General features: G+C 56.9%; 56 protein-coding genes (2 of these 56 running past the window's edge). 33 read left to right on the top strand and 23 right to left on the bottom strand.

All coding sequences use genetic code 11. The features are described from left to right. Both WNY39_RS12315 and WNY39_RS12310 read left to right on the top strand, forming a co-directional pair. Positions 1-21, top strand: the final stretch of a protein-coding gene (locus WNY39_RS12315) for a serine hydrolase (protein WP_342845804.1). Its footprint begins 1,152 nt before the window's first position; only the last 21 of its 1,173 coding nucleotides appear in the window; the start codon falls outside the window, past its left edge; its stop codon occupies positions 19-21. Then, positions 21-398: a DUF2237 domain-containing protein gene (locus WNY39_RS12310; RefSeq protein WP_342845803.1), complete on the top strand. Its 378-nt coding sequence runs from the start codon at positions 21-23 to the stop codon at positions 396-398. Before WNY39_RS12315 ends, WNY39_RS12310 begins: the two co-directional genes overlap by 1 nt. A 50-nt stretch (positions 399-448) precedes the next feature. Here the strand turns inward: WNY39_RS12310 and trpB are convergent, their stop codons facing one another. Then, positions 449-1,681 (bottom strand): tryptophan synthase subunit beta, encoded by a 1,233-nt coding sequence (trpB, locus tag WNY39_RS12305; protein WP_341233360.1) that lies wholly within the window; start codon positions 1,679-1,681, stop codon positions 449-451. Between the two features lie 160 nt (positions 1,682-1,841). After that, positions 1,842-3,770 (bottom strand): AsmA family protein, encoded by a 1,929-nt coding sequence (locus WNY39_RS12300; protein ID WP_342845802.1) that lies wholly within the window; start codon positions 3,768-3,770, stop codon positions 1,842-1,844. Positions 3,771-3,834: 64 nt separating this feature from the next. Here WNY39_RS12300 and rimO point away from each other — a divergent pair, with 64 nt between their 5' ends. The 3 genes from rimO (at position 3,835) to WNY39_RS12285 (ending at position 6,494) form a co-directional block, all read left to right on the top strand. Beyond that, positions 3,835-5,205 (top strand): 30S ribosomal protein S12 methylthiotransferase RimO, encoded by a 1,371-nt coding sequence (gene rimO / locus WNY39_RS12295; protein WP_342845801.1) that lies wholly within the window; start codon positions 3,835-3,837, stop codon positions 5,203-5,205. Next, on the top strand, positions 5,202-5,921 hold the full coding sequence (locus WNY39_RS12290) for a DUF5677 domain-containing protein (RefSeq protein ID WP_342845800.1): 720 nt from the start codon (positions 5,202-5,204) through the stop codon (positions 5,919-5,921). Before rimO ends, WNY39_RS12290 begins: the two co-directional genes overlap by 4 nt. 204 nt (positions 5,922-6,125) lie before the next feature. Continuing rightward, positions 6,126-6,494, top strand: a complete 369-nt coding sequence (locus tag WNY39_RS12285; RefSeq protein ID WP_342845799.1) for a hypothetical protein — start codon at positions 6,126-6,128, stop codon at positions 6,492-6,494. Between the two features lie 223 nt (positions 6,495-6,717). Here the strand turns inward: WNY39_RS12285 and WNY39_RS12280 are convergent, their stop codons facing one another. Then, on the bottom strand, positions 6,718-7,077 hold the full coding sequence (locus WNY39_RS12280) for a YigZ family protein (protein WP_342845798.1): 360 nt from the start codon (positions 7,075-7,077) through the stop codon (positions 6,718-6,720). Positions 7,078-7,082: 5 nt separating this feature from the next. Continuing rightward, a complete protein-coding gene (locus WNY39_RS12275; protein WP_342845797.1) occupies positions 7,083-7,793 on the bottom strand; it encodes a M48 family metallopeptidase in 711 nt (236 codons plus the stop codon). A gap of 128 nt (positions 7,794-7,921) precedes the next feature. Here WNY39_RS12275 and WNY39_RS12270 point away from each other — a divergent pair, with 128 nt between their 5' ends. The 12 genes from WNY39_RS12270 to WNY39_RS12215 all read left to right on the top strand — a co-directional run bounded on the left by WNY39_RS12270 (position 7,922) and on the right by WNY39_RS12215 (position 17,884). After that, the gene (locus WNY39_RS12270; protein ID WP_219578860.1) at positions 7,922-8,158 is read left to right on the top strand and encodes a hypothetical protein; all 237 of its coding nucleotides are present in this window, start codon (positions 7,922-7,924) and stop codon (positions 8,156-8,158) included. A gap of 14 nt (positions 8,159-8,172) precedes the next feature. Then, the gene (locus WNY39_RS12265; protein ID WP_342845796.1) at positions 8,173-9,039 is read left to right on the top strand and encodes a branched-chain amino acid aminotransferase; all 867 of its coding nucleotides are present in this window, start codon (positions 8,173-8,175) and stop codon (positions 9,037-9,039) included. 84 nt (positions 9,040-9,123) lie between these two features. After that, on the top strand, positions 9,124-9,582 hold the full coding sequence (locus tag WNY39_RS12260; RefSeq protein WP_341233352.1) for a universal stress protein: 459 nt from the start codon (positions 9,124-9,126) through the stop codon (positions 9,580-9,582). 110 nt (positions 9,583-9,692) lie between these two features. Then, positions 9,693-10,253, top strand: a complete 561-nt coding sequence (locus tag WNY39_RS12255) for a NifU family protein (protein WP_219578863.1) — start codon at positions 9,693-9,695, stop codon at positions 10,251-10,253. Next, on the top strand, positions 10,246-10,902 hold the full coding sequence (gene tsaB, locus WNY39_RS12250; protein WP_342845795.1) for a tRNA (adenosine(37)-N6)-threonylcarbamoyltransferase complex dimerization subunit type 1 TsaB: 657 nt from the start codon (positions 10,246-10,248) through the stop codon (positions 10,900-10,902). Before WNY39_RS12255 ends, tsaB begins: the two co-directional genes overlap by 8 nt. An 11-nt stretch (positions 10,903-10,913) precedes the next feature. Further along, positions 10,914-11,327, top strand: coding sequence for an N-acetyltransferase (locus WNY39_RS12245; RefSeq protein ID WP_342845794.1), 414 nt, complete (start codon positions 10,914-10,916; stop codon positions 11,325-11,327). A gap of 127 nt (positions 11,328-11,454) precedes the next feature. Further along, positions 11,455-12,450: a BMP family ABC transporter substrate-binding protein gene (locus tag WNY39_RS12240; RefSeq protein WP_342845793.1), complete on the top strand. Its 996-nt coding sequence runs from the start codon at positions 11,455-11,457 to the stop codon at positions 12,448-12,450. A gap of 20 nt (positions 12,451-12,470) precedes the next feature. Continuing rightward, positions 12,471-14,027, top strand: coding sequence for an ABC transporter ATP-binding protein (locus WNY39_RS12235; protein ID WP_342845849.1), 1,557 nt, complete (start codon positions 12,471-12,473; stop codon positions 14,025-14,027). Between the two features lies 1 nt (position 14,028). Further along, on the top strand, positions 14,029-15,159 hold the full coding sequence (locus WNY39_RS12230) for an ABC transporter permease (RefSeq protein ID WP_342845792.1): 1,131 nt from the start codon (positions 14,029-14,031) through the stop codon (positions 15,157-15,159). Beyond that, complete coding sequence (locus tag WNY39_RS12225; protein WP_342845791.1) at positions 15,159-16,127, top strand: ABC transporter permease; 969 nt, start codon at positions 15,159-15,161, stop codon at positions 16,125-16,127. Before WNY39_RS12230 ends, WNY39_RS12225 begins: the two co-directional genes overlap by 1 nt. Before the next feature lie 81 nt (positions 16,128-16,208). Beyond that, a complete protein-coding gene (locus WNY39_RS12220) occupies positions 16,209-17,117 on the top strand; it encodes a sulfite exporter TauE/SafE family protein (protein WP_342845790.1) in 909 nt (302 codons plus the stop codon). A 47-nt stretch (positions 17,118-17,164) separates the two neighbouring features. After that, positions 17,165-17,884 carry a TIGR02186 family protein gene (locus WNY39_RS12215; protein WP_342845847.1) on the top strand — a complete coding sequence of 240 codons (720 nt, stop codon included), beginning with the start codon at positions 17,165-17,167 and terminating at the stop codon, positions 17,882-17,884. Here the strand turns inward: WNY39_RS12215 and WNY39_RS12210 are convergent. From WNY39_RS12210 to WNY39_RS12185, 6 genes are all read right to left on the bottom strand, one after another. Continuing rightward, on the bottom strand, positions 17,881-18,579 hold the full coding sequence (locus WNY39_RS12210; protein ID WP_342845789.1) for an SDR family oxidoreductase: 699 nt from the start codon (positions 18,577-18,579) through the stop codon (positions 17,881-17,883). The two genes, WNY39_RS12215 and WNY39_RS12210, sit on opposite strands and share 4 nt — an antisense overlap. Continuing rightward, positions 18,576-20,114, bottom strand: a complete 1,539-nt coding sequence (locus WNY39_RS12205) for an AAA family ATPase (RefSeq protein ID WP_342845788.1) — start codon at positions 20,112-20,114, stop codon at positions 18,576-18,578. The genes WNY39_RS12210 and WNY39_RS12205 overlap by 4 nt, the downstream gene beginning before the upstream one ends. Before the next feature lie 41 nt (positions 20,115-20,155). After that, positions 20,156-20,791 carry an acyl-homoserine-lactone synthase gene (locus WNY39_RS12200; RefSeq protein WP_342845787.1) on the bottom strand — a complete coding sequence of 212 codons (636 nt, stop codon included), beginning with the start codon at positions 20,789-20,791 and terminating at the stop codon, positions 20,156-20,158. 169 nt (positions 20,792-20,960) lie between these two features. Continuing rightward, positions 20,961-21,683: an autoinducer binding domain-containing protein gene (locus tag WNY39_RS12195; protein WP_342845786.1), complete on the bottom strand. Its 723-nt coding sequence runs from the start codon at positions 21,681-21,683 to the stop codon at positions 20,961-20,963. Positions 21,684-22,051: 368 nt separating this feature from the next. Continuing rightward, positions 22,052-23,332 carry a crotonyl-CoA carboxylase/reductase gene (gene ccrA, locus WNY39_RS12190; RefSeq protein ID WP_341233342.1) on the bottom strand — a complete coding sequence of 427 codons (1,281 nt, stop codon included), beginning with the start codon at positions 23,330-23,332 and terminating at the stop codon, positions 22,052-22,054. Positions 23,333-23,484: 152 nt separating this feature from the next. Then, entirely contained in the window at positions 23,485-24,831 is a 1,347-nt protein-coding gene (locus WNY39_RS12185; RefSeq protein ID WP_342845785.1) for a 1-acyl-sn-glycerol-3-phosphate acyltransferase, read from the bottom strand. 165 nt (positions 24,832-24,996) lie between these two features. Between WNY39_RS12185 and WNY39_RS12180 the strand changes: the two genes are divergently transcribed. The 3 genes from WNY39_RS12180 to deoD all read left to right on the top strand — a co-directional run bounded on the left by WNY39_RS12180 (position 24,997) and on the right by deoD (position 28,240). After that, positions 24,997-27,060, top strand: coding sequence for a protein meaA (locus WNY39_RS12180; protein ID WP_342845784.1), 2,064 nt, complete (start codon positions 24,997-24,999; stop codon positions 27,058-27,060). Positions 27,061-27,141: 81 nt separating this feature from the next. Continuing rightward, entirely contained in the window at positions 27,142-27,456 is a 315-nt protein-coding gene (locus WNY39_RS12175) for an H-NS family nucleoid-associated regulatory protein (RefSeq protein ID WP_341233339.1), read from the top strand. Positions 27,457-27,529: 73 nt separating this feature from the next. After that, entirely contained in the window at positions 27,530-28,240 is a 711-nt protein-coding gene (gene deoD, locus WNY39_RS12170; RefSeq protein WP_342845783.1) for a purine-nucleoside phosphorylase, read from the top strand. A gap of 41 nt (positions 28,241-28,281) precedes the next feature. On the opposite strand, the gene WNY39_RS12165 is transcribed toward deoD, so the two are convergent. The 11 genes from WNY39_RS12165 to WNY39_RS12115 all read right to left on the bottom strand — a co-directional run bounded on the left by WNY39_RS12165 (position 28,282) and on the right by WNY39_RS12115 (position 38,158). Next, positions 28,282-29,124: a DUF1989 domain-containing protein gene (locus WNY39_RS12165; protein ID WP_342845782.1), complete on the bottom strand. Its 843-nt coding sequence runs from the start codon at positions 29,122-29,124 to the stop codon at positions 28,282-28,284. Further along, complete coding sequence (locus WNY39_RS12160) at positions 29,121-30,773, bottom strand: FAD-binding dehydrogenase (RefSeq protein WP_342845781.1); 1,653 nt, start codon at positions 30,771-30,773, stop codon at positions 29,121-29,123. The genes WNY39_RS12165 and WNY39_RS12160 overlap by 4 nt, the downstream gene beginning before the upstream one ends. Before the next feature lie 61 nt (positions 30,774-30,834). Beyond that, positions 30,835-31,056, bottom strand: coding sequence for a hypothetical protein (locus WNY39_RS12155; protein ID WP_342845780.1), 222 nt, complete (start codon positions 31,054-31,056; stop codon positions 30,835-30,837). Between the two features lie 48 nt (positions 31,057-31,104). Continuing rightward, positions 31,105-31,884 carry a succinate dehydrogenase iron-sulfur subunit gene (locus tag WNY39_RS12150; protein WP_341233335.1) on the bottom strand — a complete coding sequence of 260 codons (780 nt, stop codon included), beginning with the start codon at positions 31,882-31,884 and terminating at the stop codon, positions 31,105-31,107. A 53-nt stretch (positions 31,885-31,937) separates the two neighbouring features. After that, entirely contained in the window at positions 31,938-32,756 is an 819-nt protein-coding gene (locus tag WNY39_RS12145; RefSeq protein WP_342845779.1) for an FkbM family methyltransferase, read from the bottom strand. Beyond that, positions 32,756-33,154, bottom strand: coding sequence for a hypothetical protein (locus WNY39_RS12140; protein WP_342845778.1), 399 nt, complete (start codon positions 33,152-33,154; stop codon positions 32,756-32,758). Before WNY39_RS12140 ends, WNY39_RS12145 begins: the two co-directional genes overlap by 1 nt. A gap of 61 nt (positions 33,155-33,215) precedes the next feature. Then, on the bottom strand, positions 33,216-35,021 hold the full coding sequence (sdhA, locus tag WNY39_RS12135; protein WP_341233332.1) for a succinate dehydrogenase flavoprotein subunit: 1,806 nt from the start codon (positions 35,019-35,021) through the stop codon (positions 33,216-33,218). 30 nt (positions 35,022-35,051) lie between these two features. Then, a complete protein-coding gene (gene sdhD, locus WNY39_RS12130) occupies positions 35,052-35,423 on the bottom strand; it encodes a succinate dehydrogenase, hydrophobic membrane anchor protein (protein ID WP_341233331.1) in 372 nt (123 codons plus the stop codon). An 11-nt stretch (positions 35,424-35,434) separates the two neighbouring features. Continuing rightward, the gene (gene sdhC / locus WNY39_RS12125; protein ID WP_342845777.1) at positions 35,435-35,818 is read right to left on the bottom strand and encodes a succinate dehydrogenase, cytochrome b556 subunit; all 384 of its coding nucleotides are present in this window, start codon (positions 35,816-35,818) and stop codon (positions 35,435-35,437) included. A 332-nt stretch (positions 35,819-36,150) separates the two neighbouring features. Beyond that, positions 36,151-37,113, bottom strand: coding sequence for a malate dehydrogenase (mdh, locus tag WNY39_RS12120; RefSeq protein WP_093917053.1), 963 nt, complete (start codon positions 37,111-37,113; stop codon positions 36,151-36,153). Between the two features lie 187 nt (positions 37,114-37,300). Further along, positions 37,301-38,158: a PRC-barrel domain-containing protein gene (locus WNY39_RS12115; RefSeq protein WP_341233329.1), complete on the bottom strand. Its 858-nt coding sequence runs from the start codon at positions 38,156-38,158 to the stop codon at positions 37,301-37,303. A gap of 153 nt (positions 38,159-38,311) precedes the next feature. Between WNY39_RS12115 and WNY39_RS12110 the strand changes: the two genes are divergently transcribed. From WNY39_RS12110 to WNY39_RS12050, 13 genes are all read left to right on the top strand, one after another. Continuing rightward, entirely contained in the window at positions 38,312-39,064 is a 753-nt protein-coding gene (locus WNY39_RS12110; protein ID WP_342845776.1) for a sulfite exporter TauE/SafE family protein, read from the top strand. 100 nt (positions 39,065-39,164) lie between these two features. Next, positions 39,165-40,022, top strand: a complete 858-nt coding sequence (locus WNY39_RS12105) for a CoA ester lyase (protein WP_342845775.1) — start codon at positions 39,165-39,167, stop codon at positions 40,020-40,022. Positions 40,023-40,026: 4 nt separating this feature from the next. Then, on the top strand, positions 40,027-40,584 hold the full coding sequence (locus tag WNY39_RS12100) for an NnrU family protein (protein ID WP_342845774.1): 558 nt from the start codon (positions 40,027-40,029) through the stop codon (positions 40,582-40,584). Between the two features lie 15 nt (positions 40,585-40,599). Continuing rightward, a complete protein-coding gene (locus WNY39_RS12095) occupies positions 40,600-40,803 on the top strand; it encodes a DUF1737 domain-containing protein (RefSeq protein WP_341233325.1) in 204 nt (67 codons plus the stop codon). After that, a complete protein-coding gene (locus WNY39_RS12090) occupies positions 40,803-41,840 on the top strand; it encodes a MaoC family dehydratase (RefSeq protein WP_342845773.1) in 1,038 nt (345 codons plus the stop codon). The genes WNY39_RS12095 and WNY39_RS12090 overlap by 1 nt, the downstream gene beginning before the upstream one ends. 399 nt (positions 41,841-42,239) lie before the next feature. Next, positions 42,240-43,433: an ADP-forming succinate--CoA ligase subunit beta gene (gene sucC / locus WNY39_RS12085; RefSeq protein WP_342845772.1), complete on the top strand. Its 1,194-nt coding sequence runs from the start codon at positions 42,240-42,242 to the stop codon at positions 43,431-43,433. A gap of 233 nt (positions 43,434-43,666) precedes the next feature. After that, entirely contained in the window at positions 43,667-44,554 is an 888-nt protein-coding gene (gene sucD, locus WNY39_RS12080; RefSeq protein WP_341233322.1) for a succinate--CoA ligase subunit alpha, read from the top strand. A 76-nt stretch (positions 44,555-44,630) separates the two neighbouring features. Then, positions 44,631-47,600 carry a 2-oxoglutarate dehydrogenase E1 component gene (locus WNY39_RS12075; RefSeq protein WP_342845771.1) on the top strand — a complete coding sequence of 990 codons (2,970 nt, stop codon included), beginning with the start codon at positions 44,631-44,633 and terminating at the stop codon, positions 47,598-47,600. Continuing rightward, positions 47,597-49,108: a 2-oxoglutarate dehydrogenase complex dihydrolipoyllysine-residue succinyltransferase gene (odhB, locus tag WNY39_RS12070; protein ID WP_342845770.1), complete on the top strand. Its 1,512-nt coding sequence runs from the start codon at positions 47,597-47,599 to the stop codon at positions 49,106-49,108. The genes WNY39_RS12075 and odhB overlap by 4 nt, the downstream gene beginning before the upstream one ends. A 53-nt stretch (positions 49,109-49,161) precedes the next feature. Continuing rightward, a complete protein-coding gene (locus tag WNY39_RS12065; RefSeq protein ID WP_342845769.1) occupies positions 49,162-49,545 on the top strand; it encodes an MAPEG family protein in 384 nt (127 codons plus the stop codon). 14 nt (positions 49,546-49,559) lie between these two features. Then, entirely contained in the window at positions 49,560-49,955 is a 396-nt protein-coding gene (locus WNY39_RS12060; protein WP_342845768.1) for an MAPEG family protein, read from the top strand. Between the two features lie 125 nt (positions 49,956-50,080). After that, positions 50,081-51,469: a dihydrolipoyl dehydrogenase gene (lpdA, locus tag WNY39_RS12055; protein ID WP_342845767.1), complete on the top strand. Its 1,389-nt coding sequence runs from the start codon at positions 50,081-50,083 to the stop codon at positions 51,467-51,469. A 306-nt stretch (positions 51,470-51,775) separates the two neighbouring features. Then, positions 51,776-53,146, top strand: coding sequence for a phosphomannomutase (locus WNY39_RS12050; protein ID WP_342845766.1), 1,371 nt, complete (start codon positions 51,776-51,778; stop codon positions 53,144-53,146). A 60-nt stretch (positions 53,147-53,206) separates the two neighbouring features. Here WNY39_RS12050 and WNY39_RS12045 read toward each other — a convergent pair whose 3' ends face one another. Together WNY39_RS12045 and WNY39_RS12040 are read right to left on the bottom strand one after the other, a co-directional pair. Continuing rightward, entirely contained in the window at positions 53,207-56,326 is a 3,120-nt protein-coding gene (locus WNY39_RS12045) for an efflux RND transporter permease subunit (protein WP_342845765.1), read from the bottom strand. Positions 56,327-56,344: 18 nt separating this feature from the next. Next, positions 56,345-57,431 carry the 3' portion of an efflux RND transporter periplasmic adaptor subunit gene (locus WNY39_RS12040; RefSeq protein ID WP_342845764.1) on the bottom strand. 71 nt of this gene lie beyond the right edge of the window, so 1,087 of the gene's 1,158 nt are visible here — the last part of the coding sequence; the start codon falls outside the window, past its right edge; its stop codon occupies positions 56,345-56,347.

The raw sequence follows: 57,431 nt of genomic DNA, 5'->3' as shown, positions 1-57,431 counted from the left end.
GCAACATTGGGAGGTCAGTGATGGAACCGGATGAAAGCATTAACGTACTGGGTGGCGCGCTTGCGATCTGCGGCACTGATCCGGTGACAGGCTATTTCCGGGACGGAATGTGCAACACATGTGACGCGGATCAGGGCAGCCACACGGTGTGCGCGGTGATGACGGCCGAGTTTCTGGCGTTCTCGAAATACGTCGGAAATGATCTAAGCACACCGCGCCCCGGGTTCGGTTTTGTGGGCCTCAAACCCGGCGATCCATGGTGCCTGTGTGCAAGCCGCTTTCTGCAAGCTGCCGAAGAAGGCTGCGCACCGCAGGTCCATCTTGAGGCGACGCATCAACGCGCATTAGAGATCGTGGCGCTGGAAATTCTACAGCAGCACGCCGTCGCGACAGATTAGACCGCAAGAAATGCTAGGATGCAGATGAACCGCATCCTAGCGATTGTCGTTTAGGCAAATTCGCCCATTTCAAATTTCAACGCCTTGGCGACGGTAAAGATGTCTTTGTCGCCGCGCCCACACATGTTCATGCAGATGATATGATCCTTCGGCAGCTCTGGCGCGATCTTCATCACATGGGCTAGGGCGTGCGAGGGCTCGAGCGCCGGAATAATCCCCTCAAGCTTGCAGCTTAGTTGGAACGCTTCCAAGGCTTCGACGTCGGTGATCGACACGTATTGCGCGCGGCCGATATCATGCAGCCACGAATGCTCTGGCCCGATACCGGGGTAATCAAGACCAGCAGAGATCGAGAACCCTTCAAGGATCTGCCCGTCGTCATCTTGCAACAGATAGGTGCGGTTGCCGTGCAACACGCCCGGACGTCCGCCAGTCAGGGATGCGCAATGCTCCATCTTGTCATTCACGCCTTTACCGCCCGCTTCGACACCGATGATATTGACCTGCTTGTCGTCTAGGAACGGATAGAACAGGCCCATGGCGTTTGACCCACCGCCAATCGCCGCAATCAGCGTATCGGGCAGACGGTCTTCGGCCTCCATCATCTGTTCGCGCACTTCCTTGCCGATGATGCTTTGGAAATCGCGCACCATGGCGGGGTACGGGTGCGGGCCTGCGACAGTGCCGATGCAGTAGAATGTATCGCGGACGTTGGTCACCCAGTCACGCAAGGCGTCGTTCATCGCGTCTTTGAGCGTGCCCCGGCCAGATGTGACCGGAATAACCTCGGCCCCAAGCAACCGCATGCGGAACACGTTTGGTGCCTGACGTTCAACGTCATGCGCACCCATATAGACCACGCATTGCAGGCCGAACTTGGCGCAGACTGTTGCCGTCGCCACGCCGTGCTGACCGGCACCGGTTTCGGCAATAATGCGCTTTTTACCCATGCGACGGGCAAGGATGATCTGGCCCAGCACGTTGTTGATCTTATGCGCGCCGGTGTGGTTCAGCTCGTCGCGCTTCATATAGACCTTGGCACCACCTAGGTGGTCGGTCAGACGCTCGGCGAAATACAAGGGGCTGGGACGGCCAACATAGTGCTTCCACAGGAAATCCATTTCGGCCCAGAAACTCTCGTCGGTCTTGGCCTTTTCATACTGCTCTTCCAGCTCAAGAATAAGCGGCATCAGGGTTTCAGAAACGAAACGCCCGCCGAAATCGCCAAACCGTCCGTTTTCGTCTGGTCCGGTCATAAAAGAGTTGAAAAGTTCATTGGCCATGAGGTGCTCCTTGCGCTTCGCATAGCCATAACGCCCCAGCTGGGGCAGGTAAAGACGGGGTGATGCAGACGTCCAAGGCTGTGCGCTACAACAGCTAAAGCCGCGCGCGGAAAATTCAAATTTTCCGGTGCGGAATTTTTGAAAATTCCGGCACCTACCGCTAATCGAATATCTTGAATAACTCGCGTTTCAGCTTGTCTTCGACGCGGTCTTTCACAGCATCTTCAACCGATTGCCCGTCTTCGCGCGTAACGCCCAGCTCCTCTTGCAGCTTATCCTCCAGCTTTTGCTGCGCTTTCGCTTTCTCGGCTGCAAAGTTCAAATCAATTGCCGCCTGTAAATCGGGTTTGATTTGCGGGGACGCCCAAGGCCCGACAATGCGCACGGGAATGGCCAGCCCCCGATCTTTGTTCACGCGCAATGCTTTCGGCGTGACCGTATAATCGATGGTCTGCGCGCCAATCCCCACCTTGCCTATCCCCGTCGCGGTAAAGTTTGGCAACAGCATCACCAGATCGTCGTTGTTCAACACGCCCTGATTCATCGTGAAAGTTGCAGCAAGGGAATCAAAGACCGTTGTCCCGCCTTTGACATCGAAATTGCCCATCAACGCGTCCAGATCGATCCCTTCGATACTGCCGCGCCCGACGTTGACCGCACCGTTCCCGCTAAGCGACCGCATAATGGCATCAATCGATTGCCCTGCGCCCAAAAACGACAGGTCGGCATCACCTGTCCCCTTGAAACGGGACAGGCCCGCCGCTTGGTCCAGCATGGGCTGCATCTGAATACCGCGTGCGGCCAACGTGCCGCCGACAGACAGGCCGCTGCGGTTGTTCACCACAAACTCACCACTGACGACACCGCCATAGGCATTAATCTCGCGCAGTTCGGCCACCATCCGCGCGTTGTCATTGCGCAGCAAGACCCGTGTGGGTCCCAGTGTCAGACGCCCCAGCTCAACGCCTTCGGCCCGCAGCGCGATTTCGCCGTTAAAGCCAGCCAAACCAGATGCATCAATCCGCGAGGTCGACCAGCCAGCCTGTGCCGATGTCGCGGCCGCGCCCGTAGCATCCCCACTTCCCGCCAGTCCGGCCAAGTTCAACACACCTGTGGTCAGCTGAGCGTTGATATTTGGTATGCCATTCAACGTTATGTCTGCGGCACCGCGCAACGTGTTGCCCCCCAAATCGGCAGTCATCTCGCGCAGGGCAAGACGACGATCCGGGGTTAGCGTCAGTTGCAACCTCACATCAGCACTGCGCCCCAACCCTTGTGGCAGCGCAACTGTCCCGGCCCCAAGCGACGCCAAGAACCGCGCCGTATCCGGCGATTTCACAACCAAATCGCCTGCAACGGAACCGTTCAGGCCAGCCCGTCCGTTCAAGGTAAAACCGCCGCCTTTGGTATCCAGCCGCGCCGCCATCGGGCGGACATCCCCGTTCAGGAATTGATCAAAGCGAGAGATATCGGCCTGCACCGCCACACGTTCACCCGCAGGGCGCAGCGCCGCGTTAATCACCGCATCACCGGCACGCTCCGGCCAGTCCAAAGACAGATCAACGCCCTCGTAACGGACCAGATCGGCCCCTTCCGCATCATAGATCAACGTGGCGTCCGTGATATTCAGCCGCTGGATCGTCAAGGGGCGCGGGGTGCTGGCTGGGGCGGCTGGCGTTGCTTCGATCTGCGCCGCACCGCCACCATCGGTGAATTGCCAACTCGCGCGCCCGTCTTTGCGGTGCTCCAGCCGGATCGTCGGGCTTTGCGCATCGATGTTGGTAATCTTGATCTCGCCACGGATCAGCGACCACGCATCAACGCCAATCGCGGCATTGGCGGCAGACAGCATCGCACCGTCCTTGGCCCAAGATGCATTGCCAACCTCAAGCCCGTCCGCGCTGACCCCAAGGACAGGCCAAAAGGTGATCCCGACATCGCCGGTGATTTTCACATCGCGGCCCGTCAGATTGCGAAGTTGATCCGCCGCGATCCGGGCGATCCTGTCGGCGGGCAGCAAAAACAAAGACCCCACCGCCACCACCACAATCAGCAAGACCACGCCGATCAGCCTGATAATCCATTTCATAACCCGTCTCCTTGCCCAAAGCTGGGCCTTTCGCAGACCCTTTGCATGGCTTATAGCGCATTTCATGAGCACAAACCCACCCAATCTGCGCCCTGATCTTGCCCCTAAGGCAAAAATCAGCAACCCGTCCCGCCCCGGCCAGCCGACCATCGGCATGGTATCGCTGGGCTGCCCCAAAGCATTGGTCGATTCCGAACGCATCCTGACCCGCCTGCGCGCAGAAGGCTACGGCGTTTCGCCCGACTATTCCGGCGCGGATGCGGTGATTGTGAACACCTGCGGGTTTCTGGATTCCGCCAAGGCCGAAAGCCTGGATGCCATTGGCGAGGCGCTCAAGGAAAATGGCCGCGTGATTGTGACAGGGTGCTTGGGGGCAGAGCCCGATTACATCCGCGAACACCATCCACGTATTCTGGCGGTCACCGGGCCGCATCAATATGAACAGGTCTTGGATGCCGTGCACAGCGCCGTGCCGCCCTCGCCCGATCCGTTTATCGATCTGCTGCCCGCCCAAGCCGTCAGCCTGACACCGCGCCACTACAGCTATCTGAAAATTTCCGAAGGCTGTAACCACAAATGCAAGTTCTGCATCATCCCCGACATGCGTGGCCGCCTGCAATCGCGCCCCGCCCATGCGGTGATGCGCGAGGCTGAAAAGCTGGTTCAAAGCGGCGTGAAAGAGCTGTTGGTGATCTCGCAGGATACCTCGGCCTATGGCGTTGATATCAAACATGCTGAAGATCGCGGCCACCGCGCCCATATCACCGATCTGGCGCGCGATCTGGGTTCGCTTGGCGCGTGGATACGCCTGCACTACGTCTATCCCTATCCGCATGTGCGCAACCTGATCCCGCTGATGGCCGAAGGTCTGGTGCTGCCCTATCTGGATATCCCGTTCCAACACGCGCATCCTGATGTGCTGAAACGCATGGCCCGCCCCGCCGCCGCCGCCAAAACGCTGGACGAAATCGCCGCCTGGCGCGACACCTGCCCCGACATCACCCTGCGGTCGACATTTATCGTGGGCTATCCGGGCGAGACCGAATCCGAATTCCAAACCCTGCTGGATTGGCTGGACGAGGCGCAATTGGATCGGGTCGGGTGCTTTCAATACGAAAACGTCGATGGCGCGCGATCAAACGCGCTGCCAGATCATGTGCCGGACGAGGTCAAACAAGACCGCTGGAACCGGTTTATGGAGAAAGCGCAAGCCATCTCCGAGGCCAAGCTGGAGGCCAAAGTCGGTCGCCGGATGGATGTGATTGTCGACGAGATCGACGCCGACGCCGCCACCTGCCGCACCAAGGCTGACGCGCCCGAGATCGACGGGAACCTGTTTATTGACGAAGGTTTCGAGGGGCTGTCGGTCGGCGACATCGTCACGGTCGAGGTCGAGGAAGCGGGCGAGTATGATCTATGGGGTCGGGTTGTTTGAGTGACGACTACCATCGGAGAAGATCTGAGAGCTTGTCGAGGCTGACAGAAGAGATTGGGGAAGCCATCAATGTTGGAGAGCAATGCAAGCTAGATAAGGACAGTTTTCAACATCAGCTAGTTATTGGCTGTTTTCTGGCTGTTACCGAAATCTCAGACAGCATCCGTATTCTCCTAGAGCAAGACAAAGCATATGACTCACAAATTTTATTGCGGTCTGTCCTAGAAGTACTTGTAAGGCTTCACGCATTTGCTGATTTTGAGGATTGCGTAAATCGAGAGCGCCGAGAATTTGCCGAAGGAACACTAAAGACCTTGAAGCACGCCAAGAATGGCAACCCCTACTACTCCCAGATTGCTAAAATGCAAAACCTTGAAGAAGATATTTCTGAGCTGGAAGTACAAATAGAACGCTATAGAAATGATGGTGTAGCAAAACAGCTCAATTTAGCTGATTTGTCTAAGAAAACGGGTTTCACCGACGAATACAATGCAATCTATAGTCAGCTGTCCGCTTTACCTCATGGCACTTATGCTGGCGTCATCAGGAGAAATCTTGTGGTCGATCGGGCTGCCGATAGCTTTTATGTTGCATCGTTTCATAGGGCTTCAATCGAAGACTTTGAGATAATTGCAAATCAAACAGCCGACTGGGTTATACGCGCTAGGTCCGTGCTAACTAGGTTTCTAAAACACTCGCATATTCAACAACCATAATGATCGATTGATATTTGCACGGACGTTATCGACGTCCTTACAGATGTTCTCCCCCATCATCGGCCAAAAATAGCTCATGTAGTTGAACGCCCCCTAAACACCCCTAAATACACCCCGCAATGCAAGGTACTCACACACACATCTTGCAAATGTTCCGTTAATGTTCTATGTATGTTCCATAATAGAATGCAGGGGGCTTCCCGAATGTCCTACCAACCTCAATTTCCCGGATTGTTTTCCCCTGAACAGGGGGCCGTGCCGGCGCATCATCATCATGATGACGGCCATGCTTTGCCTGCCACGCCAAAGCAGATGCAATATGCCACGTCGCTGGCCGCAAAAACGGGTGCGAGCCTGCCCGAAGGGATAGGCGCGGATCGGGTGGCTTTGTCGGCGTGGATCGACAGCCATAAGCCAAAACCGCTTGAGGGGCGATTTGCCAATTATCCGTCGTCCAAACAGGTGGCTTTTGCCGAACGGATTGCACGGGTCAAACGGCGCGATATTCCGCAGGAATGCTTTCGCGATAAAACCATGATGTCGCGCTGGATTGACGGTAATAAACCGCGCTGACGTTTTTGGTGGGTCGGGCTCATTCGCGCAGCTCGCGACGCCCACGCATCCAAAATATCTTGGATTGGGCATGGCGTACCCGCATAGCATCGCTGAAACTGTTGCAGATGGCACCATTCACGCTGTCGGATTGGGCTTTGCCATCCAGTTATGCCGGTTCAGCACGCAATCTGGCATGTCTTTGTTTTGATCGCGTCGATGTGCCTTTTCGCCGCGATTTGGATCAGCGCGTGATCACGTCGTCCAAATAGGCGCGCACGCAGGTCTGGACGTGGCGAAACCGGTCGCCGCCCAGATGTTTGCCCCCATACCACCGCGTCACGACAATCAGATGATCAAACAACCCTTCGCGTTCCAGCATTCGGACAATGACCATCCCCGCGCCGGATTCGCCATCGTCGCCCTTGAGCGGGCCACCGTCAGACAGCAAGACCGCCCATGTATTATGCGTGGCCTTGGCATAGGATTTGTTACGTTTGAGGTCTTTTAACGCGGCATCAACGGCGGCACGGTCTGTTGCCGCCACACCCGATACCGCGTATTTCGACCCCCGGTCCGTCAGGATTTGGCCAAGCTGATGCAAACCGCCTAAAGCCCCGCAGCGGTGCGGCGAACGGTATCAAGACGCGAGGCGTTGGGCGGATGGGTGCCCAAAAATCTGTCGCCGGGATCGGGAATACGGGTAAAGAACTCGGCACCGCGCAACGGGTTATAGCCGGCACGTGCCGTGATCACGGTGCCAAGGGCGTCGGCCTCAAGCTCAAAATCTTTGGAATAGGTCCGCGCGCCGACCTGCGCGCCCAACCGCTGCGCTGTTTCAACCGCCGATGCGTCCCCGCCGCTTAGCGTGGCCAAACCCGCGAAAATAACCGCCCCCGCGACGGCATTTTGCTGCTGGCGCGCAATGTGGCCTGAAATGTGATGGGCGGCCTCATGCCCCAGAACAAAGGCAAGCTCGTCCTCGTTACGCGCGTCATCGAGCAGCGCCAATGTGAACGCGATCACAGGACGGCCGGCGCGGTCTTCGGTTTGGTAAGCGTTGGCGGGCTGATCCGGGCGGTCGTCCACAACAATGTTGAAATCACAATTGATGCCCGATGTACGCGCGCGGCATTCACGCTCTGCCACGGGTTCGACGGTTTGAATAACACGTAAAAAACTGCGCGCCGACTGGGACGTGGACAGGTTGGATTCTTGCGACTGTCCGCCGGGCTGCTGCGTGACTGGCCCAGTATTTATCACCGGTTCACACGCCGCGACCAAAGCCATAACGCCAAGCAGACCAAAAAACCTAATCATATACCGGCAATTCCTTGTGACCTTGTACGAAACACTCTTGATCCGCCTGTTTAATGTGGCGAGACCCCATTGAACATACAACGCGGGCACGCTCTTGCAATGATCCGCCGAAAGAATATTGTGCGCCCATGTTTACCATTGAACACGAATTTGATGCGAGTGTGATCACCTTGGTCGACGAGGGGAAATCACCCTTGCGCGAAGATGTCACGGTGCAAGCCTTTGCAAGTGTTATTACATTTGAACAATGGGATGCACGCACCAACACCGTCAGTAAGATCAGCCTGTCGCCCGAACAATTGCGCGATCTGACCATTGCGCTGAACCTGCCCGAAGGCATCTATCGCACCGCCCCTAAACCCTGACCAAGGAATATCACATGGCCACCGGCACAAAGATCAAAACATATTATGACGGTGCCTGGCACGATGGAGATGTATCGGTCATCAAGGCCGCAGACCATGGTGCATGGCTGGGTACGACCGTGTTTGACGGCGCGCGTATGGTCGATGGCCTGACCCCTGATCTTGAGGCCCATTGCGCTCGGATCAACCGGTCTGCCAAGGCGTTGATGATCACCCCAACGGTTGAAACCGCCGATATGGTGGAAATGGTCCGTGAAGGGCTGAAAAGCTATGATAAAACCGATGCCATCTATATCCGTCCGATGTATTGGGCGCTCGCGGGGGATGAGCTGGGCATTGTCCCGCTAAAGGACGCGACCGGTTTCGCCATTTCGCTCGAGCAAATTCCAATGGCCCCGCCAGAGGCCGCAACGACGTTGACGCGCACCCGTTTCCGCCGTCCCGTGCTTGAGGATAATGTCGTGAACGCCAAGGCGGGCTGTCTGTATCCAAACAACGCCCGCATGATGGTCGAGGCCCGCGCCAAGGGCTTTGGCAATGCGCTGGTGGCGGATGCACTGGGCAATGTCGCCGAATCTGCCTCGGCCAACGCGTTCATGGTGAAAGACGGCGAAGTGTTTACCCCTATTCCCAACGGGACTTTCCTTGCCGGGATCACCCGCGCGCGTCACATTGCCAACATGCGCGCTGACGGGATCAAAGTGCACGAAACAGTCCTAAGCTTTGATGACTTCCACGCCGCAGACGAGGTATTTTTGTCCGGCAACATGATGAAAGTCACACCGGTCAAAGCCTTTGATGACACCCAATACCAAATCGGCCCGATCACCCGCCATGTCCGCGATATGTATTGGGATTGGGCCGCGACGGCACGCAACTGACCCGCGCCGTGAAAATCGCGATTGCCAGCGGCATGTGCAGGCGGCATGATTGCCAACGCCCCCAATGCCCAATCGGAGAAGACGATGCGTAAATTTATGGTGGTTCTCGATGACAGCCGCGAATGTCTGAACGCGATGCGGTTTGCTGCAATGCGTGCGTCAAAATCCGGCGGCGGGGTTGTTGTGCTGTCAGTCATTCCACCGGATGAGTTTAACCACTGGATCGGCGTTGCCGAGGTTATGCGCGAAGAGGCCCGCGAGCGGATCGAAGTGCATTTCGAAGTCTTTGCCAAATGGATGCGCGACCGGCTGAATGTCGATCCTGAACTGGTGATCCGCGAAGGCGTTATCGTGGACGAGATTATCGCCCAGCTTGCCGATGACCCCGATGTGGGCGTTTTGGTTCTGGGCGCGGGGACGGATAAAAAATCAGGCCCCGGCCCGCTGGTCACGCAGTTATCGCGCAACGCTGGCAGCCTGCCCATCCCGATCACAATCGTGCCGGGTGATCTAAGCAAGGAGCGTTTAGAGGCGATTACCTAAGATCGCGCACCTCTAAATCATCGAGCCAACGCTTTTTAGAATCGTTCCAAACCTTGACTTGGGGCGCTTCAACCCGCATATCAAAGACAACCCGTTGTCAGGAGCATGTCATGTTTATTCAGACCGAATCCACGCCGAACCCCGCCACGCTGAAATTCTTGCCCGGTCAGACCGTGCTGGAAATGGGCACGGCTGATTTCCCCGCGCCCGAAGCCGCCAGCGCGTCGCCACTCGCCACGCGTTTGTTCGCCGTTGAAGGCGTGACAGGCGTGTTTTTCGGCACCGATTTTGTGACCGTGACCAAACTTGATTCCGTTGAATGGGATCACCTGAAGCCCGCGCTTTTGGGTGCTATCATGGAACATTTCCAATCGGGTCAGCCCGTCATGGAAACCGGCCACGAACACGCCTCCGGTCACGCCGAGCACACTGGCGAAGACGGCGCTATTGTTGGCCAGATCAAGGAACTGCTGGACAGCCGCGTGCGCCCTGCCGTTGCCCAAGATGGCGGCGACATCACCTTTCATGGGTTCGAACGCGGTGTGGTTTATCTGCACATGCAAGGTGCCTGCGCTGGATGCCCGTCTTCGACTTTGACGTTGAAAATGGGGATCGAAAACCTGTTGCGCCACTACATCCCAGAAGTAACCGAGGTACGCCCGGTTGCCTAAGACGCCGCTTATACTGGCGTTTGACACATCGGCCGCACATTGTGCGGCCGCTTTGCTGTCGGGCGATCAGATCGTGGCAAGCATCCTCGAACCCATGGCCAAGGGGCAGGGCGAACGGCTGCTGGGGCTTTGCGGCGACGTGCTGGAACAGGCCGGGGTCACATATCAGGATTTGACCGCGATTGGCGTCGGGATCGGGCCTGGAAATTTCACGGGCATCCGCATTTCGGTTTCAGCCGCGCGCGGTCTGGCCTTGGGGCTGGGCATCCCTGCAATCGGGGTATCCCAGCTCGAGGCGTTGGCCCATGGCACCGATGATGTGGTGATCGCCAGCGTGGATGCCCGCCAAGACAAGATGTTCGTTCAGGTTTTTGGCACGCTGGATGATCGCCCGCCCACGATGTGCAGTCTTGATGAACTGCCGATGATCCCCACGCGGGCCGATCCAAAATGCATTGGATATCAGGCCGACATGATCGCGACGCTCACGAACGGCACGGTTTGCGAACCCCAGATGCCGCTGGCCGATGCCATCGCGCATATTGCGGCCAGCCGCGCGTCCCATGACAACCCGCGCCCTGCCCCGCTGTACCTGCGCCCCGCTGACGCTGCCCCCGCACGCGATGCACCACCCACCATTTTACCGTGACCCCAGATCAGATGGCACAAATCCACGCGGCGGCCTTTCTGCGTGATCGCGCTTGGAATGCGGCCGAGATTGCCGATCTTCTTGCGTCGCCTTTTGTGACAGCTTTTCACGAGGCAGGCGGCTTTGCCCTGACGCGGCTGGTCGCGGGCGAGACCGAGCTGCTGACGATTGCCGTCGATCCCGCGTTTCAGAATCGGGGCATCGGGCGACGCTTGATGCACAAATGGCTGGCCTGCGATGCGGACACTGCGTTTCTTGAGGTGGCCGCCGATAACACCCCCGCCATCGCCCTTTACGAAAGCCTCGGCTTTGATCGGACCAGCACAAGACCACGCTATTATGCGCGTAAAGATGGTGCATTCATTGATGCTTTGATCCTCTCAAAGGACTTAACGCATGGTAAATCAGTGGATTCTGGCCCCTAAACCTGAGAATCCGGTTGACCCCAGCCACCCGCTAAGCAGTATCGTGTATCTGATCGACGGGCGCGCGCCCGCGACCGGGTAAGGCCCTACGCCAAACCCCAACACAACAAAAACTGGGAGACGATCCATGACCCTAATGACCAAACTGCTTGGTGCCGCTGCTGTCACCGCCCTTGGCGCTGGTGCCGCACTGGCCGAGCCTGCATTGATTTTCGACCTTGGCGGCAAGTTCGACAAATCCTTTAACGAAGCAGCTTTCTCTGGCGCACAGCGTTGGGCCGAAGAAACAGGCGAGACATTCCGCGAAATCGAATTGCAATCCGAAGCACAGCGCGAGCAAGCGTTGCGTCGTTTCGCCGAAGCGGGTTCAAACCCGATTGTCATGACCGGCTTTGCTTTTGGTGACGCGCTTGGCCAAGTTGCTGGCGATTACCCTGACACCGACTTTGTCATCATCGACATGGTCGTTGACGCGCCAAACGTACGTTCGGTTGTCTTCAACGAACACGAAGGTTCGTATCTGGTTGGTATGATGGCCGCGATGGCATCTGAATCCAACACTGTCGGCTTTATCGGCGGCATGGATATCCCGTTGATCCGCAAATTCGCCTGTGGCTATGCCCAAGGCGTATTGGCAGCCAACCCTGACGCGACCGTTATTTCCAACATGACCGGCACCACACCTTCCGCTTGGAATGACCCGGTAAAAGGCTCCGAGCTGACCAAAGCACAAATCAGCCAAGGCGCTGACGTGGTTTATGCTGCTGCTGGCGGCACCGGCGTTGGTGTTCTGCAAACAGCCGCAGACGAAGGTATCTTGTCCATCGGTGTGGACAGCAACCAAAACTACATGCACCCGGGCAAGGTTCTGACATCCATGCTGAAACGCGTTGATAACGCTGTCTACCAAGCCATGGCAGATGGCCCCGGCATGGAAAAAGGCTTTAACGTGATGGGCATCGCCAATGGCGGCGTCGGTTATGCGATGGACGAATATAACAAAGATATCGTTTCTGCCGACATGCAAGCCGTGGTCGATGAGGCATCTGCGCAAATCGCAGACGGCACATTGGTGGTCCACGACTATATGTCCGACGACAGCTGCCCCGTTCTGGACTTCTGAACGTGAACGACAAAACGGATATGGAGCGGCAGGCAACTGCCGCTCCAGCCATTGAACTCAAAGGTATTTCCAAAGCCTTTGGTCCAGTGCAGGCCAATAAAGATATTTCCATCCGCGTCATGCCCGGTACGATCCATGGGATCATCGGCGAAAACGGCGCGGGCAAGTCCACGTTGATGAGCATCCTTTACGGCTTTTACAAAGCGGATAAGGGCGAGATTTTCATCAGTGGTAAAAAGACAGACATCCCTGACAGTCAGGCCGCGATCGCCGCAGGCATCGGGATGGTGTTCCAGCATTTCAAGCTGGTCGAGAATTTCACGGTGCTTGAGAATATCATTCTGGGTGCCGAAGACGGGCGGTTGCTAAAACCGTCGCTGGCCAAGGCACGCAAAAGCCTTTTGAAGCTGGCCGATGATTACGGCCTCAAGGTCGACCCCGACGCGCTGATCCAAGACATCGGTGTTGGCATGCAGCAACGGGTCGAGATCCTGAAGGCATTGTACCGGCAGGCCGATATTTTGATCTTGGACGAACCCACGGGCGTGCTGACCCCGGCCGAAGCCGATCAGCTGTTCCGCATTTTGGGCCGGCTCCGGTCGGAGGGGAAAACGATTATTCTGATCACGCATAAACTGCGCGAAATCATGGACATTACGGATACCGTATCGGTGATGCGACGCGGTGAAATGACCGCAACGGTCAAGACTGCCGAAACCTCCCCCGCCGAGCTGGCCGAGCTGATGGTTGGCCGCAAGGTGTTGTTGCGCGTTGATAAAGTACCAGCACAGCCTCGTGATGTCGTTCTGGATATCCACGGCCTGCGGGTTGTTGACGAAAAGGGCGTTGAGCGTCTGCGCGGGATCGATCTGCAAGTACGCGCCGGTGAAATTCTTGGCGTGGCTGGCGTGGCGGGCAACGGCCAGTCCGAACTGCTCGAGGTCTTGGGCGGCTATCAAACCGGCACTGGGTCTGTGAAGGTCAAAGGTCAGGAACTGGACCTGACCGGCAAGCAATCCGACGGCCAGTCACGACGTAACCACGGCATTGCCCACGTACCCGAAGACCGCCAACGCGAAGGTCTGATTATGGACTACCACGCGTGGGAAAACACCGCCTTCGGATACCACAAGGACCCGTCATATCGCAGTGGTATCTTGATGAACAACGCCGCGATCAAGGCCGACACCGTCGAGAAGATGGAACGCTTTGATGTGCGCCCGCCAAACCCGAAACTGGCGGCCAAAAACTTCTCGGGCGGGAACCAGCAAAAGATCGTTCTGGCCCGCGAGATCGAACGTAACCCCGATCTGTTGCTGATCGGTCAACCCACACGCGGCGTCGATATCGGTGCCATCGAATTCATTCACCAACAGATCGTTGCCCTGCGTGATCAAGGCAAGGCGATCCTGCTGGTGTCGGTCGAGCTTGAGGAAATCCTCGCGCTAAGCGACCGTGTCGCCGTGATGTTTGACGGGCAGATCATGGGCGTGCGCGATGCCGCCGACACCGATGAAAAAGAGCTGGGCCTGATGATGGCTGGCATTACCGACGCTGATGCAAAGATAGGAGCCTAGAATGGACGTCATGCCAAAATGGGCCGAGGTCGTCCTTGTGCCGCTTATATCTTTGATCTTGGCCGCAATCCTGTCGGCACTGGTGATACTCGGCATCGGCGAAGACCCGGTTGCTGCGGTCAAGCTGATGGTGACAGGCGCTTTGGGCAGTACCTATGGCTGGGGCTATACGCTGTATTACGCCACGAATTTCATGTTCACCGGCCTATGCGTCGCCATCGCGTTTCATGCACGTCTGTTCAACATCGGTGGCGAAGGTCAAGCGATGCTGGGTGGTTTGGGCGTTGCGCTTGCTTGCCTATATATCCCTTGGCCGCATTGGTCGCTGGCGCTGATCGGGGCCACCACTATGGCCGCTCTTTTCGGTGCAGCATGGGCGGCAATCCCTGCGTTTTTGCAAGCCAAACGCGGCAGCCATATCGTGATCACCACAATCATGTTCAACTTTATCGCCGCGGCGGTCCTGAACTACATTCTGGTCAATATGCTGCGCCCAAAAGGCAGCATGGACCCGGCCACCGCACGGTTCCCCGACGCAACCAAATTGCCGACACTGCATGACTTGCTGGCCCCCATCGGGATCAACTTTTCCAAAGCGGCCCCCGCCAATATCTCGCTTCTGGTCGCGATTGCCGCCTGTTTCTTTCTTTGGGTACTGATCTGGCGCACCCGGCTTGGTTATGAAATTCGGGCCTATGGCCATTCGGAATCCGCTGCAAAATATGCGGGGATTTCACCGGTAAAGATCACGATGATTACGATGATCATCTCGGGTGGGTTGGCCGGAATGATGGCCATCAACAACGTCATGGGCGAATCTGAACGGCTGGTTCTGAACGCGACCGAAGGGGCCGGGTTCATCGGTATTGCGGTTGCCTTGATGGGCCGAAGCCATCCGTTGGGCGTCTTTCTGGCCGCGATCCTATTCGGGTTTCTGTACCAGGGCGGTGCTGAACTCGCGCTTTGGACATCGATCCCGCGCGAATTGATCGTCGTCATTCAGGCATTGGTGATCCTATTCACAGGCGCGCTTGATAACATGGTGCGGATGCCGCTTGAGAAAATATTCCTAAGCATCCGAAATGCCCGCGCCCCCAAACCAGAACGTATACCGGTGGAGCCCGCAGAATAATGGATTACATGACACTTATCCAACTGCTGGACAGCACCGTTCGCCTTGCGACACCCCTGCTTCTGGCCTGCCTTGCTGGGTTGTTTTCTGAACGCGCAGGGATTTTTGACATCGGTCTGGATGGCAAAATGCTGGCGGCGGCATTCTTTTCGGCAGCAGTTGCGGCATTGTATGGCAATGTGTGGTTGGGGCTGCTGGCGGGGATAGCCGCTTCGCTCGCTCTTAGTTTGCTGCACGGGTTGGCATCGATCACCTTTCGCGGCAACCAGCTGATTTCCGGTGTGGCGATCAACTTTCTTGCCGCCGGTCTGACGGTGCTGATCGCCCAAGATTGGTTTCAACAGGGGGGCCGTACCCCGTCGCTGATCGGCGGTGCGCGGTTCAACCCCATCACCCTGCCCTTTGCCGACGCGGTTGAACCTGTGCCATTCATAGGACCGCTTTACGCCGAACTCATCTCGGGCCATTCGATCCTCGTTTATGCTGCCTTTGCCGCTGTGCCGCTGACGTGGTGGCTGCTGTATCGCACGCGCTTCGGCCTGCGCCTACGCGCTGTGGGGGAAAACCCCGCCGCGGTGGACACTGCCGGCGTGTCGGTCATCGGGCTGCGCTATGCCGCCGTATGCATCTGCGGCGTGTTATGCGGCATCGCGGGTGCCTACCTAAGCACCGCCCTGCAAGCCGGGTTCATCAAGGACATGTCGGCAGGCCGTGGCTATATCGCGCTGGCTGCGTTGATCTTTGCCAAGTGGCGGCCGTGGTACGCGCTTTGGGCGACGTTGTTGTTCGGCCTGTTCGGCGCGCTGGAAACACGCCCCGACGTGATCGAAGCATTGATCGGCGTCAAAGTTCAGGGCCAACTGCTGGGCGCGCTGCCATACGTCATGACCGTTATCATTCTTGCCGGTTTTGTTGGCAAAGCCATCCCGCCCCGCGCGGGCGGAGAGCCCTACGTAAAAGAACGCTAATGCACCTTGCGCTGCCGGAAATTTTTCGGCAGCGCAGCATCCACAATTGATTTCAATCCGAAAATCAGGCTAACAGCATATATGCAAATATACCTGCCCATTGCCGAGATTTCGGTCAACGCGTTCCTGCTTTTAGGCTTGGGCGGTATTGTGGGCATTCTTTCTGGCATGTTTGGCGTCGGTGGCGGGTTTCTAATCACGCCGCTGTTATTCTTTATCGGCATCCCGCCTGCCGTCGCTGTGGCAACTGGCGCGAACCAGATTGTCGCTTCCTCCGTTTCCGCTCTACTTGCCCATCTAAAGCGCAAAACCGTTGATCTGAGGATGGGCACCGTGTTGTTGATCGGCGGGCTTTTCGGGGCTGCCGGGGGCGTCAGCATCTTCAACTACCTGAAATCGCTTGGCCAAGTCGATTTGCTGGTCAACCTTTGCTATGTGGTCTTTCTGGGGATCATCGGCGGATTGATGTTCATTGAATCGCTCAATGCGGTTTACAAAACCCGCACCGGAAAACGCCAGCCCCGTAAGAAACACACCTGGATTCAAAAGCTGCCGTTCAAGATGCGGTTCCGTGTAACGGGGCTTTATATCTCGGTCATTCCGCCGTTGTTGGTTGGCGCGTTCGTCGGTCTGCTGGCCGCCATCATGGGCGTTGGTGGCGGTTTTATCATGGTGCCGGCAATGATCTATCTACTGGGCATGCCAACCAAAGTGGTCGTTGGCACGTCGCTGTTCCAAATCCTGTTTGTAACCGCCTTTACCACGCTGCTGCACGCGACAACCAACTATACCGTTGATATCGTTCTGGCCGTCCTGCTGCTGATCGGTGGCGTAATCGGCGCGCAATTTGGGACCTCCCTTGGGACCAAGCTGAAGGCCGAACAGCTGCGCATTCTGCTCGCCCTTTTGGTGCTGGCCGTCTGCGGGAAACTGGCGCTGGACCTGCTGCTGCAACCGTCCGAGCTTTATTCCATCGGGTTTACATCATGATCCGGCAGTACTTTGCAGCGACCCTTGCCTGTCTAACATTTTGGACGATGGCACAGGCCGAGGAAGACATCGTGCTGGGCCTGAACCAAACCGAAGTATCGATCGCTACGAACTTCAACGGGTCCGAGATTATCATTTTCGGGGCGGTCAAACGCGAGACGCCAATCCCTGATACCTCAGAATTGCAGGTGGTCGTCACGGTATCCGGCCCGTCAAAGCCCGTTGTGGTCCGCCGCAAGGAAAAGAAATTCGGCATTTGGGTGAACACCGCCTCGGTCGAAGTGGATCACGCGCCCAGCTTTTACGCCGTCGCCACCAGCGGCCCCCTTCACGATGTCCTAAGCCGGGTCGAAGACCTGCGCCACAAGATATCGATCCCTCGGGCGATCAGGTCGGTTGGCGCGCCAATGACGATCACAGATTCCGCGGCATTCACCGAAGCGCTGATCCGCATCCGCTCAAGGGAAGACCAATATCAACTGGACGAGGCAGGGGTCACCGTCGACCAACAAACGCTGTTTCGCGCGACAGTGCAGCTTCCCGCCGCCTTGGTCGAAGGCGATTATGACACACGCATTTTCCTGACCCGCGACGGAAACGTCGTCGCGCAATATGAAACCTTGATTGACGTGCGCAAGGTCGGCTTGGAACGGTGGCTCTACAACCTGTCGCGCGAACAGTCCTTGCTGTACGGTCTTTTGTCGCTGGCAATTGCAATCAGTGCCGGCTGGTTGGCCTCGGCCGCGTTTGCGCTCATACGCCGTTAACCGCGCCCGATATAGGGCATCTTGGTCGCCATCACGGTCATAAACTGCACATTCGCCTCGGGTGGCATTTGCGCCATATGCAGCACCGATGACGCTGCATGTTTCACGTCCATCGTATCCATGTCGGGATTGGCCGCCTTAAGGCCCGCGACCAGTTCGCTTTCGGCATTACCAATATCGATCTGCCCGCAGGCGATGTTAAAGGGCCGCCCATCCAAGGACAACGTACGCGTCAGGCCGGTGACCGCATGTTTGCTCATCGTATAACACACCGACCCGGGGCGCGGCACATAGGCGGAAAGCGATCCGTTGTTGATGATACGCCCGCCCGTGTTCTGCCCGCGCATGCGTTCAAACGCCAGTTGCGCTGCGATGAACATGCCATTGATATTGACCTGCATCACCTCTGTCCAAACCTCGAGCGGAATTTCATCGATGGGGCCGGACACCCCAAACAGCCCGGCGTTGTTGAACAGCACATCGATATGGCCAAACGCATCGAAAGCCCCCCGCATGGCCCCCGCATCGGTCACATCAGCGGGCAGCGCCACCGCGTTCGGATAGGCATCAGCGATTTCGGCCAGCCGGTCGGCCCTGCGCGCGATCAATCCAACGCGCCATCCTTGATCTAGGAACAGCTCCGCCGTGTCGCGCCCGATACCCGAACTCGCACCGGTGATCAGTATCGTTTTCATACCTCTTCCTCCGTCTGAATGTCCAAGCTCAGCGGGGCCACCGGGGCCGCCCGCAAGTCATCGACACGCAGCATACCCGTCGGCTTGGACAACCTGTTACGCACCACCCAGATCAGCCGTTCCTGCGCCCGCGTGATCGCCACATAGGCCAGCCGTTTCCACAAGGGCTGCCCCGCCTCTGACCGGCCCATCCGCGCTGCTGCGTATAGATCGGGGGCAAAGACCTGAACCGTATCCCATTGGCTGCCTTGCGCCTTGTGGATGGTCACCGCCGCACCGTGCAAGAACGTGGCCCCCATACGGGCGGCAAAGGGGATAAACGGCTCTTCCTCATCGGGTTTTTCAATCTTCACAATCGATGCGGCCGATATCTGCGGATCCTCAGCACCCATCACATGCAAGCGGCTGAACCCGGGTTTGCGACCATTGCCCAGATAGATCACCTGCGCCCCTTTGATCAGGCCGCGCGCCTCTAGGTCGAGCCGTTTTTTGCGGTGCTTCAGGGGCAGTTCAATGCCATCGCAAATCAGCGGTTCGCCCGCCAACAACGCATCCTCTGGCGCGCCATGAACGGACCGGAACGCATTGATCAGACGAATGCGCGTCGCGTTGCGCCACACCAAAACGGGGGACCGTGCCATCAAATCAACCTCGACACGCTGACCCCAGACCACACGGTCATCTTTCTTTGCGGCCTCTTCGATCATGCGTTCAAATTGCTCAAACGTCAGATCAGGATCTGCGAGGGCATGTGCCAAATCAAGAATGGGGTTGTCGGCTTGCTGACGGTGGATACGGCTTAGGTTCAGCACCCGGTTTTCCGGCAATTTCTCGAACACCATAGTGCCGGATTGCCCGACCGGGGCCAGCTGCGCAGGGTCACCGAACAACAGCAGCGTCGGAAAAATCTCTTTCAGGTCTTCGAACTGCTTGTCATCCAGCATCGAACTTTCATCGACCAAACCGATATCCAAAGGTTCTTCGCGTCGCTTCCACCCTGTGATGAAATCGCTACCCCGCAACCCTGCTGCCGCCAGCGCGCCCGGGATCGATTTATTGTTGGCATAAAATGCAGCGGCACGGTCAAGCGACACCTCGGTCAGCCCCTCGATCTCGGGCCGCTCGCCATTACCGGTCAACCATTCAGCGATACGCTCGTATTCGGGGTCGTAAACGGGGGTGTATAATATCCGGTGGATCGTCGTCGCAGGGACGCCGCGCAGCCGCAGCACCGATGCCGCCTTGTTCGTCGGGGCCAAAATCGCGAGCGACCGCTTGTCCTTGCGTTTGCGGGATTCGTAATCGCCCGAAACAATATCAACACCGGCGGCTTGCAAGGCCTTGTACAGTTCTGCCAGCAACAGCGTTTTGCCGGATCCGGCCTTGCCAGTTACGGCCATAACCTGATCCTTGCCCCCGGCGGGCGGCATCAAAAAACTGTCTTCCAGATTAATCCCGGCAAGGCGCAGCATTTCGGTTACGCTGTCATACGCAGCCGCCTGATCATCTGAATAGGTAACTATAGGTGTTGTCATAGCGCGACCCTAAATCAGGGCCGCGCCGGGGACCAGACAACTTAGCCGCTAAACGCAATCTTCATCGCAGAAGCTGCCCCGAAACTCTGCTCAAACCACTGCGCGGATTGGCGCGGCGAAATACCCGACCGTTCCGCCAATCGCGCTTGCGCCGCTTGGTCAAAGCTCCAGAGCCCCACGCTGATCCGTGCCGCGCCCTCACCGCTGCTGCCCAGAATTTCGGGCGACGCACCCGTCATTCGGTATATCCGAACCATCCGCGCATCAAAAACCCCCGCGAAATGTGCAACGCCAAAGCCCCGCATAATCTCTCCACCGCCCAGCATTAGCGCAGCGGCGGCCTGCCCGGACGCATCCGCGCTCAGGCAAAACCGTGTGCATTCCCAAATCAAGGGGCTGCGAATAGGCCCCTCCAATAATTCCAAGAAATGCTCATTGACCATGGTCCGCCCTGTTGTCGGCAAAAACCGCATCGACCCGCCATGGATGCCCCCCGGCAACTCCCAAATCACGTATAGGGGGTTTAGCCCATCGTATGCGTCTTGCTCAAACCCGTCGGCATCGACAGTAACATCCCAATTCAACCGGTCTTTGAATTGCGCCGCCCTGTCGCGAAACATGGTTGCACTCAGTTTCGGGTGTTCTTTCAGTTGGTCGCCGTAAATGTATCTCAACATGAATTGCTGCATCCCCTTGCTGGTTCGGGGGTCTCAATACATGTGGGTTATTTAACGCTGGCCGATGTCAGCGCCCGCCAAAACAACCGGAATCGCAACTTCACTTTTCCAAATGGATTAAAATCCCGGGGGAGCCTGAAAGGCGGGGGCTGGCCCCCTTCTTGGCCAGCTACACAATAATCAGCCCGCGGCTAAGCGCACGCGCCACAGCATGGGTGGTATTCAGCGCGCCCAATTTGAACCGCGCACTTTCAATATATACGCGCAAGGTATGCTCCGAAATGGATAGGGTGTTTGCAACTTGCGCCCGATTATACCCAATTGCGATCAAGGTCATTGCGTCGACTTCACGCGGCGAAAGCGCTTGCGCGGCTTCTGGTTTGCGCCCCGGCTCCAATTCCAGCGCCTTTTCGTTGAAATAATGCGCAATCAAAATAAGCTCGCGGCGGTTGGCCTCAGTAAAGGCTTCCCACTCCGGATCGCTACAGGAATTGTTTACGGTAAAAAGCGCAAATTGCCCGTTTGGCCCGCGTATTGGAACAGAAAAACCCTGGTTTCCGATGCCATATTCAATCGCTTCCAACAGCAATGCGCGCGCGGCTTTGCTGCTCCAATCCAACCGTTTCCAATCCACAGGATGAAAACGTTGATAGCACCCCGATATCACCGGGTCCGTGCGCAGGTAATTCTGGCTTAGATAGCGTTCCTGCCAGGCCTCCGAATAAGTGCCACAGCCATATTGATCCCCTGCGGAATCAACCCAGTGATACACGACATGCGCAAGATTGTAGTGGTCCCGCAGCGCTTCGCTGGCGACTTGTAGACCCTCAAATGTGGTGGCCTGTTCCAGCCCCTCCAATATCAGATCCAGCTTTGCAGAGATCGCTACCATTTGGCTTCCGTCCAGTCCTGTCCTCACGGGCGGAAATCTCGGCCAAGGCAACAATCGCGGTATCATCCAACTGTTCGGCCAATACAGGCAAACCGTTGATTGTCGCGAATGCCTTCAGATCGGTGAGAACTTCCAATATCCAGTCGCTTTGCATGTTAAAATTCTCACTTTTGTGGTTAAATATTGATTAACACAACCATAGCATGCGTTCAAATTTGCACATAGTCGCGGTTTCCAACTCCCCATTTCTGGTGGGATAGCGTTCAGACAAGCTATTGTTTCACAAAATGCCACTTTCAAACGCATCGCGCCCGCAAAGCGGTTAACCGATTCGCGGGCGCATTCCGTCCTATTCGAACGTGTGTTTCTTACTTTTTCGCTTCCAAAGCATCTTCCAAGGTACGCAAACCGGTTGTCGGTGACTGTACCAGAACAGACATGTTCCCCGGCTTGTGCTCGTTTGCCAACATTTTCATGTGGGCGGCGGGCAGGTCATTCCATGTAAAGACTTCCGACATGCACGGGTCCAAACGGCGCTCAAGCATCAGTTTGTTCGCCGAGGACGCTTGCTGCAAATGGGCGAAGTGGCTGCCTTGCAGTCGCTTTTGGTGCATCCACATATACCGCACGTCCAGTGTCAGGTTAAAGCCCGAGGTACCGGCACAGATCACAACCATGCCGCCCTTTTTACAAACGAAGGTGGACACAGGGAATGTCGCCTCGCCGGGGTGTTCGAACACCATATCGACGTTCACGCCTTTACCCGTGATTTCCCAAATCGCCGCACCGAATTTGCGCGCCTCTTTGAACCAGGCGGCGTATTCCGGTGTGTTCACTGTTGGCATCTGCCCCCAGCAGTTGAAATCCTTGCGGTTCAGAACGCCCTTTGCCCCCAAGTCCATGACGAAATCACGCTTTGATTCATCCGAGATAACACCAATCGCATTTGCGCCAGCGGTGTTGATCAGCTGGATCGCGTAAGACCCCAAACCACCCGATGCGCCCCAAACCAGTACGTTTTGGCCAGGCTTCAGGTCGTGTGGTTCGTGACCGAACAGCATCCGGTACGCCGTCGCCAAGGTCAGCGTATAACAGGCGGCCTCTTCCCAGGTCAGGTGCTTGGGACGTGGCATAAGCTGCTGTGCCTGCACGTTGGTGAACTGGGCAAATGACCCATCAGGTGTCTCATAGCCCCAGATGCGCTGGCTGGGCGAATACATCGGGTCGCCGCCGTTGCAATGTTCGTCATCGCCATCGTCTTGGTTGCAGTGAATCACAACCTCGTCGCCGACTTTCCAGCGTTTTACCTTGTCGCCAACCGCCCATACGATCCCCGACGCATCGGAACCGGCAATGTGAAAGGGTTGTTTGTGGCCGTCAAACGGGCTGATCGGTTTGCCCAAGGCAGCCCAGACACCATTGTAGTTAACGCCAGCCGCCATAACCAGAACCAGCACTTCGTGGCTGTCGAGTTTTGGAACATCCACCACTTCTTCCAGCATCGCCGTGTTCGGGTTGCCGTGACGTTCGCGGCGAATGGTCCAAGCGTACATTTGCTTGGGCACATACCCCATCGGAGGAATTTCACCGATTTCGTACAGGTCTTTTTCCGGCGCATCGTACTGCGCAATGTTCGTGTCCAGGGCCATGGGGGTCTCCACTGTCAGAATTCGTTTGTGCCGCAGTGCAGAATCGCGGCGTCTAAAAGTGAGATATTGCCCGCAGCGCAACAATGCAACCGGAATTGGGTGGAATTTGCAACTTTATAACTTTGCAACCGCAGAAAAATCGGGGCTGGGTTCTATTTTTCAAAGAAATGCGCGATTGAGTTGGCATAGAAGGTCAACGCAGGCAGTTGATCTGGCACCACTTCAATTAAACCGTTGGCAGGCTGTATCATCCCGCGCTGGACCAGATGCTCCCGTGCCTTATCGACCGCGTCGTCAAAATCATCATGCGGGATGTCTATGGATGTTTTCGCCTGCCCCAACAGCCGCGCCATCTCAGCAGTCAGCGCGTCATCGGTCATTGGCCCTGCGGCCGACACCAATGCATGCGCCATCAGCGGAACAAACAGCAAGGGCATCTCGCTGGCGATGCGCCCCATCAAATCTTGGGCCACACGATCCACATCGGGGTTAGGGCCATAGTCACGCAATGGGACGGGTTCACCAAAAACCACTGCCGCTTCACCAAAGCGCAGAAACTTGCCGCGTATCCGCAACCATGTTTTCCGAAGGATGAATATCAAGATTACCGATATGCGCGCCTTGAACCGGCGGGTACCTGCTTGGCCTGCGGCAATCAAAACGCGATCTTCCAAAACCCGATCATAGTTAATAGCCACCGGCACGAACACCACGTCCCGATCGGCAAGGTCGGCCTCAAGTACATAGCCGAGCAGCCCCATTTTCGGCGGCATCAACTTGCCATCAAGGCTCAGCCCACCCTCCGGGAAAATTGCTTGGGTCACGCCGCCTTGGGTCGCCTTTTGAACGTAGCGCGCCAGAATTTTGCGGTACAGCGCCCCCCGCGATTTGCGGCGGATGAAATAGGCACCCATCGATCTTATCAAACGGCTAAGCGGCCAAACCCGCGCCCATTCCCCTACCGCATAGCTAAGCGCAGACGCCTCGCCCGCCAGATAGGTCACCAATACATAATCCATGTTGCTGCGGTGGTTCATGATGAAAATCACCGTCGCGTCGCTGGGTATCTTTTCGATCACGGCGGCGTTGTTGCTGCCTGTGCGTACCTCGTACAACGTGTTGGCCAAAAACCGAGCAAGCCGAATGCCGAAACTGAAATAGGCAAAGGCGCTAAAGCTCGGAACGATCTCGCGCGCATATCGGCGTGCTTGCTCGAACGCGACGTTTTCGGGAATGCCTTCTGCGCGGGCATGATCCGCAATCGCCTGACTGACTTGGGGGTCATAGATCAGCCGCTGGATCATGTCGTGACGGCGGGCCAGCTTGAACGGTTCAATCGGGCGTGTCAGCCGCTTGTTCAGCCGTGCCACCGCCCGCTCGAGGCGCAGCCGGAAAAACCAACGCACGGATGGTAATAAGAAATGGCTTAGCGCTGTGACTGCTGCAAAAAGCAAAATCACCACAAATAGCCAGATAGGAAGTTCAACGGTCTGCGTCATCGGCCCACCCTTGCAGAACCAAAAGGGGCTGGGCAATATTAAAAGCTGTTCTCGCCATGGTCCTTGGGGGCGTGACCGGCCGCGGGACAGATCACCTCCAGCCGCCTGTCGCCATTTTGCAGACCCACACAGGGCAAACTGTCAACGCCCGTAAGCCTCCTCAACATGCCGCGATGCAGCGAATTGACACCGCCCGATTATTTCAAGTATCAGTCTGTCAGGGTAATAATATTGCTCGCCCGATTCACGAAAGGCCGCACCATGACGCAACAAACCAAAGACCGCCCTTGGCTTATCCGCACCTATGCCGGACACTCCACCGCCGAGGCATCCAATGCGCTGTACCGCAGCAATCTGGACAAAGGTCAGACCGGCCTTTCTGTTGCTTTCGACCTTCCGACACAAACCGGATACGACAGTGATCATATTCTTTCACGGGGCGAGGTCGGCAAAGTCGGCGTTCCCGTTAGCCATCTTGGCGACATGCGGATGCTGTTCAAAGATATCCCGCTTGAGCAAATGAACACCTCTATGACCATTAACGCGACCGCGCCGTGGTTGTTGGCGCTATATATTGCCGTGGCCGAGGAACAGGGCGCTGATGTTTCCGCCTTGCAGGGAACCGTTCAAAACGACCTGATCAAGGAATACCTGTCGCGCGGCACGTATATCTGCCCGCCTGCCCCGTCGTTGAAGATGATCGCGGACGTGGCTGAATATTGCTATACCAACGTGCCGAAATGGAACCCGATGAACGTGTGTTCCTACCACCTGCAAGAGGCTGGCGCGACACCCGAACAGGAATTGGCCTTTGCCTTGGCCACGGCCACCGCCGTGCTGGATGCCCTGCGCCCCCGCGTGCCCGAGAAAGATTTCCCGACACTGGTTGGCCGGATTTCATTTTTTGTGAATGCGGGTATCCGTTTCGTTACCGAGATGTGCAAAATGCGCGCCTTTGGTGACCTGTGGGATGAAATTTGCCTTGAACGCTATGGCGTCGAGGACCCCAAATTCCGCCGCTTCCGTTATGGCGTTCAGGTGAACTCCCTTGGTTTGACGGAACAGCAGCCCGAAAACAACGTCTACCGCATTTTGATCGAAATGCTGGCTGTCACGCTGTCGAAAAACGCCCGTGCCCGTGCCGTTCAACTGCCCGCCTGGAACGAAGCTTTGGGTCTGCCGCGCCCGTGGGATCAGCAATGGTCGATGCGGATGCAGCAAATCATGGCCTACGAGACTGACTTGCTTGAGTTTGACGATCTGTTCGATGGCAACCCCGCTGTTGACCGCAAAGTCGAAGCGTTGAAGGAAGGCGCGCGCGCCGAATTGGCCAACCTTGACGGTATGGGCGGTGCAATTTCCGCAATCGATTACATGAAATCGCGACTGGTCGAAAGCAACGCCGACCGTCTGGGCCGGATCGAACAGGGCGAAACAATTGTTGTCGGCGTCAACAAGTGGCAACAAGGCGAACCATCGCCGCTAATGACCGGCGATGGCGGCATCATGGTCGTTGACCCAGCCGTTGAGGCCGATCAGATTAACCGCCTAAACGCCTGGCGCGAGGACCGCGATCAGGCCGCCGTCGACAAGGCGCTGGCAGATCTACGCGCGGCCGCCGCAGAAGGGCGCAATGTCATGGAACCGTCAATCGCCGCTGCCAAGGCAGGGGTCACCACAGGTGAATGGGCCGCGCAAATGCGGGCCGTGCATGGCGAATATCGCGGACCCACCGGCGTTGCCGCAGGTCGGTCGAACAAGACAGAAGGGTTGGATGATCTGCGCGAGGCGGTGGATGCCGTAAGCACACGTCTGGGCCGCCGACTTAGCTTTCTGGTTGGCAAGCCCGGGCTTGATGGTCATTCAAATGGCGCGGAACAAATTGCCGTACGTGCCCGCGATTGCGGCATGGACATCGCCTATGAGGGTATTCGCCTGACGCCGTCCGAAATCGTAAAAGCCGCGAAAGAGGGTAACCATCACGTTGTCGGGCTTTCTATTCTTTCAGGGTCGCATATTCCGCTGGTCGAAGACCTGATGGCGCAGATGCGTGAGGCTGGTCTTGGACATATTCCAGTCGTCGTGGGCGGAATCATTCCCGAAGACGATAAAATACGACTTCTCGGAATGGGTGTGGCACGGGTTTATACGCCCAAAGACTTTGAGTTGAATACAATCATGCAAGATATCGTAATACTGGCAGACCCGGAAACTATTGCAGCACAGTAATTTGATTAGGCGCTTATTTTCTTTTTTTGTTTATTCTTTTCGCGTAAAGCGAAAGTCACTTACTGAATAGGAACGAGTAAAATGAGCATTAATCTAGACTCCATGTCTCATAAAGAGCTTGAGACTTTGTTGAACGACGTGAAAACTGCGATTAAATCCGCGTATGAACGCGACCGTGTGGAAGCGCGTAAAGCAGCTGAAAAAGCAGCGGCTGAATTTGGTTTCTCTTTGGATGAAGTATCTTCGGGTGCTAAAAAACCAAAGGGGGCCAAAGCTGCCGCAAAATACGCAAATCCTGCTGACAAATCCCAAACTTGGACTGGCAAAGGCCGCCAGCCAAATTGGTACCGTGAACTGACAGCCAAAGGCGTTTCGCCTGACGACCTCGCCATCTAAGGCTAAATTTGCAACGTAGAATAGAGTGCCCCAAATCCGGGGCGCTCTTTTACATTTAACGGTAGATATCAAAATGACGACACATATCGGTGCCCAAGTGGGCGAAATCGCTGAAACGGTTTTAATGCCCGGTGACCCCTATCGCGCAAAATGGGCGGCAGAAAAGTTTCTGAAAGACGCCAAACTTGTGAACGAAGTGCGCGGTATGCTTGGCTTTACCGGTACATGGAATGGCCACCGCGTTACCATTCAAGGTTCCGGAATGGGAATGCCGTCGCTTTCTATCTATGCCAATGAACTGATTTCGACCTATGGGGCCAAAACACTGATCCGCATCGGATCATGTGGCGGCATGCAGCCGCATGTTGGCATTCGTGACGTCATTATTGCAATGACCGCGACAACAATCACGTCCCCCTCTTCTGGTATTTTCCGCGAAATGAATTTCGCGCCTTGTGCCGATTGGTCCTTGTTGCAAGCTGCCGTTACGGCCGCGCAAACAATGGATACCAAAACCCATGTCGGCGGCATTTATTCGTCTGATGTGTTTTACGCCGAACGACCCGATCTGGACGAGCAAATGGTACGCCACGGCGTCTTGGGCGTGGAGATGGAAGCCGCCGAGCTTTATATCTTGGCAGCACGCCATAAATGCCGGGCTTTGGCTGTACTCACCGTCAGCGACCACCTGCAAACCGGTGAAGCATTGCCCGCATCAGAGCGTGAACAATCCTTTGGCGACATGGTCGAGATTGCGCTAAAAGCGGCCTTTCCCGACGCATAAAAATTGCCGGCACGCTTAAACCCCGCATCGGGGTTTAAGCGCTAGATGCCATGAGACCGGTCATAGCCGCTGATATCGGGTTCTGCCACCGCATCCATGCTTCCTGCTTCAGGCGCATAAATCTCGACCAGCAGCGGATAGCAGGCCGCAGCATCCGAAGAATGCTCTGCCGAACAGTCTCCCCCCGGACAGGCGCTTAACGCGCCCAGCAGATCAATCTCGGCGTAAAACTCAAGGTAGTCACCCGGCCGAACCGGGCTGGCCTTCATAAAATACTGGCCCGTTTCACGGGTAAATCCGGTGCACATAAAGACATTCAACACATCATGCACGTACGGTTCTGCCTCGGCCACGGGAACGCCCAGATGGTTTGCCAAGGCGCGGGTCAGGTTAGAATGACAGCAATGATGGTACTGCCCGCCCGCCAACAAGTGATGGGTATAGGGGTCGCAACGCGTGCCGATAACATCATGCACCGATCCGCCAAATTCATCCTTGCCGTACCAGCCCAGCGTATCATGGGTGATCGTCGCCATGGGGCGCAAATAGGGAAAGCTGGTCCACATGCGCTGGCCAGTCGTGATATGTGTGCCGTGCAACGCGCGGGTTTTGCCGGAATAGAACCGTTCATGCAGATTATCACGCGCCCACAGGTTCAAGTCGCCGACCTGCGAACCCTCGACGCTGACAATCCGAAAGAAATGCCCCGCAGGCACGGTAAAGCATCCCGCATCGCGCGGCGGCACCAGAACTTCGTCCACCTTAGTCATCATGGCGCGCGCGTTTTCATACGTCGCCATGTCCGGCACAGGAAGCGTATCAACCGGATAGCAGATAACCGGTTTAACCGCGCGCCGTGCAGCTGCGTCTTTTGGTGTGTTCATGCGTTTTTCCCTGCAATTCGGCCCGAGAATAAACATCCTCCAAGGAATGTCCCCTCAAGCGCGTTATACCCGTGATAACCCCCGCCGCCAAGGCCGCAAACCTCGCCTGCAGCGAAAAGGCCCTGCAAAACGTCGCCCTGTGGGGTCAGCACCCTGCCTTGTAGATCGGTATGCAGCCCGCCCAAACTTTTACGGGTCAGAACATTCAGCCTGACCGCGATCAACGGACCATTTTTAGCGTCCAGAATGGCATGCGGCTTCGCCGTGCGGATCAGCCTGTCCCCCCGATAGTTGCGCGCACCGTGGATCGCGGTGATCTGCGCGTCCTTGGAAAACGAGTTGTCTAACTGCCCATCCCGCGCCGCGATCTGGCTGCGCACATGGTCCAGATCAAGCGGCTGATCCGGGGTTAGCTTATTCATCCCCGCAACCAGTTCTTCCAAACGATCCGCGACGATGAAATCAGCGCCATTTTCCTTGAACGCCTCAACAGCGGGCGTTGCCCCCTTGCCAAGCCGCGCTTTCAACACATCGCGCCAGCCGCCATCTGTCAGGTCAGGATTCTGCTCAGACCCTGACAGGGCGAATTCCTTTTCGATAATCTTTTGGGTGAGGATAAACCAGCTGTGTTCGCCCGCCTGCAATATCCGCTTGAGCGTCGACAACGTGTCGAAACCGGGCATGCAGGGGGCCTCCATCCGGTCGCCCTTGGCATCCAGCCAGATCGACGAGGGGCCGGGCAAAATACGAATGCCGTGGTTAGGCCAGATCGGGTTCCAGTTCTCAACACCCTCGCAATAGTGCCACATCCGGTCTTCGTTGATCAGCCCCGCACCAGCCGTCGCCGCGATGCCGTGCATCTTGCCGTCCACGTAATCAGGGACGCCCGAAACCATGCGGCGCGGCGGGTTCCCCAGACGGTCGGCGGGCCAATGCGTGCGCACCAAGTCATGATTGGCACCAATGCCCCCCGTCGTCAAAATTACGGACTCGGCTTGATAGCTGAACGCGCCAATGACTGAACGGCTCGTGCTTTCCCCGCGCGGCTTGGTTGTGTCTTCAAGCACATCCCCCGACACCCCGCACACGGCACCGTTTGTGACCTCAAGCCCGGTAACTTGATGGCGAAACGCCATGTGCAGCTGTCCGGCGGCGGCATGGTCCTGCATCAGCTTAGCAAAGGGGGCCACCACACCGGTACCTGTCCCCCAGGTGATGTGGAAACGGGGCACTGAATTGCCGTGCCCCCCCGCCATTGACCCACCGCGTTCTGCCCAGCCGACGACAGGGAACCACCGCATGCCCAACCCGTGCAGCCAGCCGCGCATATCGCCAGCGGCCCATTCGACAAATCGTGTGGCATAGGCGCGCGGGTTTGCATCCTCGGGACGGTCGAACTGGGCGGACCCCATCCAATCGCGCAGGGCCAGTTCTGCACTGTCGCGGATACCCAGCCTGCGTTGTTCGGGCGTATCAACCATGAACAGCCCGCCAAGGGACCAAAACGCCTGACCGCCCAAGCTTTGCGGGCCTTCTTGGTCTATCAACAACACGCGACGCCCGCGCAAAATCGCCTCGTGGGCGGCAACCATGCCAGCAAGGCCAGCGCCAACTACTATCACATCTGCTTTGAAATTCTTATCTTTCATGGTTCCCCCCTAGCTCAGAGAAAGGCTAGTCGACGACCGATGGCGGTGTCGAGGACCGTGTTCAAAGTGGCCGCGAGGTTACTTTGGATTTGCAGTCTTGCGGCGGGCCTTTTGCGTCAGTGTACTCTTCGGCACCGCAGGCCGCGCAGCGGTAATATTGCAGGTTGCCCTTGTCCCGCGACGCATTTTTACGCCAACGGCAGGCGCGTGTATCTGTGCCGCGCCGGGTAACATAGGCGACAATCAGAAATACGATAATAAAGGTGATTAGAATAAGAGGCATAGAAGGCCTGCCGGCCCACCCCGACGCATGCGGGATGGGCAATGCTGATTAGATGGTGCGTTCGACCATCATCTTTTTGATATTCGCGATGGCCGCCGCCGGGTTCAAACCTTTGGGGCAAGTCTTGGCGCAGTTCATAATGGTGTGGCAGCGGTACAGCTTGAACGGATCTTCAAGCTCGTCCAGACGTTCGCCCGTCGCCTCATCACGGCTGTCGATCAACCAGCGATAGGCGTGCAGCAACGCGGCTGGCCCAAGGTAACGGTCGCCATTCCACCAGTAGCTGGGGCAGGACGTGGAACAACACGCACACATGATACATTCGTACAGACCATCCAGCTTGGCGCGGTCATCAATCGACTGCTTCCATTCCTTTGCAGGGGCTGGCGTTTCGGTCTCCAGCCAAGGCTGGATTGACGCGTGCTGCGCATAGAAATGGGTCAGGTCGGGGATCAAATCCTTGACCACAGGCATGTGCGGCAAAGGATAGATTTTCACCGCGCCCTTCACCTCTTCAACGCCGTAGGTACAGGCAAGGGTGTTGATCCCATCGATGTTCATCGCGCAAGATCCGCAAATCCCCTCGCGGCAGGAACGGCGGAATGTCAGCGTCGGGTCGATCTCGTTCTTGATCTTGATCAGAGCGTCCAAAATCATCGGGCCGCAGCTGTCCATGTCGACGAAATAGGTGTCGATGGCAGGGTTCTTACCGTCATCAGGGTTCCAGCGGTAAATCTGGAACTGCTTGAGGTTTTTGGCACCCTCGGGTTTTGGCCACGTCTTACCGGATGTCATCCGGGAATTTTTTGGGAGCGTGAGTTGAACCATATCGCTTCTCCTGGTCTGCCGGGCGTTACCCCGTTTTCAATAAATTCGGGCGCTTATTTTTTCTTAAGATAAAGCGCGTTTCCTTCGGCCTGCATGGTTTCTTCGAAACCGCTGGCCAGTATTTTTTCGCAAAGGTCTGTCTGCCATTCATCGGCATGGCGCACCTCGATCAAGATCGCATCGGGCAACCATCCGCCAGACTGCGCACCATCCAGCATCGGGCCAAGAACGGTTTCTTCGGCACCTTCAACATCGATTTTTATCAGCGTGAAATCGTGATCTTTCGACGCGGCTGTAAAGTGGCTCAGCGGTCGGGTGGGCACCAGAATCGTACCATTACGCATCCCGGGCTTAACGTCCATTAATGACGCCTGACCGTAGTTATGCCCGCGAAAGTTCAGCATCGCCTCGCCCTCGTGATCAGACAATGCACAGCCTTCGATCCGAATGACGTCGGCAAGGTTATTAAGCTGTATGTTATGGCCCAAACGCCCCACCATGATCGGATTGGGTTCAAACGCGATAACACGCGATCCTTTGCCGCACGCAAGGGCCAGCGGAATGGTGAAGGCACCGCAGTTGGCACCGATGTCCATCACCAGAACGTTGCGATCTTCCACCAGCTCAACCACAGCCACCAGCGATTTCAGCTCGGGCGGGCAGCCGTCAAGCCACATGCGGGTTTCGGTATAGTTGTCGCGGGGATCAACAAGCATCTTGATGTCAGCGAATTCGATCTCGACCGGGCCAAGCGACGCCTTGATCTTTGACCGCTCTTGCGTCGATCCCTTGCGGTAACGGTCACGCAGGGCGTCCATCTCGGCCGCTTTGATCTGCTCCGCCATCACGTTGCTTTCCCCCTCAACCCCCATCAGCCAAGAGTTCCCGTCAGGCCAAGACTGCTTTGCGACAGGCAGCGCACGGTTTCAGGGCGCGACAGAACAGAGCGTACAGTCGCAACGGTCGTGTCATCCACACCAATCACCACCGACTTGGCAAAAACGCGCACCTCGTCGGCACTGGCATGGTCGATCACACAGTCGGTAAATGGCGTAATCATCTGCTTTGGCACTTCGGGAAACCGCGTGGCGATGGTTTCTGTGACAACACCTTTGGTGCTTTCGCGGGCGATTTCATCAACGCGGTCGGACGCCTCTGTACAGGCAGATAGGCCCGCTGCCATCAACACCATGCATAACGCTGCCGAGCGGCCGGTGCTGTTGCGCAGGCCTGCCAAGGTGTTTTGAAATGAATATCCCGCAACTGACACAGTGTTTCCTTTGGATTGGTGTGTGCCCCGCCCCGGCATGTGCCGGACCGGAACCGTAGCTTTAGTACACCCGCGCTTTCGGTGCGATTTTCTTGAGGTCGATGCCGCCCTCTTTCTCGGTCGTCAAAGGATCAAGGTGAACGCCGCGATAGCCAAGCGACGCTTCGTTCCCCTTGAACCAAACAAGGCTGTGCTTGCGCCAGTTTTTGTCATCGCGATCAGGATAATCCTCGTGGGCGTGCGCCCCGCGGCTTTCCTTGCGCGCGGCCGCGGCTGTGATCGTTGCCACAGCGTTCGGCATCAGGTTGGTCAGCTCAAGCGTTTCCATCAGGTCAGAGTTCCAGACCAGCGACTTGTCCGTCACTTTAAGGTCCGCCGTCTTGGCTGCGACCTCGTCCATTTTCACTTTGCCTTCGTTCAGCGTCTTGTCGGTGCGGAACACAGCAGCGTCGGCCTGCATAGTTTTCTGCATCTCTAGACGCAGCTCGGCAGTTGCGATGTCGCCCTTGGCATAACGCAGACCGTCAAACCGGTCGAATGCCGCATCGATCGAGCGTTGATTTGGCGTGGGCACTGGTGTCGTCGGATCAACGATGTCCTTGGCGCGGATCGCAGCGGCCCGGCCGAACACCACCAAATCGATCAGCGAGTTTGACCCAAGACGGTTCGCACCGTGAACCGAAGCGCAGCCAGCCTCGCCCACAGCCATCAGGCCGGGTGCAACGTTGTCAGGTTTGTCAGCGGTGGGTGACAGCACCTCGCCCCAATAGTTCGTGGGAATGCCGCCCATGTTATAGTGGACTGTCGGCAGAACCGGAATCGGTTCCTTGGTCAGATCAACACCGGCAAAAATACGCGCCGATTCCGAAATGCCCGGCAGGCGCAGGTCCAGTGTCTCTTTGGGCAGGTGGTTCAGGTGCAGGTGAATGTGGTCTTTGTTTTCGCCCACTCCGCGCCCTTCGCGGATTTCCATCGTCATGCAGCGCGAAACAACGTCGCGGCTGGCAAGGTCTTTATAGGTGGGCGCATACCGTTCCATGAACCGTTCGCCTTCGGAGTTGGTCAGATATCCACCTTCCCCGCGTGCGCCTTCGGTGATCAAACAACCCGCGCCATAGATACCGGTCGGGTGGAACTGAACGAATTCCATATCTTGCAGGGGCAGCCCTGCGCGTGCGGTCATACCGCCGCCGTCACCTGTACAGGTGTGGGCCGATGTGGCGCTGAAATAGGCGCGGCCATAGCCACCAGTTGCCAGAACAACCATCTTGGCGCTGAACAGGTGCATGGTGCCATCGTCCAGCTTCCAGCACAAAACGCCCTGACACACGCCGTCTTCGGACATGATCAAATCGATGGCGAAATATTCGATATAGAATTCCGCGTTATGCTTTAGCGATTGACCATAAAGCGTGTGCAAGATCGCGTGGCCGGTGCGGTCAGCGGCGGCACAGGTGCGCTGTACGGGGGGGCCTTCGCCGAATTCAGTTGTGTGGCCACCGAACGGGCGCTGGTAAATCTTGCCCGCTTCGGTGCGCGAGAATGGGACGCCGTAATGCTCAAGCTCGTAAACCGCTTTGGGGGCTTCACGGGCGAGGTATTCCATCGCATCCGTATCGCCCAGCCAGTCAGACCCTTTGACGGTGTCGTACATGTGCCACTGCCAGTTATCAGGGCCCATGTTCGACAGCGACGCGGCGATGCCGCCCTGCGCTGCAACAGTGTGCGACCGTGTCGGGAAAACTTTGGTAACGCAGGCCGTTTTCAGCCCCTGCTCGGCCATGCCGAGGGTGGCGCGCAGACCGGCACCACCGGCCCCCACAACAACCACATCATATTCATGCGTTTCATATTCGTATGCAGCCATGTCTCGGACTCCCGTAGTGCGAATTCTGTATTAAAGCGCGATGCGTGCGATGGCGAAAATGCCAACCGCCGCCGCGCCGTAGCTGAGGCAAGTCATCAAGATGATGGCAATTTTCTGCGAAAGACCATGAACATAGTCTTCGATCATCACCTGCACACCGTCGTTAAAATGCTTGAACCCCACGGCCAATGTCAGTGCGGCCACGATTGCAGGGAACGGTTTGGCGTAATAGGCCAGCACCTCTTCATAGGTGCCGCCCAGTGCCGCGCCAAAGGTAAAGACGAACAGCGGGATCAGGATGAGCAGCGCAACCGAGCTGACTTTCATCGCCCAGAAATGAGCGGTGCCGGATTTCGCCGACCCCAAGCCAAGCGCGCGTTTGCGGTCTGTCAAATAAGCCATGTCTATTCCCCTTAAATGATCAGCGCGGTGATGATGGTCAGCACGACCGACCCGGCCAATATGGCCCAGCCCAGCTTTTCAGCCGTTGGGATATCCAGCGCATAGCCGTTGTCCCAGATCAGGTGCCGGATGCCAGCAAGGGTGTGATACCAAAGGCCGAGCAGCGAAAAGAACATCACCAGATCGCCGAACCAGCTGGTGATAAATCCGTTGGCCGTCGCGTATGCTTCGGGCGACGTCGCGGCCGCCAAGAACCACCAAACGATCAACAACGCGGCGACCAGCATTGCATTGCCTGTGATCCGGGTCAGGATCGATGTCATCGACGTTAATTGCGGGCGGTAGATCGACAGGTGTGGAGACAGCGGGCGGTTGCCCCGGTTCACATCAGCCATGATGGATTCCTTTTCTCGTCAAGTTCTGCCTATAGATAGCGGTATTTTCGATACTGTCACGCACAGAGGACTGGTTTCACCTATGTTTGCGCACCAAATTCGTTAAAAAATGTGAAACATTCACAACAATTATCAGTTTGTGATCACGAATTTTTTTCATGTGATCACAAAGCCGTAAACCCGATAAAATCAGTAAGAATTCAGCGGCATATTACGGATTTGGTAAATCGGCGGCTTCCCTAGCGCGGATGGAGGGAAGGAATTTCGCAGCCACTGGTAACGCCAGCATTGCGAAAAGGCAGGGCAGCACGCGGTGCTGCCCGGCCAATACTTTAGCTCAAAGAGCCGTCGATGCCTTTGCACGCATCAACCAAGCCTTTTACGGCATTGACGGAATTGTCGAACATCGCTTGTTCGTCTTTATCCATCGAAATCTCGACAACGCGTTCCACGCCGCCTGCACCGATAACGGTTGGCACACCAACGTAGAAACCGTTCAAGCCATAAGAGCCGTCAACATATGCGGCACAGGGCAGCACACGCTTTTGGTCTTTCAGGTAAGCTTCGGCCATTTCGATCGCCGATGTTGCGGGGGCATAGAACGCCGAACCGGTTTTCAGCAGGCCCACGATTTCCGCACCGCCATCACGGGTGCGCTGAACGATTGCGTCCAGTTTATCCTGTGTGGTCCAACCCATTTTTACCAGATCAGGCAATGGGATACCGGCAACAGTCGAATAGCGCGTCAGTGGCACCATGGTGTCACCGTGACCGCCCAGAACGAACGCTGTGACGTCTTTCATGGATACGTTGAATTCAGTCGCCAGGAAGTGACGGAAGCGTGCCGAATCAAGAACGCCAGCCATGCCGCAAACCATGTGGTGTGGCAGGCCAGAGAATTCGCGCAGTGCCCAAACCATCGCATCAAGCGGGTTTGTGATACAGATAACGAATGCGTTTGGTGCGTGGGCTGCAATGCCTTCGCCAACGGACTTCATGACCTTCAGGTTGATGCCCAACAGGTCATCGCGGCTCATCCCCGGCTTGCGGGCAACGCCAGCTGTAACGATACAAACATCAGCGCCTGCGATATCTGCATAATCATTGGCACCCGACATGGTCGCGTCGAACTTTGCCGACGGGCCGGATTCAGCGATATCAAGCGCCTTCCCCTGTGGAACGCCCTCGGCGATGTCGAACAAAACGACGTCGCCCAGTTCTTTGATTGCTGCGAGATGGGCAAGCGTGCCCCCGATCTGCCCAGCGCCGATAAGCGCGATTTTGGGTCTGGCCATGTGGTGTACTCCGACAAGGTTAAGATTGGCCACGGGATAGCGAAATGCATCGCACCGTGCAAGTTGCCCGTGGATCATGGCCCAAGGAAGGTGAACAAACGCATAAAAAAGGGCCACTTCCGGCAGGAAATGGCCCCTAATTTACCTTAGTGGGTTAAACAACCCAACCTCGGCGCGTGTTTTCGGATTAACCTTGGTATTCAGGTTGCGCTTCAAGCGCTTCTTCGCTGCTGTCGATGTAAATGCGGAAGTCGTCGCCTTCGGCATTTTTCAGGACCTGCAGTTCATCCCAGGTCACGGCAACAGGTTTTTCACCCAAGCCAAGGAAACCGCCAACATTGATCACGACCTCATTGATCTGACCGTCGTCGCCCAGAATCAGGCTGTCGACTTCGCCTACGGTTTCGTTATTCGCGCCGTAAACATAAGAACCTTCCAGATCCTCAGCTGTCAGTGCTTGCATGTCTTCAACGTCGGCATCCGAATAGCCTTCGTAGGCTACGGTTGGACGTGTCAGCATTGTGCGCTCTTCTGCACGGGCTTCTTTATCCATTTCCGATGTTGCGGAATGGTCTGTTTCGGCACGATCCATGTTTTCATCCATGTCTTCGTCCATGGGGCGTTCGAATTCAGGTGCTTGCTCAAGCATCTCTTTCGACGTTGTTACAACCAAGAAACGGTCATCGGCGTCGTCTTCGCTACGCAGGACTTTGATGCTGTCCATGCTTACGCTTACGTCACGTTCGCCCATGCCAAGGAAACCGCCGACGCCCAGAATAACGGCTTTAACATCGCCATTTTCGTCGAGCAGGATGTCATTGATTTCACCAATGTCGTCCCATTCGGTTTCTGCGCCATTGGCGACTGTCATGTTCGTATCAACGTCAGATTCAGAGTTGTAGATACGCATGCCGATCAGATCGGATGCAAAGAAGTCAGACGATTGCGCCACTGTGCTGCCGATGCCGTTTTCGGCATGCGAGGCTGCAAATGCTGGGCCCGTCAGAGAAAGAATGATTGCGGTGGTTCCAAGAAAACGTTTCATTACTGTTTACTCCTATTTAAGTACTAGACTTAGCGCCAAGCGAACATCGCTCGGTTGCAGGACTAACCAAGATATCGCCAATGAGTTCCAAGTCAGTTTCGAATTCCGACAAATAAATTTTGCGCAGATACCGCCCTTAGAAAGTTCCATGTGATGACGTTTGATCTTTGGTTTTTTTTCATCGCGGGGCCGGCCGTTATTTTTGCGGGCATATCAAAGGGCGGGTTCGGATCGGGGGCCGCTTTCGCCAGTTCATCGGTCCTTGCGCTGGTGATCGAACCCGGGTTGGCACTGGGAATTATGTTGCCGTTACTGATGCTTATCGATGTCACAACACTGAAACCCTATTGGCGCAAGTGGCGGGCGCATGAGGTTAAACTACTGGTCCTCGGCGGCATTCCCGGGGTTCTTTTGGGTGCTGCCCTGTATAAAATTGCGTCACCCGATTTTTTCCGCCTGCTGATTGGCAGCATCTCGGTCGGCTTTGTGATTTGGCAATGGGCACGTGGTGCAGGTTGGATACGTGCGGCGCGACAGGCCATGCCAAACTGGATGGGCATTTTCTGGGGAAGCGTCGCGGGCTTTACCAGCTTTGTCAGCCATGCCGGTGGCCCTCCCGCCGCTATTTACCTGCTGTCACGGGGCCTCACGAAAACGGAATTTCAAGCCTCCACCGTCCTGTTGTTCTGGACGATCAATATCGCGAAATTTATCCCCTATGCGTTTTTGGGGATATTCACATGGGACACGATGACGGCTGATCTTGTTCTTGCCCCTTTTGCCATTCTTGGGGCGTGGATCGGCGTCAAAGCACATCGATTCATTTCTGAAAGACACTTTTTCGCGCTCACCTATGTCTTGCTGCTGGCCACCGGTAGCAAACTGATCTGGGACGGGTTGACCTAATATCGCCCCGTGAATTGCTGCATCGCGGCACAATTACGCTTGAAGTTTTCGTTAAAAAATGCAGACCTGCGCGCAACAATATTTCTCGGAGGATCATATCATGTCGAAAATCACCCGCCCCCTACGCTCTGTCCTGTATATCCCCGGCTCAAAAGACCGCGCCCTGGACAAAGCCCGCGGCCTGCCCGCTGACGCGATTATTTTCGACCTTGAGGATGCCGTTATTCCGGAAGAAAAAGCCGCCGCCCGCGAAACCTTGGCACAAGCGCTGAAAGACGGCGGATACGGCAGCCGTTTTAAAGTGATCCGTATTAACGGGCTGGACACGGAATGGGGTGCGGACGATGCCCGCGCTGCCGTTTCCATGGATTGCGATGCGATTCTGTTGCCCAAGGTCGGCAGCCCCGAAGATCTGGACGCGCTTGCCGCGATCACAGGTGACATTCCGCTATGGGCCATGATGGAAACACCCGGTGCAATGCTCAACGCTGCTGCGATTGGGGCGCATCCGAAACTGCAATGTATGGTCATGGGCACCAACGACCTGAACAAGGATCTGCAAACCCGCGTCCGTCCCGACCGCTTGCCCCTGCTCACAAGCCTCGGCCTATGTGTATTGGCCGCCAAGGCCAACGGCATCGCGATCATCGATGGCGTTTATAATGCGTTCAAGGATGACGAAGGCCACCGCGTTGAATGTGACCAAGGCCGCGATATGGGTTTTGATGGCAAGACGTTGATCCACCCAGCGCAGCTGGACGTGGCGAACGAAGCATTTTCCCCGTCCGAGGCCGAAGCAGACCTTGCCCGCCGCCAGATCGCAGCGTTTGACGAAATGCAAGCGACAGGTCAGGGTGTGGCAGTCGTGGATGGCCGCATTGTAGAGAACCTGCATGTTGCCACAGCCCGCGAAACATTGGCAAAACTGGACGCAATCGCGGCCCTACAAGCGGAGTAGCCCCATGATGGCACTATTGATCCTCGGCATGATCCTTTGGGTCGGTGCGCATTATTTCAGACGGCTGATGCCGGAACATCGCGCCGCCCTTGGCAACAAGGGCAAAGGCGTGATCGCTGTGGCGATCGTGGTCTCTCTCGTTATGATCATTATCGGGTATCGAGGTGCCGCGTTTATTGACGTCTGGTATCCGCCCAGCTTTTTGACGCATCTCAACAACCTGCTGATGGTGTTCGCGTTCTGGGTCTACGGATCAAGTGCAGCCAAAGGCGCGAAAGCATGGCCCGCCTACAAAACCCGGCATCCGCAATTGATGGCGGTGAAAATCTGGGCTGTCGCGCATCTGCTGGTGAACGGTGATCTTGCGTCGATTATCCTGTTCGGCGGTATGCTTGCGTGGGCTGTGGGTTCGGTCATCCTGATCAACAAAGCTGAACCCGATTGGACACCGCCGCCCGCCGCAGGCAAGGCGACATATATCCGTCTGGCCGTCATCACGGTTGTAATGCTGATCATCACTATTGCGATCCACACATTGCTTGGTGTCTCGCCCGTCTCTTAATCTGAAAGTACTCTGATGAAGCTTTATCGTTTCTTGTCCGAAGAGGACACGTCCGCCTTTTGCCACAAGGTTACCGAAGCCCTGAACAAAGGATGGGAGCTTCACGGTTCCCCCACCCAGACATGGGATGACGCCGCGGGCGTGATGCGCTGCGGGCAGGCCGTCACGAAAGAAGTCGAAGGCACCTATACACCAGAAACGAAACTGGGGGCGCACTGATGGCGGGCAACAAGACAAACGCAGGCCGGTTTTTCGAAGATTACAGCGTCGGCCAAACGATCCAGCACGCGGTGCCCCGCACGGTAAAGGGCGGCGAACGCGCACTTTACCACGCGCTGTATCCGGCACGCCACGCGCTGTATTCATCCGATCAATTCGCGCAAAGCTGCGGACTGCCGTTCAGCCCGATGGACGATATGATCACCTTTCACATCGTATTCGGCAAAACCGTGCCTGATGTATCGCTGAATGCCGTCGCCAATCTGGGCTATGCTCAAGGCCGCTGGTTGGAACCCGTCTGGCCCGGCGACACACTGCGGTCTGTGTCCGAGGTAATCGGCCTCAAGCAGAACTCAAACGGGAAAACCGGTGTCGTCTATGTGCGCACCTCGGGCTATAATCAGGACGACACCAAGGTGTTGGAATACGTCCGGTGGGTGATGGTCCGCAAACGCGACATCAATGCCCCCGCCCCTGCCGAAGGTGTGCCAAATCTGCCCAAGGCGCTGAGCGTGGGCCAACTGCATATTCCTGATGATCTTGATTTCACCAACTACGATTTCACCTTGGCCGGCGAACCGCACCGCTGGGGCGATTACGAAATTGGCGAAAAGATCGACCATGTTGACGGCGTCACCGTGGAAGAGGCCGAACACATGATGGCCACCCGTCTATGGCAAAACACTGCCAAGGTGCATTTCGACACCTCCGCCCGCCCGGACGGGTCGCGGCTGATTTATGGCGGGCATGTGATTTCAATGGCGCGCGCATTGTCGTTTAACGGCTTGGCCAACGCGCAGATGATCGTCGGGTTGAATGGCGGCGCGCACGCCAACCCGTGCCTGTCCGGCGACACCATTCGCGCTTGGTCCGAGGTGTTGGACAAAGCGGACACATCCGCGCCCGGCGTTGGTGCCATCCGCTTGCGGTTGGTTGCAACCAAGGGCGGCGATCCGTTTAAACTGAAAGGTGAAGACGGGAAATATCTGCCCAATGTTCTGCTAGATCTGGACTACTGGGCTTTGATGCCGAAATAGCTTCGCGTTGTGGCGCACCGCATGGCCGCGCCACAACTTTGCCCACAGGCTTGGGGCGAGTGAAATCAAATCACACAAGCTAATCGCGACTAAGCTTCCGTTCGTTAGAGCAGCAATCCGATGCAAGAGTATGTCGTCACCCAATATTAATCGCCCTTGATTTACTGGGCATTGAATCAAGTTTTCCCCAAAATCATCTCAACCCGTAAATATCGCAGCCCTGTTCCAAAGGGCGTTCCCGATAGCATAGGCATATTTGTGATCACACCGATTTATCGTGTGATCACAAATGTCGCTTTTGTTTGAAAAAAACTGTATTTCCGCAAAAAACTGTTTACCCAGTATCAAGACTCAATCGTATACCGCGATTTGACTGGAACAAATACGGGACCGTTTTTCATGAACATCCACGAATATCAGGCGAAAGCCCTATTGCGCACATATGGCGCGCCAGTATCCGACGGCCGCGTCGTACTGAAAGCAGAAGACGCAAAAACAGCCGCTGGCGAAATGGACGGCCCATTGTGGGTGGTCAAGGCGCAGATCCACGCAGGTGGTCGCGGCAAAGGGTCCTTTAAAGAAGCGGACGCTGGCGACAAGGGCGGTGTACGCCTAACCAAATCGGTGGAAGAAGCTGCCGAAGAAGCCAAGAAAATGCTGGGCCGCACATTGGTCACGCATCAAACCGGCCCTGCTGGCAAGCAAGTTAACCGCATCTACATCGAAGACGGTTCCGGTATTGAGACAGAGCTTTACCTTGCCCTGCTCGTTGATCGCCAAACATCGCGTGTTGGTTTTGTTTGCTCGACCGAGGGCGGCATGGACATCGAAGAGGTCGCCGCATCGACCCCCGAGAAAATCGTTAGCTTTTCGGTAGACCCCGCAACCGGCTATCAGGCATTCCACGGTCGCCGTATTGCGTTCACGCTGGGCCTTGAAGGCAAACAAGTGAAACAATGCGTGACCTTGATGGGCCAACTGTACAAAGCCTTTGTCGAAAAAGACATGGAAATGCTGGAAATCAACCCGCTGATCGTCACAGACAGCGGTGACCTGAAGGTACTTGATGCCAAGGTCAGCTTTGATGGCAACGCAATGTACCGCCACGGCGACATCGCTGAATTGCGCGACACCACCGAAGAAGATGCGAAAGAGCTTGAGGCGTCCAAGTACGACCTGAACTATATCGCGCTGGACGGTGAAATCGGCTGCATGGTGAACGGTGCCGGTCTGGCGATGGCCACAATGGACATCATCAAACTGTATGGCGCTGAGCCTGCGAACTTCCTTGATGTTGGTGGCGGTGCCACCAAAGAGAAAGTGACCGAAGCGTTCAAGATCATCACCTCCGACCCGCAAGTCAAAGGCATCTTGGTTAATATCTTTGGCGGTATCATGCGCTGCGACGTCATCGCCGAAGGCGTGGTTGCTGCTGTGAAAGAGGTCGGCCTTAAGGTTCCGCTGGTTGTCCGCCTCGAAGGCACAAACGTCGAAGAAGGCAAAGCGATCATCAACAACTCCGGTCTGGATGTGATTGCCGCCGACAATCTTAAAGACGGTGCACAGAAGATCGTGAAAGCCGTTAAGGGTTAATTCAAGTGACGCAGCGCCCTTTGAGCATGTGTTTGAAGTTTTATAACCGGTGTCGCGTTGGCGACGCCGGTTGCAGCGCGTGCAACAGCGGCCGCGACATGAACATCCCTTTCGACAACACAAATATTAAAACTGGAGTGGCCTAAGTCAGCCCGGCACAATTCACGGGCCTACGCCCTCTCAGATAACAATGCTGATCTTTCAGCATTACGAACCACAGATAGGAAATAACAATGGCAGTCCTCGTAGACGAAAACACCAAAGTGATCTGTCAGGGCCTCACCGGCTCGCAGGGCACGTTCCACACAGAGCAAGCCATCGCATATGGCACCAAAATGGTTGGCGGTGTGACACCCGGCAAAGGCGGGCAGTCGCACCTTGATCTGCCGGTCTTCAACTCGGTCCACGAAGCGCGCCATGTCACCGAAGCCAATGCAACCGTGATCTATGTTCCCCCGCCCTTCGCAGCCGATTCCATCCTCGAGGCGATCGACGCTGAAATGGAACTGATCATCTGCATCACCGAAGGCATCCCTGTGCTGGACATGATGCGCGTCAAACGCGCGCTCGACGGCTCCAAATCACGCCTGATCGGGCCAAACTGCCCCGGTGTTATCACACCTGACGCTTGCAAAATCGGCATCATGCCGGGCCACATCCACAAGCGCGGCACCTGCGGGGTTGTCTCGCGTTCGGGTACGCTTACCTATGAGGCCGTGAAACAAACATCTGATCTTGGCCTTGGCCAATCCTCTGCTGTTGGCATCGGCGGCGACCCCATCAAAGGGTCCGAGCATATCGATATCCTCGAGATGTTCCTGGCCGATCCCGAAACACAGTCGATCATCATGATCGGTGAAATCGGTGGTTCCGCCGAAGAAGAAGCCGCACAATTCCTTGCCGACGAAAAGAAGAAAGGCCGTTGGAAACCAACCGCCGGTTTCATCGCAGGCCGCACAGCCCCTCCCGGCCGTCGCATGGGCCACGCCGGCGCGATCGTTGCAGGCGGCAAAGGTGACGCAGAAAGCAAGATCGAAGCCATGAAAGAAGCCGGTATCGTTGTTGCGGACAGCCCCGCGACACTGGGCGAAGCCGTGCAAGAAGCCATCAAACTGGGCTAATCCCGTTTGGTCAGGCGGGGCATTCCCTGCCTGACCTCCTCCATACAAACGTAGCGCTCTCATCAGAGGTATCGCCATGACCGAACAACCGCAAAACGAACAGTTCCACGATTCTTCCTTTTTGGAAGGGCAGAACAGCACCTACCTCGAGGCGATGTATGCGCGGTATGCCGATGATCCCAATGCTGTGGATCAGGCGTGGCAGGCGTTTTTCCGGGCGATGGATGATGATGACGCAGACGTAAAGGCCGAGGCGGCAGGCCCCTCGTGGGCGCGCAACGATTGGCCGCCCATGCCGCAAGATGATTTAACCGCCGCGTTGACAGGCCAATGGCCTGCCCCCGTTGAGACGAAAGCCGCCGGTCAGAAGATCACCGAAAAAGCCGCCGCCAAAGGGATCGAGCTGTCTGACGCGCAAGTGCAACGTGCCGTGCTGGATAGCATCCGCGCCTTGATGCTGATCCGCGCCTACCGCATTCGCGGCCACCTTGCCGCCGACCTTGATCCGCTGGGCATGCGCGAACACACCAGCCATCCCGAGCTGGACCCCTCCGCCTATGGCTTCGGCCCCGAAGACATGGACCGCCCGATTTTCATCGACAATGTTCTGGGCCTGCAAATCGCCACGATGAAGCAGATCGTCGACATCGTGAAAAGCACCTATTGCGGCACATTTGCCCTGCAATACATGCATATTTCCAACCCAGAAGAAGCCGCTTGGCTCAAAGAGCGGATCGAAGGGTACGGCAAGGAAATCCAGTTCACCAAGAATGGCCGCAAGGCGATTTTGAACAAGCTGGTCGAGGCGGAAGGCTTTGAGAAGTTCCTGCACGTTAAATACATGGGCACAAAACGCTTTGGTCTGGACGGTGGTGAATCCCTGATCCCCGCGATGGAGCAGGTGATCAAACGCGGTGGCCAGCTGGGCGTACAGGATATCGTGATCGGTATGCCGCACCGGGGCCGTTTGTCGGTTCTGGCCAATGTTATGCAGAAACCTTACCGCGCGATTTTCAACGAATTCCAAGGCGGCAGCTTTAAGCCCGAAGATGTTGATGGCTCAGGCGATGTGAAATATCACCTTGGCGCGTCCTCGGACCGCGAATTCGACGGCAACACCGTTCACTTGTCGCTGACCGCCAACCCGTCCCACCTTGAAGCCGTGAACCCGGTTGTTCTGGGTAAAGTCCGCGCCAAGCAAGACCAATTGAACGACAAAGAACGCAGCTCGGTCATGCCGATCCTTCTGCACGGCGATGCGGCCTTTGCGGGTCAGGGCGTTGTTGCTGAATGTTTCGCGCTGTCCGGTCTGCGGGGCCACCGCACCGGTGGCACCATGCATATCGTCGTGAATAACCAGATCGGGTTTACCACCGCGCCGCATTTCAGCCGTTCCAGCCCCTATCCCACAGACAACGCACTGGTGGTTGAGGCCCCTATTTTCCACGTAAACGGCGACGATCCAGAAGCCGTCGTTCACGCCGCACGTGTTGCAACTGAATTCCGCCAGAAGTTCCACAAAGACGTAGTGCTGGATATCATCTGCTACCGCCGCTTTGGTCACAACGAAGGCGACGAGCCGATGTTTACCAACCCGGTGATGTACAAAAAGATCAAAAAGCAAAAGACAACTCTGACGCTTTATACAGATCGCCTTGTCAAAGATGGATTGATCCCCGAGGGCGAGATCGAGGACATGAAAGCCGCGTTCCAAGAGAAGCTGAACACGGAATTCGAGGCCGGCAAAGAATACCGCCCCAACAAAGCCGACTGGCTGGATGGTAAGTGGTCCCATTTGGATAAGGCAAAGGAAAAGAAATACCAGCGCGGCAAAACCGCCATCGCCAAGGATACCATGGCAGAGGTCGGCAAAGCGCTGACAACTGCGCCTGACAATTTCCCGATGCATAAAACCGTTAACCGGTTGCTGGACGCCAAGGCCGAGATGTTCAAATCCGGTTCCGGTTTCGACTGGGCCACCGCCGAAGCCTTGGCTTTTGGCTCGCTCTTGACCGAAGGATACAAGGTACGCCTTTCTGGCCAAGATTCCGCACGTGGTACATTCTCTCAGCGACATTCGGCCCTGATTAACCAAGAAAACGAAGACCGCTATTATCCGCTGAACCACATTCGCGAAGGTCAGGCCGAATACGAGGTTATCGATTCGATGCTGTCCGAATACGCGGTTCTGGGCTTTGAATACGGCTATTCGCTGGCCGAACCCAACGCTCTGACCCTGTGGGAAGCGCAGTTCGGCGATTTCGCCAATGGCGCGCAGATCATGTTCGATCAGTTCATCAGCTCGGGCGAAAGCAAATGGCTGCGCATGTCCGGCCTCGTTTGCCTGATGCCGCATGGCTATGAAGGGCAAGGTCCAGAACACTCCTCCGCACGTTTGGAACGGTTCCTGACCATGTGCGGTGGCGACAACTGGATCGTGGCCAACTGCACCACGCCTGCAAACTACTTCCACCTGCTGCGCCGCCAGTTGCACCGCAGCTATCGCAAGCCGCTGATGTTGATGACCCCGAAATCACTGCTGCGCCACAAAATGGCCGTCAGCAAGGCCGAGGAGTTTACGACAGGCTCCAGCTTCCACCGCGTGTTGTGGGATGATGCGCAGCAAGGCAACTCGGACACCCAGCTGGTGGCCGATGACAAGATCAAGCGCGTCGTCATGTGTTCGGGCAAGGTGTATTACGACCTGCTGGAAGAACGCGACGCCCGCGGCATCAACGACGTCTACCTGCTCCGCTTTGAACAGTTCTATCCCTTCCCCGCACAATCCGCGGTTAAGGAACTTGAACGGTTCAAGAATGCTGAAATGGTGTGGTGTCAGGAAGAACCCAAAAATCAAGGCGCTTGGACCTTTATCGAACCCAATATCGAATGGGTACTGGGCCGGATCAAGGCCACGCACACCCGCCCCGTTTACGTCGGTCGCGCCACATCGGCGTCGCCCGCAACGGGTCTGGCCTCACAACACAAAGCACAACAAGCAGCCCTCGTTGACGAAGCGCTGACCATCGAAGGAAAACAACCATGACAAGCGAAGTACGCGTCCCGACACTGGGTGAATCCGTTACCGAAGCGACCGTGGCAACATGGTTCAAGAAACCCGGCGATCATGTCGAGGTTGACGAAATGCTGTGCGAGCTGGAAACCGACAAGGTCACCGTCGAAGTGCCCAGTCCGATTGCAGGTACCCTTGCCGATATCGTCGCCGCCGAAGGTGAAACCGTTGGCGTCGATGCCCTGCTTGCCAATATCTCTGAAGGCGGCGAAAAGCCCGCCGCCAAGCAAGACAAGCCCGCCGCGACCGCCAAGGTCGAAGCACCAGCCACTGGTGGTGATGCCATTGATGTCATGGTCCCCACCCTTGGTGAATCCGTGACCGAAGCAACAATCAGCACATGGTTCAAGAAAGTCGGCGATACGGTCGAGGCCGACGAAATGCTGTGCGAGCTGGAAACCGACAAGGTCAGCGTCGAAGTGCCAGCCCCCGCCGCAGGCACCCTGACCGAAATCCTGTTCGAAGAGGGTGCCACGGTCGAAGCCAACGGCAAGCTTGCCGTCATCGCCCAAGGGGCCGGCACCGCCGCACCCGCACCTGCACCAAAGACTGATACCCCGGCAGCACCATCCGCAGCCCCCGCTTCCGGCGATATCGAAGATGCACCTTCTGCGAAAAAGGCGATGACAGAGGCCGGTATCACCCGCGATCAGGTCACTGGCACAGGCCGTGATGGCCGCGTCATGAAAGAAGACGTTGCCAAGGCCGTTGCCGCCGGAACCTCCGCTGCGAAACCAGCACCGGCAGCCGCGCCGCGCGCGCCTTCTGCCCCACAAGATGCGGTACGCGAAGAACGGGTGAAAATGACCCGTCTGCGTCAAACCATCGCCAAGCGTCTGAAGGACAGCCAGAACACCGCAGCTATGCTGACCACCTATAACGAGGTCGACATGACCGAGATTATGGCCCTGCGGAATGAGTACAAAGACCTGTTCCTGAAAAAGCATGGCGTAAAGCTGGGCTTCATGTCCTTCTTCACCAAGGCCTGCATTCACGCCCTGCATGAAGTGCCCGAAGTGAACGCCGAAATCGACGGCACCGATGTTGTGTACAAAAACTACGTCAACATGGGCATCGCGGCTGGCACGCCAACGGGCCTTGTGGTCCCTGTAATCAAAGACGCCCAAGACATGTCCTTTGCCACCATCGAAAAATCGATTGGCGAAATGGGGGCCAAAGCCCGCGATGGCAAACTGTCGATGGCCGAAATGCAAGGCGGCACCTTCACCATCTCCAACGGCGGTGTTTACGGCTCGCTGATGTCCTCGCCGATCCTGAACCCGCCACAGTCGGGTATCCTTGGCATGCACAAAATCCAGGACCGCCCAATGGCAATCAACGGCCAGGTTGTGATCCGCCCGATGATGTATCTGGCGCTCAGCTATGATCACCGCATCGTCGACGGCAAAGGCGCTGTAACCTTCCTTGTCCGGGTGAAAGAGGCTTTGGAAGATCCACGTCGTCTGCTGATGGATCTGTAAATAATCGGCGCGCGGGCACATCGCCCGCGCCTAAATCAAAAAAGGGGTCGACCATGACAGAAACAACAATACTCGCCGCCTACGGCCTGCTGGTTTTGCTGACCATTCTGCTACAGGTTCTGGGCGGCATGCAGCAGCTTAGCCTTGGGTATCTAATTTCGTCGCGCGATGAAACGCGAACCGTCAGCGGTATGACCGCACGGCTCGAACGGGCCTTGGCCAACTCCATTACCGCAATGGCACTTTTCGCCCCTGCGATCCTAATTCTGGTGGTGCTTGACCGTACGAGCTCCGCCAGCCTTCTGGCGGCTCAGGTGTTTCTAATCGCCCGCATCATCTATCTGCCGGTCTATGCCTTTGGCATCCCCGCAGTGCGCACCCTCGTGTGGCTGGCCGGGTTTGCCGCCACCGCTGTTTTGTACTTTCTCGCGCTATAAGGCTGGATGCTGCGATGGGACCTGAACTTACCGTTCTCATTCTCGCAGCACTGCTGCAGGTGGTGACCTTTGTCATCTATGCCATCCCCGCCAATCTCGAATTGGGGATGGGCTACACCCTATCCGCCCGTGACCGCGAACCGACACGCCAAATGTCCGACCGGACGGCTCGCTTGGGTCGCGCCATGAACAACATGTTCGAGGCTCTGATCCTGTTCGGCATTGCAGCACTGGTCATCCAGACCACAGATCAAAGCACCCCCTATACTGCCCTTCTCGCATGGGTATTTCTGGCCGCCCGCATCGCCTATATCCCCGCCTACGCCTACGGGCTGCGCCCGGGCCGCTCGCTCATCTGGCTGATGGGCTTTATCGCAACTGTTCTTATGCTGATTGCAGCGCTCTTCTGACTTTCCAAATGGCCATAAATCCCGGGGGCGTGCGCTTGCGCACGGGGGCAGCGCCCCCTAGCTTACTTCTAAACCGGCACCTCGCCTGAAACAAATAATCGCCCGACCTACCAAGGAGACCTTCCATGTCCAGCTACGATGTCATCATCATCGGCTCCGGCCCCGGCGGCTATGTATCCGCCATTCGTTGCGCCCAATTGGGCCTCAAGACAGCCTGTGTCGAAGGCCGCGAAACCCTTGGCGGGACCTGCCTGAACGTGGGCTGTATCCCTTCCAAGGCGATGCTGCATGCCACCCATATGCTGCACGAGGCCGAACATAACTTTGCTGAAATGGGCCTCAAAGGCAAAAGCCCCTCGGTCGACTGGAACCAGATGCTGGCCTACAAGCAGAAAACCGTCGACACCAACACCAAGGGCATCGAGTTTCTGTTCAAAAAGAACAAAATCGACTGGATCAAAGGCTGGGCCACTATCCCAGAGCCGGGCAAGGTCAAAGTCGGTGACGACATCCACGAAGCCAAAAACATCATCATCGCAACCGGATCAGAGCCAGCGTCCTTGCCCGGCGTTGAAGTGGACGAGAAAGTCGTCGTAACATCAACCGGTGCGCTGACCCTGAACAAGGTGCCTAAGAAGCTGGTCGTGATTGGCGCCGGCGTGATCGGGCTCGAGCTTGGCTCCGTCTACGCGCGGCTGGGGTCCGAAGTCACTGTTGTCGAATATCTGGATGCGATTACGCCCGGCATGGACGGCGAAGTTCAAAAACAGTTTATGAAACTGCTGAAAAAGCAGGGCATCAATTTCGTTATGGGTGCTGCGGTGCAACGTACCGACGCCACGAAAACCAAGGCCAAGGTCACCTATAAACTGCGCAAGGATGACAGCGAACACACGCTCGATGCCGACGTCGTTCTGGTCGCCACAGGCCGCAAGCCGTTCTATGACGGTCTGGACCTTGATGGTTTGGGCGTCGAGCGGACAAAGCGCGGCCAGATCGCGGTTAACGATCATTGGCAGACCTCGGTCAACGGCATCTACGCGATCGGTGACGTGATCGAGGGTCCGATGCTGGCCCACAAGGCCGAAGACGAAGGCATGGCTGTGGCAGAGGTTGTGGCGGGCAAGCACGGGCACGTGAACTACGGCGTGATCCCCGGCGTGATCTATACCCACCCCGAGGTTGCCAATGTCGGTGCCACCGAAGAGCAGCTCAAGGAAGCGGGCCGCGCCTATAAGGTCGGCAAGTTCAGCTTCATGGGCAACGCACGGGCCAAGGCCGTCTTTGCCGGTGATGGCTTTGTCAAAATTATCGCGGACAAGGAAACCGACCGCATTTTGGGTGCGCATATTATCGGTCCAGCCGCTGGCGATCTGATCCACGAGGTGTGCGTCGCAATGGAATTCGGCGCATCCGCCGAAGATCTGGCAATGACATGCCACGCCCACCCGACCTATTCCGAGGCCGTCCGCGAAGCGGCATTGGCTTGTGGTGCCGGCGCGATCCACATGTGATTTCTTAGGTGGGGTTCACGCCCCACCTCCCCTAAAAATCTGAAAATCGCCCGCGTGCCAGGCGGCAAAGACTCCGGCATTTTAGTGCAGTGGGTGATGTAGCATTCTTCTTGCCGGCGTATAATTCATTTATAATATTGCCTCAGATTCACCGAGGCAAAGCTAACCTTGGCACAGTTGGCAGTCAGTTATGGCTATTTGAGCTAATTGTGGCAATCTCCCGATATAAAGAATTTGCCGTTCGCACATTATACCTTCGCCCTTCTTTTCAATAGCAAGCAACCTAGCAAACCAAAGGACCCCGCCATGCCCCCTAAATTCGGAACCAGCGGCCTGCGCGGGCTTGTAACTGAACTTACGTCTGATCTTATCGGTGCGCATGTCAGGGCTTTCATCGCGGCCTGCCCTCTGGGGAATGGTATCTGGATCGGGCGGGATTTGCGGGGGTCTTCACCGGCGATATCTAGGATGGTCGCAAATGCCGCCCGCGAGATGGGGGTACAGGTTACGGATGCGGGGGCTGTGCCAACGCCTGCCTTGGCCTTGGCGTCGATGAACGCGGGTTGTGCTGCGGTGATGGTGACTGGCAGCCACATTCCGGACGATCGGAACGGGATCAAATTCTATACCCCCGAGGGCGAGATCACCAAGGCGCATGAGGCCGCAATTCTGGCCAATCTTGATGCGGGCCCCACCCAAAACGGCCCCGAGACCGTGACAGATACCACCGCAGAAGCCGACTATATCGCCCGCTACAAAAGAGCCTATGGAACAGCGCTGACGGGGATGTGCATCGGGGTTTACAGCCACTCCGCCGTTGGGCGCGATTTGATGATTAACCTGCTGACCCAACTGGGTGCGCAGATCACCGAGCTTGGCCGTTCCACGCATTTCGTGCCCGTGGATACCGAAGCTGTGCCCGAGGACGTGCGTGGGCAACTGCGCAATTGGGCCAGCAACCACCCGCTGGATGCAATCGTGTCCACCGATGGGGATGGCGACCGGCCGCTGGTCGCAGATGCGATGGGCAATGTCGTGCCGGGAGACCTGCTCGGGCAGATAACGGGTACGGCTCTGGGTGCGCAGATTGCTGTCACACCTGTATCGTCGAACTCGGGGGCAGAGCAGGTGTTCGACACCGTTATCCGCACCAAAATCGGATCGCCGTTTGTCATTGCAGGCATGGAAAGCGCCAAGGGGCACGTTGTGGGGTACGAGGCAAACGGCGGCTTTCTTTTGGGCTATGATGCGCAGGGCCCTGCTGGCCCGCTGCCAGCTCTTATGACCCGCGATGCTGTGCTGCCTATTCTCGCCAGCTTGGTCGCGGCCAAGGCGGCGGGTAGCCTAGCCGCCGCCGTCGCCGCCCAACCCGCGCGCTTTACCGCGGCGGATCGCTTGCAGGGTGTCGCCACCGAAACGGCCCAAGCCTTTATCGCTGAGCTGAGCACCGACGACGATGCCCGCGCGGCGTTCCTGAAGCAGTTTGCCCTGACCGAGATTGCGGTTAATCGCACCGACGGCTTGCGGATGATCTGCGCTGGCAACCGCATCGTGCATCTGCGCCCCTCCGGCAATGCGCCGGAGCTGCGGTTTTACGCGGAGGCTGACAGCGCCGAAGCAGCACAGGATTTGTTGGCTCAGGGGCTAGAGATCCTGCGTATAAAGATGATGGCGTAGGCGGCACTGCCCCAAGGGTCTGCCGCTTTTCTCGGAAACAGCGTCGAGCGCCCTTAAGAGCTACCCCTTCGCGTCAACCTTCTTCGCATCCCTATTCCGCGTCATTCGTGCGATCATCACAAAGAAGAACGGCACGAACAACACGCCCAGCACGGTTGCCGCGATGGTGCCCGAAAGCACGCCGCTGCCGATGGCTGTGCGACCGCCAGAACCGGCACCGCTGCTTAGGACAAGCGGCAATACACCCAGCGAGAACGCCATAGACGTCATGATGATCGGGCGGAACCGTTGTTTTGCAGCGTCGAGCGCAGCGTTAATGATGCTTTCGCCCTCTTCGCGTCGGTCACGGGCAAACTCCACGATCAGGATCGCGTTTTTACCGGTCAGGCCGATCACTGTCAGCAGGCCGACCTGAAAAAAGACACCGTTCTCAAACCCACCGAAATAGGCACCTGACAAGGCCCCGAGCACCCCAATTGGCATGGCGAGCATGACGGCAAAGGGGATCGACCAGCTTTCATAAAGCGCGGCCAATGACAGGAAAATCGCGGCCAGCGACAGGGCATAAAGCAACGGCGCCTGATTGCCGGATTCTTGCTCCTCAAGCGACAAACCTGTCGGTGCGATCACAAAACCCGGTGGCAAATCTTGGGCAAGCCGCATCAGTTCGGCCAGCCCTTCGCCGGTGCTGGTGCCGGGGGCGGCAGTCCCTTGCAACTGCATTGCCGGAACACCGTTATAGCGGTTCACGCCTTGGGGGCCGAAAGTCCAATTCGCCTCGGTGAAGTTCGAGAAGGGAACCAACCCGCCGCTCGCATTCCGCACCCGCCATTTTTTCAGGTCGGACGGCAATGCGCGGGCGTCAGCCTCGCCTTGGACATAGACGCGTTTGATCCGCCCCTCGTCTATGAAATCATTCACATAGCGGCCCGCCCACGCGATGGTCAGCAGGTTGCCGACATCGCTGGCCGTCACCCCCATGGCACCGGCGCGGCGCCAGTCGATATCAAGGTTGAACTGCGCTGCATCCTCAAGCCCGCTGGGGCGGAGCGAGGCGATCAGCGGGCTTTGCGCTGCGGCACCAAGCAGTTGATTGCGCGCATCCAAAAGCTGTTCGTGGGTCTGTCCGCCTCGCGCCTGAAGGTAGAAATCAAAACCGGACACGTTGCCAAGTTCGATCACCGAAGGTGGCACAACGGGGAACACTTGCGCATCCTTGATCTGGCTAAAGGCACCAAACGCACGACCCGCCAGCGCTTGTACGCTGAGGTTCGGCGCGGTGCGTTCATCCCAGTCCTTGAGCCGGACAAAGGCCAGACCAAGGTTCTGACCTTGCCCCGCAAAACTAAACCCGACAACGCCAAAGACGGATTGAACCATGTCGCTTTCTTGGTTCAGGTAATAATCCTCGACCTGTTTGACGACTTCGAGCGTGCGTTCGGCTGTGGCCCCCGTAGGGGTTTGAATGAGGGTAAAGAGAATGCCCTGATCCTCGTCCGGCAGAAACCCTTGGGGCGTGCGCAGGAACAGCGCGCCCATGGCCGCAATGATCGCAAGATAAAGGACACCACTGATAAACGGATGCCGTACGATACCCCCGACAAGACCGGCATAGCCGCCACGCAGCTTGTCAAATCCGGTGTTGAACCATTTGAACGGTCCGCGTTTTTCATCGTGCTTTTTCGCCTTAAGCAATGTCGCACAAAGCGCGGGCGTTAGCGTCAGCGCCACCACGACCGATAGCGACATAGCCGAAATAATCGTGACGGCAAACTGCTTGTAAATCACACCGGTTGAGCCGGGAAAAAACGCCACCGGCACAAACACGGCAGAGAGTACAACCGCGATACCGATCAGCGCGCCAGTGATCTGGTCCATCGATTTGCGCGTCGCCTCGACCGGGCCAAGGCCTTCTTGCTCCATAATCCGTTCGACGTTTTCGACCACAACAATCGCGTCATCCACCAGAAGACCGATGGCCAACACCATCGCAAGCATCGTCAACGTGTTGATCGAAAACCCAAGCACGGCCATCACGCCGAATGTGCCCAGCAAAACAACCGGCACCGCCAGCGTGGGGATCAACGTTGCGCGGAAATTTTGCAGGAACAGATACATCACAAGGAAGACGAGGATGATCGCCTCGATCAGCGTCTTGATCACCTCTTCGATCGAGATTGTGACAAAAGGCGTCGTGTCGAAGGGCACGACATAGGTCACACCTTCGGGGAAAAACGCTGCCAGCTCTTCCATCCGGCTTTCAACGGCATTGGCAGTGTCCAGCGCGTTGGCCCCCGGTGCCAGACTGATCGCCATCCCCGTCGACGGGTTGCGGTTATAGCGCGACACGGTGGCATAGCTTTCGGCACCAATCTCGACACGGGCGACATCATTGACCAACACCAACCCGCCATCGGTTTCTGCGCGCAGTACGATCTGGCGGAAATCCTCGGGCGTACGCAACAATGATTGCGCAGTGATCGTCGCGGAAAGCTGTTGCCCGTCGACAGAGGGACGCGATCCAAAGGCACCGGCAGAGATTTGTGCGTTCTCGGCAGATACAGCGGCAACGACATCCGAGGGTGTCAGCTCGAACGCGGCCAGTTTGGCCGGGTCAAGCCAGATGCGCATGGCGTATTGCGCGCCGAAAACGCGCACGCTGCCAACGCCCTCAACCCGGCTCAGCTCGTTCACAAGGTTGGTGGACAGATAATCGCCAAGGTCCGTCGCGTCCAGATTTCCGTCTTCGGAGATCAGCGAGATCACCATCAAGAACCCAGCCGACGATTTCTGAACCGTCACACCTTGCCGCTGTACCGTTTCGGGCAGCAGCGCGGTGGCTTGCGCCAGTTTGTTTTGCACTTGGACTTGGGCGATGTCCGGATCAGTGCCTGTTTCGAATGTCAGGGTCACACTGGCGCTGCCAGACGACGTCGAGCTGGATGAAATATAGCGCAGCCCGTCCAGCCCGGTCATCTGCTGTTCAATGACCTGCGTGACGGTATTTGCCACCGTATCAGCCGACGCACCGGGATAGACGGCGTTGACCGAAACGGTTGGCGGCGCGATCTGCGGATATTGCGCCACGGGAAGCGACAGAATGGAAAGCACCCCGATGCCCATAATGAAAATCGCGATGACCCATGCAAAAATCGGGCGGTCGATGAAAAAGCGGGCCATGGATATTCCGGTTCTGAATTATTCGGTTTTGGTATCGGACGGATCGACTGCTGCCGATGTCTGTTCCTCGGGCGTTACTATCGCGCCGGGGCTGGCTTTTTGCAGGCCCACGGTCACAATCCTGTCGCCCGCGTTCAGCCCCTCACTCACCACCCAGTCGCTGCCCATGTCCTGTAGAACAGTCAACTGGCGTGTCTCGACGACATTGTCATCGCCCACCACCATCGCAACGGGCTGTCCGCGCCGGTTGCGGCTTACGGCTTCTTGGGGAATGACAAACACGCCCTGCGCAGTGCGGGTCGGCATTTCGACCTGCACATACATGCCGGGCAGCAGCAGCTTGCCGGGATTGTCGAACGACATCCGCAGCACCACGACCCCGGTCTGTTCATCCACGTCAGGTTCCGCAGCAGTCAGCGTGCCGGTCTGGTCATACAGGCTGCCATCGGCGAGCGTCAGACTGACACGGGCCATGCTGTCGCCCAGCCGTTCACCCATATTGCCGCGACGCCATTCAAGCATCTCGGCGGCGGATTGGGTCACGTCCACATACACCGTGTCGATGTTGCGGATTACGGCCATCGGGCTGGCCTGACTGGCAGTCACCAATGCACCTTGGCTGGCCAAGGAACGCCCGATTTCACCTGATAGACGGGCTGTAATCTCGGTCCGGTCAAGCTCGATCTGGGTCGCGTGGCGCTGTGCCTGTGCGGCCTGAAGACCGGCCCGCGCCACATCACGCGCGGCGACGGCACTATCAAGCGAGGCGGTGCTGGCAACATTGCGCGAGGCCAGTTCCTGTTGCCGAACTTCCTCTTTCTCAGCAGCGTTCAACTGCGCCTGCGCTTGCGCCACCGCTGCATCCGCTTGCGCGACAGCGGCCTCGTAGCTCGCAGGGTCAATCTTATAAAGCACATCTCCCGCCTCGACCGATCCGCCTTCTTGGAACAGACGTTCGGTGACGATCCCCGCGACCTGCGGGCGGACTTCTGCCGTGGCAGAGGCCACAACGCGTCCGGGCAGGGTTGTCGTCAGGGTCACGTCTTGCGGTTGAACCGTTACGACGGTGACCGCGGGCGGTGGGCGCCCTTGCTGTTGGGCCGCC

Source organism: Sulfitobacter sp. AS59 (assembly GCF_038899995.1).
Taxonomy (GTDB): Bacteria; Pseudomonadota; Alphaproteobacteria; order Rhodobacterales; family Rhodobacteraceae; genus Sulfitobacter.
This window is presented reverse-complemented; position numbering and strand designations above follow the sequence as displayed.

Coding starts and splice junctions, on each gene's coding strand:
- WNY39_RS12310 (WP_342845803.1), top strand. CDS start 21: ATGGAACCGGATGAAAGCATTAACGTACTGGGTGGCGCGCTTGCGATC.
- trpB (WP_341233360.1), bottom strand. CDS start 1,681: ATGGCCAATGAACTTTTCAACTCTTTTATGACCGGACCAGACGAAAAC.
- WNY39_RS12300 (WP_342845802.1), bottom strand. CDS start 3,770: ATGAAATGGATTATCAGGCTGATCGGCGTGGTCTTGCTGATTGTGGTG.
- rimO (WP_342845801.1), top strand. CDS start 3,835: ATGAGCACAAACCCACCCAATCTGCGCCCTGATCTTGCCCCTAAGGCA.
- WNY39_RS12285 (WP_342845799.1), top strand. CDS start 6,126: ATGTCCTACCAACCTCAATTTCCCGGATTGTTTTCCCCTGAACAGGGG.
- WNY39_RS12275 (WP_342845797.1), bottom strand. CDS start 7,793: ATGATTAGGTTTTTTGGTCTGCTTGGCGTTATGGCTTTGGTCGCGGCG.
- WNY39_RS12270 (WP_219578860.1), top strand. CDS start 7,922: ATGTTTACCATTGAACACGAATTTGATGCGAGTGTGATCACCTTGGTC.
- WNY39_RS12265 (WP_342845796.1), top strand. CDS start 8,173: ATGGCCACCGGCACAAAGATCAAAACATATTATGACGGTGCCTGGCAC.
- WNY39_RS12260 (WP_341233352.1), top strand. CDS start 9,124: ATGCGTAAATTTATGGTGGTTCTCGATGACAGCCGCGAATGTCTGAAC.
- WNY39_RS12255 (WP_219578863.1), top strand. CDS start 9,693: ATGTTTATTCAGACCGAATCCACGCCGAACCCCGCCACGCTGAAATTC.
- WNY39_RS12245 (WP_342845794.1), top strand. CDS start 10,914: ATGGCACAAATCCACGCGGCGGCCTTTCTGCGTGATCGCGCTTGGAAT.
- WNY39_RS12240 (WP_342845793.1), top strand. CDS start 11,455: ATGACCCTAATGACCAAACTGCTTGGTGCCGCTGCTGTCACCGCCCTT.
- WNY39_RS12235 (WP_342845849.1), top strand. CDS start 12,471: ATGGAGCGGCAGGCAACTGCCGCTCCAGCCATTGAACTCAAAGGTATT.
- WNY39_RS12230 (WP_342845792.1), top strand. CDS start 14,029: ATGGACGTCATGCCAAAATGGGCCGAGGTCGTCCTTGTGCCGCTTATA.
- WNY39_RS12225 (WP_342845791.1), top strand. CDS start 15,159: ATGGATTACATGACACTTATCCAACTGCTGGACAGCACCGTTCGCCTT.
- WNY39_RS12220 (WP_342845790.1), top strand. CDS start 16,209: ATGCAAATATACCTGCCCATTGCCGAGATTTCGGTCAACGCGTTCCTG.
- WNY39_RS12215 (WP_342845847.1), top strand. CDS start 17,165: ATGGCACAGGCCGAGGAAGACATCGTGCTGGGCCTGAACCAAACCGAA.
- WNY39_RS12210 (WP_342845789.1), bottom strand. CDS start 18,579: ATGAAAACGATACTGATCACCGGTGCGAGTTCGGGTATCGGGCGCGAC.
- WNY39_RS12205 (WP_342845788.1), bottom strand. CDS start 20,114: ATGACAACACCTATAGTTACCTATTCAGATGATCAGGCGGCTGCGTAT.
- WNY39_RS12200 (WP_342845787.1), bottom strand. CDS start 20,791: ATGTTGAGATACATTTACGGCGACCAACTGAAAGAACACCCGAAACTG.
- WNY39_RS12195 (WP_342845786.1), bottom strand. CDS start 21,683: ATGGTAGCGATCTCTGCAAAGCTGGATCTGATATTGGAGGGGCTGGAA.
- ccrA (WP_341233342.1), bottom strand. CDS start 23,332: ATGGCCCTGGACACGAACATTGCGCAGTACGATGCGCCGGAAAAAGAC.
- WNY39_RS12185 (WP_342845785.1), bottom strand. CDS start 24,831: ATGACGCAGACCGTTGAACTTCCTATCTGGCTATTTGTGGTGATTTTG.
- WNY39_RS12180 (WP_342845784.1), top strand. CDS start 24,997: ATGCCGCGATGCAGCGAATTGACACCGCCCGATTATTTCAAGTATCAG.
- WNY39_RS12175 (WP_341233339.1), top strand. CDS start 27,142: ATGAGCATTAATCTAGACTCCATGTCTCATAAAGAGCTTGAGACTTTG.
- deoD (WP_342845783.1), top strand. CDS start 27,530: ATGACGACACATATCGGTGCCCAAGTGGGCGAAATCGCTGAAACGGTT.
- WNY39_RS12165 (WP_342845782.1), bottom strand. CDS start 29,124: ATGAACACACCAAAAGACGCAGCTGCACGGCGCGCGGTTAAACCGGTT.
- WNY39_RS12160 (WP_342845781.1), bottom strand. CDS start 30,773: ATGAAAGATAAGAATTTCAAAGCAGATGTGATAGTAGTTGGCGCTGGC.
- WNY39_RS12155 (WP_342845780.1), bottom strand. CDS start 31,056: ATGCCTCTTATTCTAATCACCTTTATTATCGTATTTCTGATTGTCGCC.
- WNY39_RS12150 (WP_341233335.1), bottom strand. CDS start 31,884: ATGGTTCAACTCACGCTCCCAAAAAATTCCCGGATGACATCCGGTAAG.
- WNY39_RS12145 (WP_342845779.1), bottom strand. CDS start 32,756: ATGGGGGTTGAGGGGGAAAGCAACGTGATGGCGGAGCAGATCAAAGCG.
- sdhA (WP_341233332.1), bottom strand. CDS start 35,021: ATGGCTGCATACGAATATGAAACGCATGAATATGATGTGGTTGTTGTG.
- sdhD (WP_341233331.1), bottom strand. CDS start 35,423: ATGGCTTATTTGACAGACCGCAAACGCGCGCTTGGCTTGGGGTCGGCG.
- sdhC (WP_342845777.1), bottom strand. CDS start 35,818: ATGGCTGATGTGAACCGGGGCAACCGCCCGCTGTCTCCACACCTGTCG.
- mdh (WP_093917053.1), bottom strand. CDS start 37,113: ATGGCCAGACCCAAAATCGCGCTTATCGGCGCTGGGCAGATCGGGGGC.
- WNY39_RS12115 (WP_341233329.1), bottom strand. CDS start 38,158: ATGAAACGTTTTCTTGGAACCACCGCAATCATTCTTTCTCTGACGGGC.
- WNY39_RS12110 (WP_342845776.1), top strand. CDS start 38,312: ATGACGTTTGATCTTTGGTTTTTTTTCATCGCGGGGCCGGCCGTTATT.
- WNY39_RS12105 (WP_342845775.1), top strand. CDS start 39,165: ATGTCGAAAATCACCCGCCCCCTACGCTCTGTCCTGTATATCCCCGGC.
- WNY39_RS12100 (WP_342845774.1), top strand. CDS start 40,027: ATGATGGCACTATTGATCCTCGGCATGATCCTTTGGGTCGGTGCGCAT.
- WNY39_RS12095 (WP_341233325.1), top strand. CDS start 40,600: ATGAAGCTTTATCGTTTCTTGTCCGAAGAGGACACGTCCGCCTTTTGC.
- WNY39_RS12090 (WP_342845773.1), top strand. CDS start 40,803: ATGGCGGGCAACAAGACAAACGCAGGCCGGTTTTTCGAAGATTACAGC.
- sucC (WP_342845772.1), top strand. CDS start 42,240: ATGAACATCCACGAATATCAGGCGAAAGCCCTATTGCGCACATATGGC.
- sucD (WP_341233322.1), top strand. CDS start 43,667: ATGGCAGTCCTCGTAGACGAAAACACCAAAGTGATCTGTCAGGGCCTC.
- WNY39_RS12075 (WP_342845771.1), top strand. CDS start 44,631: ATGACCGAACAACCGCAAAACGAACAGTTCCACGATTCTTCCTTTTTG.
- odhB (WP_342845770.1), top strand. CDS start 47,597: ATGACAAGCGAAGTACGCGTCCCGACACTGGGTGAATCCGTTACCGAA.
- WNY39_RS12065 (WP_342845769.1), top strand. CDS start 49,162: ATGACAGAAACAACAATACTCGCCGCCTACGGCCTGCTGGTTTTGCTG.
- WNY39_RS12060 (WP_342845768.1), top strand. CDS start 49,560: ATGGGACCTGAACTTACCGTTCTCATTCTCGCAGCACTGCTGCAGGTG.
- lpdA (WP_342845767.1), top strand. CDS start 50,081: ATGTCCAGCTACGATGTCATCATCATCGGCTCCGGCCCCGGCGGCTAT.
- WNY39_RS12050 (WP_342845766.1), top strand. CDS start 51,776: ATGCCCCCTAAATTCGGAACCAGCGGCCTGCGCGGGCTTGTAACTGAA.
- WNY39_RS12045 (WP_342845765.1), bottom strand. CDS start 56,326: ATGGCCCGCTTTTTCATCGACCGCCCGATTTTTGCATGGGTCATCGCG.